Source organism: Dactylosporangium sucinum (assembly GCF_014647515.1).
Classification (GTDB): Bacteria; Actinomycetota; Actinomycetes; order Mycobacteriales; family Micromonosporaceae; genus Dactylosporangium; species Dactylosporangium sucinum.
The window spans coordinates 1-56,843 of sequence record NZ_BMPI01000071.1; the positions used below are offsets into that span (position 1 = coordinate 1).

The 56,843-nt window shown below is 71.2% G+C and carries 48 protein-coding genes and 2 tRNA genes (1 of these 50 running past the window's edge); 23 read left to right on the forward strand and 27 right to left on the reverse strand.

Features of this window, described 5'->3' with window-relative positions:
* Positions 1 to 131 precede the first annotated feature (131 nt).
* On the reverse strand, positions 132 to 1,103 hold the full coding sequence (locus tag IEZ31_RS45325; RefSeq protein ID WP_190256354.1) for a cobalamin biosynthesis protein: 972 nt from the start codon (positions 1,101 to 1,103) through the stop codon (positions 132 to 134).
* A gap of 121 nt (positions 1,104 to 1,224) precedes the next feature.
* On the opposite strand from IEZ31_RS45325, the gene IEZ31_RS45330 reads away from it, so the two are divergent.
* Complete coding sequence (locus tag IEZ31_RS45330) at positions 1,225 to 1,803, forward strand: DUF1444 domain-containing protein (protein ID WP_190256355.1); 579 nt, start codon at positions 1,225 to 1,227, stop codon at positions 1,801 to 1,803.
* Positions 1,804 to 2,246: 443 nt separating this feature from the next.
* On the opposite strand, the gene IEZ31_RS45335 is transcribed toward IEZ31_RS45330, so the two are convergent.
* On the reverse strand, positions 2,247 to 2,570 hold the full coding sequence (locus tag IEZ31_RS45335) for a hypothetical protein (RefSeq protein WP_190256356.1): 324 nt from the start codon (positions 2,568 to 2,570) through the stop codon (positions 2,247 to 2,249).
* Positions 2,571 to 3,105: 535 nt separating this feature from the next.
* Between IEZ31_RS45335 and IEZ31_RS45340 the strand changes: the two genes are divergently transcribed.
* A tRNA-Val gene (locus IEZ31_RS45340) sits at positions 3,106 to 3,214 on the forward strand.
* 218 nt (positions 3,215 to 3,432) lie between these two features.
* On the opposite strand, the gene IEZ31_RS45345 is transcribed toward IEZ31_RS45340, so the two are convergent.
* The 3 genes from IEZ31_RS45345 to IEZ31_RS45355 all read right to left on the reverse strand — a co-directional run bounded on the left by IEZ31_RS45345 (position 3,433) and on the right by IEZ31_RS45355 (position 5,766).
* A tRNA-Arg gene (locus tag IEZ31_RS45345) sits at positions 3,433 to 3,508 on the reverse strand.
* A gap of 141 nt (positions 3,509 to 3,649) precedes the next feature.
* Positions 3,650 to 4,663 carry a guanitoxin biosynthesis L-enduracididine beta-hydroxylase GntD gene (gene gntD / locus IEZ31_RS45350; protein ID WP_190256357.1) on the reverse strand — a complete coding sequence of 338 codons (1,014 nt, stop codon included), beginning with the start codon at positions 4,661 to 4,663 and terminating at the stop codon, positions 3,650 to 3,652.
* Positions 4,664 to 5,049: 386 nt separating this feature from the next.
* Complete coding sequence (locus tag IEZ31_RS45355) at positions 5,050 to 5,766, reverse strand: single-stranded DNA-binding protein (RefSeq protein WP_190256358.1); 717 nt, start codon at positions 5,764 to 5,766, stop codon at positions 5,050 to 5,052.
* A gap of 147 nt (positions 5,767 to 5,913) precedes the next feature.
* On the opposite strand from IEZ31_RS45355, the gene IEZ31_RS45360 reads away from it, so the two are divergent.
* The 5 genes from IEZ31_RS45360 (at position 5,914) to IEZ31_RS45380 (ending at position 11,019) form a co-directional block, all read left to right on the forward strand.
* The gene (locus tag IEZ31_RS45360) at positions 5,914 to 6,768 is read left to right on the forward strand and encodes a hypothetical protein (protein ID WP_190256359.1); all 855 of its coding nucleotides are present in this window, start codon (positions 5,914 to 5,916) and stop codon (positions 6,766 to 6,768) included.
* Positions 6,769 to 6,824: 56 nt separating this feature from the next.
* Positions 6,825 to 8,351, forward strand: coding sequence for an alkaline phosphatase D family protein (locus IEZ31_RS45365; RefSeq protein WP_190256360.1), 1,527 nt, complete (start codon positions 6,825 to 6,827; stop codon positions 8,349 to 8,351).
* A gap of 9 nt (positions 8,352 to 8,360) precedes the next feature.
* Positions 8,361 to 9,575, forward strand: a complete 1,215-nt coding sequence (locus IEZ31_RS45370; RefSeq protein ID WP_190256361.1) for a hypothetical protein — start codon at positions 8,361 to 8,363, stop codon at positions 9,573 to 9,575.
* Between the two features lie 134 nt (positions 9,576 to 9,709).
* Entirely contained in the window at positions 9,710 to 10,399 is a 690-nt protein-coding gene (locus tag IEZ31_RS45375) for a DsbA family oxidoreductase (RefSeq protein ID WP_190256362.1), read from the forward strand.
* A 143-nt stretch (positions 10,400 to 10,542) separates the two neighbouring features.
* Positions 10,543 to 11,019: a GNAT family N-acetyltransferase gene (locus IEZ31_RS45380; RefSeq protein ID WP_229836847.1), complete on the forward strand. Its 477-nt coding sequence runs from the start codon at positions 10,543 to 10,545 to the stop codon at positions 11,017 to 11,019.
* Positions 11,020 to 11,094: 75 nt separating this feature from the next.
* On the opposite strand, the gene IEZ31_RS45385 is transcribed toward IEZ31_RS45380, so the two are convergent.
* Entirely contained in the window at positions 11,095 to 11,622 is a 528-nt protein-coding gene (locus IEZ31_RS45385) for a hypothetical protein (protein WP_190256363.1), read from the reverse strand.
* A gap of 558 nt (positions 11,623 to 12,180) precedes the next feature.
* On the opposite strand from IEZ31_RS45385, the gene IEZ31_RS45390 reads away from it, so the two are divergent.
* Genes IEZ31_RS45390 through IEZ31_RS45400 form a run of 3 tightly spaced genes read left to right on the forward strand, consistent with a single transcriptional unit; the run spans position 12,181 to position 14,932 of the window.
* Positions 12,181 to 13,560: a ferredoxin reductase family protein gene (locus IEZ31_RS45390; RefSeq protein ID WP_229836849.1), complete on the forward strand. Its 1,380-nt coding sequence runs from the start codon at positions 12,181 to 12,183 to the stop codon at positions 13,558 to 13,560.
* Between the two features lie 14 nt (positions 13,561 to 13,574).
* On the forward strand, positions 13,575 to 14,159 hold the full coding sequence (locus IEZ31_RS57395) for an FMN-binding protein (RefSeq protein WP_229836851.1): 585 nt from the start codon (positions 13,575 to 13,577) through the stop codon (positions 14,157 to 14,159).
* 2 nt (positions 14,160 to 14,161) lie between these two features.
* A complete protein-coding gene (locus IEZ31_RS45400) occupies positions 14,162 to 14,932 on the forward strand; it encodes an FAD:protein FMN transferase (protein WP_373294795.1) in 771 nt (256 codons plus the stop codon).
* Between the two features lie 254 nt (positions 14,933 to 15,186).
* Here the strand turns inward: IEZ31_RS45400 and IEZ31_RS45405 are convergent, their stop codons facing one another.
* The 3 genes from IEZ31_RS45405 to IEZ31_RS45415 all read right to left on the reverse strand — a co-directional run bounded on the left by IEZ31_RS45405 (position 15,187) and on the right by IEZ31_RS45415 (position 17,748).
* A complete protein-coding gene (locus IEZ31_RS45405; protein WP_190256365.1) occupies positions 15,187 to 15,546 on the reverse strand; it encodes a DUF1801 domain-containing protein in 360 nt (119 codons plus the stop codon).
* A gap of 45 nt (positions 15,547 to 15,591) precedes the next feature.
* Positions 15,592 to 17,163: a serine/threonine-protein kinase gene (locus IEZ31_RS45410; protein WP_190256366.1), complete on the reverse strand. Its 1,572-nt coding sequence runs from the start codon at positions 17,161 to 17,163 to the stop codon at positions 15,592 to 15,594.
* Between the two features lie 90 nt (positions 17,164 to 17,253).
* Positions 17,254 to 17,748: a GNAT family N-acetyltransferase gene (locus IEZ31_RS45415; protein ID WP_190256367.1), complete on the reverse strand. Its 495-nt coding sequence runs from the start codon at positions 17,746 to 17,748 to the stop codon at positions 17,254 to 17,256.
* 30 nt (positions 17,749 to 17,778) lie between these two features.
* On the opposite strand from IEZ31_RS45415, the gene IEZ31_RS45420 reads away from it, so the two are divergent.
* Complete coding sequence (locus IEZ31_RS45420; RefSeq protein WP_190256368.1) at positions 17,779 to 18,492, forward strand: M50 family metallopeptidase; 714 nt, start codon at positions 17,779 to 17,781, stop codon at positions 18,490 to 18,492.
* Here the strand turns inward: IEZ31_RS45420 and IEZ31_RS45425 are convergent.
* Positions 18,461 to 19,519 carry an LLM class flavin-dependent oxidoreductase gene (locus tag IEZ31_RS45425; RefSeq protein ID WP_190256369.1) on the reverse strand — a complete coding sequence of 353 codons (1,059 nt, stop codon included), beginning with the start codon at positions 19,517 to 19,519 and terminating at the stop codon, positions 18,461 to 18,463. The two genes, IEZ31_RS45420 and IEZ31_RS45425, sit on opposite strands and share 32 nt — an antisense overlap.
* A 100-nt stretch (positions 19,520 to 19,619) precedes the next feature.
* Between IEZ31_RS45425 and IEZ31_RS45430 the strand changes: the two genes are divergently transcribed.
* The 3 genes from IEZ31_RS45430 to IEZ31_RS45440 all read left to right on the forward strand — a co-directional run bounded on the left by IEZ31_RS45430 (position 19,620) and on the right by IEZ31_RS45440 (position 22,319).
* Positions 19,620 to 20,267, forward strand: a complete 648-nt coding sequence (locus IEZ31_RS45430) for a hypothetical protein (RefSeq protein ID WP_190256370.1) — start codon at positions 19,620 to 19,622, stop codon at positions 20,265 to 20,267.
* 349 nt (positions 20,268 to 20,616) lie between these two features.
* Positions 20,617 to 21,243: a hypothetical protein gene (locus IEZ31_RS45435; protein WP_190256371.1), complete on the forward strand. Its 627-nt coding sequence runs from the start codon at positions 20,617 to 20,619 to the stop codon at positions 21,241 to 21,243.
* A 230-nt stretch (positions 21,244 to 21,473) separates the two neighbouring features.
* The gene (locus IEZ31_RS45440; RefSeq protein ID WP_190256372.1) at positions 21,474 to 22,319 is read left to right on the forward strand and encodes a DUF5753 domain-containing protein; all 846 of its coding nucleotides are present in this window, start codon (positions 21,474 to 21,476) and stop codon (positions 22,317 to 22,319) included.
* A gap of 100 nt (positions 22,320 to 22,419) precedes the next feature.
* On the opposite strand, the gene IEZ31_RS45445 is transcribed toward IEZ31_RS45440, so the two are convergent.
* The 7 genes from IEZ31_RS45445 to IEZ31_RS45475 form a co-directional block, all read right to left on the reverse strand.
* Positions 22,420 to 26,106, reverse strand: coding sequence for an NIDO-like domain-containing protein (locus tag IEZ31_RS45445; protein ID WP_190256373.1), 3,687 nt, complete (start codon positions 26,104 to 26,106; stop codon positions 22,420 to 22,422).
* Positions 26,107 to 26,810: 704 nt separating this feature from the next.
* The gene (locus tag IEZ31_RS45450) at positions 26,811 to 28,112 is read right to left on the reverse strand and encodes an ABC transporter substrate-binding protein (protein ID WP_190256374.1); all 1,302 of its coding nucleotides are present in this window, start codon (positions 28,110 to 28,112) and stop codon (positions 26,811 to 26,813) included.
* Between the two features lie 45 nt (positions 28,113 to 28,157).
* A complete protein-coding gene (locus tag IEZ31_RS45455; RefSeq protein ID WP_190256375.1) occupies positions 28,158 to 29,258 on the reverse strand; it encodes a branched-chain amino acid ABC transporter permease in 1,101 nt (366 codons plus the stop codon).
* A complete protein-coding gene (locus IEZ31_RS45460; protein ID WP_190256376.1) occupies positions 29,255 to 30,142 on the reverse strand; it encodes a branched-chain amino acid ABC transporter permease in 888 nt (295 codons plus the stop codon). Before IEZ31_RS45460 ends, IEZ31_RS45455 begins: the two co-directional genes overlap by 4 nt.
* Positions 30,139 to 31,962: an AMP-dependent synthetase/ligase gene (locus IEZ31_RS45465; RefSeq protein ID WP_190256377.1), complete on the reverse strand. Its 1,824-nt coding sequence runs from the start codon at positions 31,960 to 31,962 to the stop codon at positions 30,139 to 30,141. The genes IEZ31_RS45460 and IEZ31_RS45465 overlap by 4 nt, the downstream gene beginning before the upstream one ends.
* Positions 31,959 to 32,765 (reverse strand): ABC transporter ATP-binding protein, encoded by an 807-nt coding sequence (locus IEZ31_RS45470; protein ID WP_190256378.1) that lies wholly within the window; start codon positions 32,763 to 32,765, stop codon positions 31,959 to 31,961. Before IEZ31_RS45470 ends, IEZ31_RS45465 begins: the two co-directional genes overlap by 4 nt.
* Before the next feature lie 10 nt (positions 32,766 to 32,775).
* Complete coding sequence (locus IEZ31_RS45475) at positions 32,776 to 33,519, reverse strand: ABC transporter ATP-binding protein (RefSeq protein ID WP_229836861.1); 744 nt, start codon at positions 33,517 to 33,519, stop codon at positions 32,776 to 32,778.
* A gap of 505 nt (positions 33,520 to 34,024) precedes the next feature.
* On the opposite strand from IEZ31_RS45475, the gene IEZ31_RS45480 reads away from it, so the two are divergent.
* Positions 34,025 to 34,921, forward strand: a complete 897-nt coding sequence (locus IEZ31_RS45480) for a C40 family peptidase (RefSeq protein ID WP_190256380.1) — start codon at positions 34,025 to 34,027, stop codon at positions 34,919 to 34,921.
* Between the two features lie 64 nt (positions 34,922 to 34,985).
* Complete coding sequence (locus IEZ31_RS45485) at positions 34,986 to 35,765, forward strand: methyltransferase domain-containing protein (protein WP_190256381.1); 780 nt, start codon at positions 34,986 to 34,988, stop codon at positions 35,763 to 35,765.
* Positions 35,766 to 35,903: 138 nt separating this feature from the next.
* On the opposite strand, the gene IEZ31_RS45490 is transcribed toward IEZ31_RS45485, so the two are convergent.
* The 3 genes from IEZ31_RS45490 to IEZ31_RS45500 form a co-directional block, all read right to left on the reverse strand.
* On the reverse strand, positions 35,904 to 36,827 hold the full coding sequence (locus IEZ31_RS45490; protein ID WP_190256405.1) for a sigma-70 family RNA polymerase sigma factor: 924 nt from the start codon (positions 36,825 to 36,827) through the stop codon (positions 35,904 to 35,906).
* A gap of 416 nt (positions 36,828 to 37,243) precedes the next feature.
* On the reverse strand, positions 37,244 to 38,233 hold the full coding sequence (locus IEZ31_RS45495; RefSeq protein ID WP_190256382.1) for an NAD-dependent epimerase/dehydratase family protein: 990 nt from the start codon (positions 38,231 to 38,233) through the stop codon (positions 37,244 to 37,246).
* Between the two features lie 172 nt (positions 38,234 to 38,405).
* Entirely contained in the window at positions 38,406 to 39,320 is a 915-nt protein-coding gene (locus tag IEZ31_RS45500; RefSeq protein WP_190256383.1) for a glycoside hydrolase family 16 protein, read from the reverse strand.
* A gap of 209 nt (positions 39,321 to 39,529) precedes the next feature.
* Between IEZ31_RS45500 and IEZ31_RS45505 the strand changes: the two genes are divergently transcribed.
* From IEZ31_RS45505 to IEZ31_RS45515, 3 genes are all read left to right on the forward strand, one after another.
* Positions 39,530 to 41,374, forward strand: coding sequence for a bifunctional metallophosphatase/5'-nucleotidase (locus tag IEZ31_RS45505; protein WP_190256384.1), 1,845 nt, complete (start codon positions 39,530 to 39,532; stop codon positions 41,372 to 41,374).
* Between the two features lie 92 nt (positions 41,375 to 41,466).
* Positions 41,467 to 42,276, forward strand: a complete 810-nt coding sequence (locus IEZ31_RS45510; protein ID WP_190256385.1) for an SAM-dependent methyltransferase — start codon at positions 41,467 to 41,469, stop codon at positions 42,274 to 42,276.
* A 14-nt stretch (positions 42,277 to 42,290) separates the two neighbouring features.
* On the forward strand, positions 42,291 to 44,399 hold the full coding sequence (locus tag IEZ31_RS45515) for a putative bifunctional diguanylate cyclase/phosphodiesterase (RefSeq protein ID WP_190256386.1): 2,109 nt from the start codon (positions 42,291 to 42,293) through the stop codon (positions 44,397 to 44,399).
* Positions 44,400 to 44,445: 46 nt separating this feature from the next.
* On the opposite strand, the gene IEZ31_RS45520 is transcribed toward IEZ31_RS45515, so the two are convergent.
* Positions 44,446 to 44,820: a hypothetical protein gene (locus IEZ31_RS45520; RefSeq protein ID WP_190256387.1), complete on the reverse strand. Its 375-nt coding sequence runs from the start codon at positions 44,818 to 44,820 to the stop codon at positions 44,446 to 44,448.
* On the opposite strand from IEZ31_RS45520, the gene IEZ31_RS58405 reads away from it, so the two are divergent.
* Both IEZ31_RS58405 and IEZ31_RS45530 read left to right on the forward strand, forming a co-directional pair.
* Positions 44,819 to 45,109, forward strand: a complete 291-nt coding sequence (locus IEZ31_RS58405) for a type II toxin-antitoxin system RelE/ParE family toxin (protein WP_190256388.1) — start codon at positions 44,819 to 44,821, stop codon at positions 45,107 to 45,109. The genes IEZ31_RS45520 and IEZ31_RS58405 overlap by 2 nt on opposite strands.
* A complete protein-coding gene (locus tag IEZ31_RS45530; protein ID WP_190256389.1) occupies positions 45,106 to 45,438 on the forward strand; it encodes a helix-turn-helix domain-containing protein in 333 nt (110 codons plus the stop codon). The genes IEZ31_RS58405 and IEZ31_RS45530 overlap by 4 nt, the downstream gene beginning before the upstream one ends.
* 54 nt (positions 45,439 to 45,492) lie before the next feature.
* Here IEZ31_RS45530 and IEZ31_RS45535 read toward each other — a convergent pair whose 3' ends face one another.
* The 4 genes from IEZ31_RS45535 to IEZ31_RS45550 form a co-directional block, all read right to left on the reverse strand.
* Positions 45,493 to 46,791 carry a CehA/McbA family metallohydrolase gene (locus IEZ31_RS45535; RefSeq protein ID WP_190256390.1) on the reverse strand — a complete coding sequence of 433 codons (1,299 nt, stop codon included), beginning with the start codon at positions 46,789 to 46,791 and terminating at the stop codon, positions 45,493 to 45,495.
* A gap of 65 nt (positions 46,792 to 46,856) precedes the next feature.
* Complete coding sequence (locus IEZ31_RS45540; protein ID WP_190256391.1) at positions 46,857 to 48,047, reverse strand: hypothetical protein; 1,191 nt, start codon at positions 48,045 to 48,047, stop codon at positions 46,857 to 46,859.
* 15 nt (positions 48,048 to 48,062) lie between these two features.
* On the reverse strand, positions 48,063 to 48,278 hold the full coding sequence (locus IEZ31_RS45545) for a hypothetical protein (RefSeq protein ID WP_190256392.1): 216 nt from the start codon (positions 48,276 to 48,278) through the stop codon (positions 48,063 to 48,065).
* A gap of 12 nt (positions 48,279 to 48,290) precedes the next feature.
* A complete protein-coding gene (locus IEZ31_RS45550; RefSeq protein WP_190256393.1) occupies positions 48,291 to 51,641 on the reverse strand; it encodes a cyclic nucleotide-binding protein in 3,351 nt (1,116 codons plus the stop codon).
* 105 nt (positions 51,642 to 51,746) lie between these two features.
* Between IEZ31_RS45550 and glpK the strand changes: the two genes are divergently transcribed.
* The gene (gene glpK / locus IEZ31_RS45555; protein ID WP_190256394.1) at positions 51,747 to 53,222 is read left to right on the forward strand and encodes a glycerol kinase GlpK; all 1,476 of its coding nucleotides are present in this window, start codon (positions 51,747 to 51,749) and stop codon (positions 53,220 to 53,222) included.
* Between the two features lie 101 nt (positions 53,223 to 53,323).
* Positions 53,324 to 54,442 carry a serine hydrolase domain-containing protein gene (locus IEZ31_RS45560; RefSeq protein ID WP_190256395.1) on the forward strand — a complete coding sequence of 373 codons (1,119 nt, stop codon included), beginning with the start codon at positions 53,324 to 53,326 and terminating at the stop codon, positions 54,440 to 54,442.
* A 226-nt stretch (positions 54,443 to 54,668) separates the two neighbouring features.
* Here the strand turns inward: IEZ31_RS45560 and IEZ31_RS45565 are convergent, their stop codons facing one another.
* Together IEZ31_RS45565 and IEZ31_RS45570 are read right to left on the reverse strand one after the other, a co-directional pair.
* The gene (locus IEZ31_RS45565) at positions 54,669 to 55,469 is read right to left on the reverse strand and encodes a S1C family serine protease (protein ID WP_229836858.1); all 801 of its coding nucleotides are present in this window, start codon (positions 55,467 to 55,469) and stop codon (positions 54,669 to 54,671) included.
* 125 nt (positions 55,470 to 55,594) lie between these two features.
* Positions 55,595 to 56,843 carry the 3' portion of a sensor histidine kinase gene (locus IEZ31_RS45570; protein ID WP_190256397.1) on the reverse strand. The gene runs 221 nt beyond the window's last position, so the window shows 1,249 of its 1,470 coding nt (coding positions 222-1,470); its start codon lies off the right edge, out of view — the gene reads right to left on this strand; it ends in the stop codon at positions 55,595 to 55,597.

Consider the following 56,843-nt stretch of genomic DNA (forward strand, 5'->3'; position numbering starts at 1 on the left):
TCGCTCCGGAACCGCTCACGCGCCCTCCGCTCCGCTCCGGCCGCCTGAGCCCCACCCTGAACCCACCATGAGCGGCCCCCTCCACTTCGCTCCGGAACCGCTTATCGTCCGCCATGCCCTCCGGTGCGCGCTCACTTCCGCCCCCGCCCACGCTCGTGCCTTCCCAGCCGCAGGCGAGCCGCCGCAGCCACGCCGACTGCGGCCGCGGCGACGGTCACGGAGAGCGTCGCGGCCCGCCGCACGTCCCGCGGGGTCGGCCGGCCGCCGTCGCCGAGCTGTGGCCGCTCCTCGACGCGGCTCCCGTAGACGTTCCGCCCGCCCAGGCGAACGCCCAGCGCCCCCGCCATCGAGGCCTCACACTGCCCCGAGTTGGGACTCGGGTGCCGCCCGCCGTCGCGCTGCCAGACCCGCAGCGCCTGGCCGGGATCGCCACCGACGACCGGCGCGGCGGCCACGGTCAGCGCGGCCGTCAGCCGGGACGGCGCCAGGTTGGCGACGTCGTCGAGGCGGGCGGACGCGGTGCCGAACCGTGCGTAGCGCGGCGAGCGGTGCCCGACCATGGCGTCCAGCGTGTTGACCGCCCGGTAGCCGACGATGCCCGGCAGCCCGGCCACGGCTCCCCAGAACAGCGGGCCGACGACGGCGTCCGAGGTGTTCTCCGCGACCGACTCGACCGTCGCCCGGGCGAGCTCCGGCGCTTCGAGGGTGGACGGATCGCGCCCGCACAGGTTCGGCAGTTGCTCCCGAGCGCCGTCCAGATCGCCGTGCTCCAGGCGGTCGGCCATCACGCGCCCCTCCCGGGCCAGGCTCGTGCCGCCCAGCGCGGCCCAGGTCGCGGCGGCCACGAGAGCCGTGCGGGCCACCGGTCTGCGGCGGGTGAGCCGGGCCGCGGCCGCCGCGGCGGCGACGGGAACACCCACCGTCACCAGGGCGAACCGGGCCCCCGCGACCCGGTCGTCCGCATAGGTGCGCCGCTCGACGAGCGACGCGAACCGACCGAACCCCGCCACCGGATGCCACCGGCGCGGGTCACCGAACACGACGTCGAGCAGTGCGCCGAGGACCATGCCGACGGCGTCTGCTGCGAACCTGGGTTGAGCCATGCGGAGAACCTACCGAGGGGGTCCGACAAAAACGGAGGCGGTCCGGAGCCGGACCTCTAGCAAGCAGATGGCGCAAAAACAAGAGCTTGTCTCACATCCGTCACCGTCTTATTTTGCTGTCGTGCAGCTCGCGCTCCTCCCCGTGCTCGTCCCGCTCCGCGAAGTCCGGCGCGACGATCTGCATGCGCCCGTGCTCGACGACTTCATGGGCGGCCTTGGGGTCGGATACAGCTACGGGCCGCCGTTCGGGCAGCGCCTCGTGACGTGGGCCGATCTCCAACGCATGGAAATGCCTCGAAGGATGCTGCGCCGCCAGGCCGCCCACAACCTCGACGCCCGGCTCGACTCCGTCGCCGTCCACGGCCAGCCGCCCGCCCTCATCCTCAACTTCGACGGCATCGCGTCCACCCTGCTGCTCGCCGAGGCCCTGTGGGCCGGTCTCGAGCGCTCCGTGCCCGGCGAACTCGTCGTCGGCGTGCCGGCCCGCGACGTGGTCATCGTGACCGGCTCGCACTCCCCGCCCGGCCTGGCCAAGGTCCGCCGGGCCGTCGACCGGGTGTTCTTCGCGGGTGACCGCCATCTGCTGTCCCGCAAGATGCTGGTTCGCCGCCGGGGCATCTGGGAGCTTTTCTCAGATGTACGGTCAGCGCCGCCGATGCCGCAGTCGAGCGTCGACGCGCCGATTCCCGGCTACGCCTGATCCCTTCGCGAAGCCCCCTTTCCCTGCTCAGGGCCCGTTGCCGCGCGCTGTCCACCGGCCGGCGGTTATCCACAAGCCGATGGTTGTCCACAGATTCGGCGGTGGGGTCGAGCGGCGGCGGGCCGGGTTGGCGCAGTCTTCTCCCCGAACGGGAGGAGACGGCGATGGCAGGCAACCGGTACCGGTCCGGATTAACCCGATGCAGGACGCGCGCCCCGCCCAAAACCGTCCCCGGCGTCTGAGCGTGCCTGTTGTCAGGCCGACGGGATGCCGGGCTGCCTGCCGCCGCCGGCTCAGCTGCCCCGGCGCCGGCTGGCGACCCGGCGCGCTCAGACCGCCACGGCCCGAAGCTCCGAGCGAAGGAGGTCCATCAGGAAGCACTCACCAGCGAATTCCCCCGCACAGCGTCGCCAGGCTGCGGCCGGACCTGGCGCGTTGCGGGGTTACTCCGGCTCTTCGGTGGCGAGGTCGGCGGCGATGCGCTGCAGGACCTCCGCGGCGGATAGACCCGTGGCCCTGGTGTGCTCGATGAGGATGAGCGCGGCCAGGTTCGTCATGCCGGTGAACGCCCGGCCGATGTCGACGACGGCGTCGTCCTCGCCGATCATCTGCTGGAGGTACTCGGATCGGGTCTCGCCGTCCTGCGGCGACTGGAACAGCAGCGTCAGCACGCCGATGGCGTTGCGGGTGTCCTCGCGGCGGCGCTCGTTCACCGGTACCGCACCCATCGGTACCGCATGGAGGAGCACGTCGGCGGGGCGGTGCACGTCGTCAATCCTGGGCTCCAGCAGGGTCGGGGCGATTGAACGCCGGGGTCGCGCCGCGTGAGGCCGCGGGCGAGGTACACCGTCATCATGCGGCCCGTGAGGCGCTCGTCCGCGGGATTCTCGGGGGCGAGAGGGCGGAGTTCGGCATGGAGATCACCTCGGGACAGGTCGACGGTCGCCAGCGGCGGCGGTAACGAGGAGGCGGAGTGCACGATCCCGAGGACGCGCGTCTCGGCGTCGGGCGTCCGTCCCTGCTCCAGGACGTGTTCGGCGAGCGCCCATCCCTGGTCCAGGACGTGTTCGGCGAGCGCCCGTAGCTCCCCGCCGAGTTCGGCGAGCATTGCAGGCACTGCACGGGGCAGCCGACGGCCATACAGACACGCTACGGCGACTGCTGCGGGACGGCGGGCGGCGGCGACGGCGACGGCTGGGTACCGCTGCATGACCGGTCCTGGGCACGGCGTCCACGCTCGTTCGGCTGTCCGGACTCGAGAGCGGGGCGCACCCCTGGTGCAGCTCATCGGGTGCGGCGCGAGGGGCAGTAGCTCAGGCGGCGGCGGTGCAGGCGGTGGAGCGGCTGTGAACGCGGTCAGAGCAACGTCCTCACAAGACGTCGGTCGCGGGTTCGAGCCTCGTCTGCCCCACCCGACCGCGTTGTCATTCGCGCGCCCGGCGCACTCGGAGGCGACCCGCGGCTCCGTCGCCTGTCCTGCAGCCGTTCGACGCCTTCGGTTTATGCGGCCTCTGCGCGACGGTCCTCCCGGCGTCCGGCGCCTTGCCCCGGACCGTGATGAAGGTCCTCGGGCACAGCCAGATCGGGGTTGATCATGCTGGCTGTATGGGCGCCTGGGCGGCGTGAATGTGGTGCGCCCGGTAGGGATCGAACCTACGACCTTGGGATTAGAAGTCCCCTGCTCTATCCGCTGAGCTACGAGCGCATGTCGTCGCACAGGCTACCGCCTGCGCCGGCGGATTCGCTTGTGGGGAGCCATATCGACGTTCCCAGGACACCACGAGCGGCCGACGGACGGCAACTCCTAATGTTTCGACGCGCGCGAGCCGCGTGAGCGGTGCGGGGCTCAGCCGATGCTGCGGCCGTTGACCTTGGCCCGCATGTGGCGGGACTTCCGCAGGTCGCGGGTCAGGCTCAGGCGCTTCAGCCAGCGGTCCCGGCCGTCGTAGTCGGCCCGGAACGGCTTGCGGCCGTGGACGGTGCGCCAGTTGTCCAGGAAAAGGATCTCGCCGGGCTGCAGCGCGATCTCCTGCAGGTTGGCGTCGATCTCGGTGCAGAGCCGCAGGTAGGCCGCCGCATACTCGTCCTGGTCGGGCTTGTCCGTGTAGTACGGGTCGACGCGCAGATACGGACTGTCCTCGGCGCCGAACATCAGCGCGACCGGCTCCGGGGTGGCGAGCATCTGGTCGACGCGCTGGTAGCTGTCGAGCCGGTCGGCCAGGCCGGGAACGTCCTCGCGGTGCTTGAGGTGGGCGTCGTCCGGCCGGATCACGTAGCGCTCCTCACGCAGCAGCGCCCGGTCCTCGGCGCTCAGCCTGAGGTCGGCGACCTGGGCCAGCGTCGTCGCGACGTTGTCGTGGTTGCGCAGGCACATCAGGCCCACGTAGTCGGGCCGGAACGGGTGGTAGGCCTCTTCGGTGTGCCACTCCAGGTTGGAGATCGAACCCGTGCTCGTCTGGTCGAGCTCGTGGCCGGGCTGCGGGGCGACGTGCTGGAGCAGGCGGCCCTGCTGATACGTCTCCCAGCCGATCGGGTCGCCCAGGCAGGAGGCGAAGAGGAAGAAGGCGATGTCCTGGCGCAGGGTGGTCCGCTCGTCGTGCGGCTGGCCGAACGGCGTCAGGCCGATCCGCTCGTCGTCGACCGGCAATCCCTGGATCAGAATTGCGCCGTTGGTCTCCTCCATCTTGAAGTCGAGCAGCTCGGCCCGGATGCGCGAGGGCAATTCGTGCGAGGCAAGGGTGACGGCCCGGAGGAACGGCCCACTTTCGACGGTGTCGAACTCGCCGGCCAGCCGCTCGATCGTGGTGGTGATCGAGTCCAGCTCAACGGCATCGACACGTAGCGTGGCCGGTGCGACCATGCCGCCCTCCAGATCACAAACAGGAACCCGATGGGCAGACGGGTCGTGGATTGTCGAGTCGATACAAGGGCCCCGCCTGCTCGCCGACGAGTCCGCCGGGGAGCCTATTGGCTGCCACGAACGACAGTCAACGGGGCAACGAGCGGCGGTGCTCGACCGTTACGAATTGTAAAGCTGCAGTGCGAGGCCAGCGCATGAACTGCCCACATCATGCGCCTGTTTCGTTATCCGCTGTCGGATCTTGGACTGCCTTTCAGGCAATCGGCGCGGTCAATCTGACCGGACCGGCGCCACGGCCGGCCCGGTCAGGAACACTTCTCCGCACACCGGGCCCGCCTACCCGGGACGGCGGATGCTATACCCGCGCCGCCACACGAAACCTGTGGTTAGGCGGGGACCGCCACCCGCCGCGAGCGGCGCCGCCGCCCGGCGGCCGGCTCCGGAACGTCGTCGTCGCCGTCGTCGGCGTCGTCGGCGTCGTCGGCCTCGTCAGCCTCGTCGGCGTCATCCAGGGACTCCTCCGAGACGGGTTCGAGCGACTCGGCCAGCTCCGCCAGCACCTCCTCCGCGAACGGGTCACGGACCGCCTCCTCGTCCACCAGGGTGACGTAGCCGCCGAGGTCCTCGTCGTAGGCCCGGCGCCGCGGCAGCTCGGTCACCTCCGGAGCCGGCTCCGTCGGCGCCTCGCCGATGCGCTTGTCCGCCTGGTCGTCGTCGATCGACGAGGTCTGCGTGCTGGCCTTGATCCGGGCGAACCGCGACCGGCCGCGGGCCAGGTCGTGGCCGACCGAGAACGCGTCCAGCTCGTAGCTCACCCGTTTGACGTGATCGTCGCCCTCCCAGTCGCGGCTGTAGAGGCGCCCGGTGACGATCACCGGATCACCCACGTTCACGCTGCGGGCCACGTTGTCGGCCAGCTGCCGCCAGCAGTTCACGCGCACCCGCAGGCTGTCACCGTCGACCCAGCGCTCGTTGGCCCGGTCGAACCGGCGCGAGGTGGCCGCCACCTTGAAGTGCGTGACGAGTGACTGGCTCTCCACCAGGCGCCGGGCGTCCGGCGGGTTGAGCACGTTGCCGACGATGGTCACCGTCGTGTCGAACATCTCCGATCTCCCTCCAGTTTGTGGGTTCGCCGGGCAGCTTGCGCCACGAAGGCCGGTCCCCGCTGCGATCTTGGGCCGGATCTGTGGATAACCGGCCGCTTGTGGACAGGCCAGCCGATCAGGGTCGAAGCGGGTACCGTGCCGCGCATGGACAAGGACCCATCGAGCAATCTCGTCGCGTTCCGGCTGGCCGGCGTCGAGCGGCCGGCGATCGGTCAGGGGCGGACCCGCGACGACGACGCCGTGCGGCAGGCCTGGCGCGAGGTGCAGCGCGCGCACCGCGCGACCGGCGCGCAGGTCGTCGAGCTCTACAGCGAGTGGGAGCCGTCGGCCGCGGACCTCGCGTTCATCGAGCACGAGTTCCCGGAGGCGCGGCTCACGTACTCGTTCGACCGGCCGCGCGACGGCGACTGGGACGCCGCGTTCGCCGACGCCCACCAGGCGATGGCGAAGGCCGAGTTCGAGCGGAAGGTGCGCCACGCCGAGGAGCACGGCGAGCTGCTGCCGGTGCTGTGGACCGTCCGGCCGCAGAGCGGCCCGCTGCTGCAGGCGCTGCCGTTCCACGAGGTGGTGCCCGGCGGGCTGGTCGTGGCGCTGGCGACGGTCGCGGCGACCGAGCGGGGCACGATCGGCGTGAGCCACTTCATGGACCGCTCCACGTTCGGCGAGCGGCTCGGCGAGGCGTTCGGCAACCTCACCCGGGGCCTGCGGGTGGACGCGCTCGACAACGGGGTCCTGTCGTTACGCCGCGAGGGCTACTTCGTCTCGTCGGCGGTCGCACTGCCGGACTTCCCGCAGCGGATGACGCAGCTGCTGGAGACCGACCGGATCGTGGTGGCGATCCCCGACCCCGACCACCTGCTCGTCGCGGCGGCCGGCAGCGGGCCCGCGGCCGAGTTCGGCCGGATCGTGCGGGAGTCGCCGTTCGAGGGCACCGAGCTCGCGCCCATGCTGCTGGAGGGCGGTCACCAGAGCCTGCGGGTGATCCAAACGTATCCGTAGTTGTCTATACAACAGCCGGACACGCAGTGTTCACGGCGGAATTCGATGGTGTCGCCATGAAAGCCAAGCCCGGGCTCAGCCGACGCACGTTCGTCCTCGGTGGGCTCGCCACCACCGGCGTCGTCCTCGCGGCCGCCAAGAGTGCGCAGGCCGCCGTCCCCTATCCGTTCCAGCTCGGCGTCGCCTCCGGCGACCCGGACGCCAGCAGCGTCGTCCTCTGGACCCGCCTCGCCCCGTCGCCCCTCAACGCCGACGGGCAGGGCGGGATGGCCAACGCCGACGTGGCCGTCGACTGGCAGGTCTCGACCACCGACACGTTCACGTCGCTCGTCGTGTCCGGCACGGTGACCGCCCGCTACGCGGAGGCCCATTCGGTGCACGTCGTGGCGGGCGGGCTGAACCCCGACGCCGAGTACTACTACCGGTTCCGGGCCCAGGGGCACATCTCGCCCGTCGGCCGGACCCGCACCGCGCCGGCCGTCACCACCGTCGGCCGCGACCTCACGATGCTGTTCGCCTCGTGCGCGCACTTCGAGTCGGGCTACTACACCGCCTACCGGCGGATGGCCGACGACCGACCCGACCTGATCCTGCACCTCGGCGACTACATCTACGAGGGTGGGGCCGGCTCCTCCGGAGTGCGGCAGCACCTCGGCGCCGAGATCGTCTCGCTCGCGGACTACCGGCGACGCTACGCGCAGTACAAGAGCGATCCCGATCTCCAGGCGGCCCACGCCATCGCCCCCTGGCTGGTCGTGCCCGACGACCACGAGGTCGAGAACAACTACGCCAACATGGTGCGGGCCGACAGCAGCCCGGCGCTGACCACCGCGCAGTGGACCGCCCGGCGCACCGCGGCCTACCAGGCGTACTACGAGAACATGCCGCTACGACCGGCCAACAAGAACAGCGGAAACTCGATCCAGCTGTACCGCCGGGTCCGGTGGGGCCAGCTCGCCACCTTCCACATGCTCGACACCCGCCAGTTCCGCAACGACCAGGCGTGCAACGACGGCTGGAAGGTGTGCGCCGACGCCGACCTGGCCAGCCGCAGCCTGCCCGGCACCGCCCAGGAGAGCTGGCTGCTCGACGGCCTGGGCCAACACCTCGGCAAGTGGGACGTGATCGGCCAGCAGGTGTTCTTCGCCAAGCAGTTCGACGCGAGCGGCGCGTCGAACATGGACGCCTGGGACGGTTACCGGGCCTCGCGGTCGCGCATCCTGCAGGGCTTCACCGACCGCGCCGTGCGCAACCCCCTGATCCTCACCGGCGACGTGCACGCCAGCTGGGCGAACAACGTCATGAACGACGCCGGGACCGCCACCGTCGCCACCGAGCTCGTCTGCACCTCGATCACCTCGGGCGGCAACGGCTCGGCCACCACGACGATCCCCAACGGCGCCACCAACCCGCACCTCAAGTTCTACTCGAACCGGCGCGGCTACGTCCGGACCCGGATCACCCAGGCACAGGTCACCGCCGACTTCCGCGGCCTGGCCTCGGTGACCGAGCACGGCGCCGCCGCCAGCACGCTCAAGTCGTTCGCGATCCTCGACGGCCGTCCCGGCCTTCAGGCCCTGTAAGGGAGCACGATGGCCGCCATCACCACCGCCGCGGTCGCCGCGGCTCTCGCCGCCGCGTCGATGACGTGGACCACCGCGAACAGCGTCGCGACCGGCGACCAGGACGTGCCGAGCATCGCCACGAACCGCAACGGCCAGGTGGCCGTCGCGTGGGAGGACGACCGCGACAGCACCGACCCCGCCGACAACAACCACTCCGACGTCTGGGTGCGCCTGTTCACCAACGGCACCGCCAAATACGAGCTGAAGCTGTCGGCGGGCGGCACCAGCGGTACCAATTGGAAGCACATCAGCCCCGACGTGGGCCTCGACGACAAGGGCAACGCCGTCGTGGTCTGGGCCGAGGACGCGGACGGCAACGGGGTGTTCAACATCCAGTACCGTGTGGTCTCCCCGACCGGCTCGGTGCTCGCGTCCGGCCGCGCCAACGCCGACACCGCCGGCGACCAGATCCTGCCGAAGGTCGCCGTCGACCCGGACGGCGCGCCGTCGACGGCGGCCCCGGCGTTCACGGTCGTCTGGGAGGACGTCCAGGGCACCACGTACACGGTCAAGGCCGCCGGCTACACCGCGGCCGCCACGAAGGCCTACGAGGTCTTCGCGAGCCAGACCACCGGCCAGCACCACCGGCCGGATGTGGCGGTCTCGGCGTCCGGCGACGCGCTGGTCGTCTGGGACGAGGACGGCGACGGCAACGGGTTCTACAACGTCGGCCTGGTCGGCCTGGCCAAGGCCACCGGCGCGGTGACGCTGTCCCGGCGGGTCGCCAACAGCGTCGCCGACGGCCAGCAGCGCCACCCGGCGATCGCGGCGAACTTCAACGGCGACTTCGCGATCGCGTACGAGTCCGACCACACCGGCACCGCCGGAGTGTGGACGCGGTCGTTCGGCGCCGGGGCGGTCGCCCGCGGGGCCGAGGTGCTCGTCGCCAACGGCGCCGCCAACCCGGTGATCGGCATCGACGGCCAGACGAACACGGTCGTCGGCTGGTCGGTCGGGGGCACCAACCCGGACGTGTGGGTGCGCGGGTTCAACGCCGACGGTACGGCCACCGGGCGCCTCGCGGCACAGACGCTGAGCCAGACGGCGACCGGCCGCCAGGAGCAGATCGGCGTCGCGGTCTCGCACTGGGGCGAGCTGAGCGTCGCCTACACCGACGACAACGACGGCAACACGTTCGACCAGGTCATCCTGGGCACCGGCGGGGTCAACTCGGACTGGTGAGCGACAGGGCGGCGCCCACGGTCTCGCGCACGCACGCGGCCGGCCGCGGGCGCCGTTCGCTGGGGGTGGCCTTCGTCGCACTGCGGCCTGTTGATCCGCGCTATTGTTGAAGCATCAACGAGTAAGGAGCGCGCATGATCCAGGTCGAGGTGTGGTCGGACATCGTCTGCCCCTGGTGCTACATCGGCAAGCGCCGCCTGGAGCGGGCCCTGGCCACGCTCGACGGCGCCGATGGGGGCGTCTCGGTCGAGTGGCGTAGCTTCCTGCTCGACCCGTCGACGCCGACCGGCGACCCGCGGACGGTGGCCGAGTCCCTCGCGGCCCGCAAGGGCCTCTCGCAGGCGCAGGTGCGCGGGATGTTCGCGCACGTGACCGGCATCGCCGCCGAGGAGGGGCTGCGGTACGACTTCGATCGCGCCCGCACCGTCAACACCCTCGACGCCCATCGGCTGCTGCACTTCGGCAAGGCCGGCGGCAAGCAGGGCGAGCTCAAGGAGCGGCTCATGCGGGCGTACTTCACCGAGGGCGCCGACGTGGGCGACCACGCCGTGCTGGCCGGCCTGGCGGGTGAGGTCGGGCTCGACGAGGTGGCCGCGAAGCAGGCGCTCACCGACGGCTCCTACGCCGACGGGGTGGCCGAGGACATCGCGACCGCCCGGGCGTACGGGATCAGCGGCGTGCCGTTCTTCGTCTTCAACGGCCGGCTCGGCGTCTCCGGCGCGCAGCCCGTGGAGATCTTCCAGCAGGCGCTGCGCCAGTCGTCGCTCACCGTGCTCGGCTCGCCGGACGCGGACGCCTGCACCGAGGACTCCTGCGCGATCTGACGCACGTGCATCTGCGGGTGCGGAATAGTAAGGCCACCGCGCCCGCAGTCAAGAGGCAGGAACGTTGTGCACGTGAACCCGTGAACATGAGTGACTGCTTTCCGGCAGGCACAGATCGGGTGGCCAGTTCTACGCTGCATGCTATGAGCGCAGACGTGCTGCACAGCTACCGGATGCAGGTCGCCCGTGGGGTCCGCCGGCTGGCCGTCGACGACACCGAGCAGGTGGCGGATCTGCTGGAGCAGCTCGGATATCCGCAGGGCGAGACCAACATCGCGGAGCGGCTGCAGCGCTGGGTCGAGCACCCCGACGGTGCCTCGTTCGTCTGGGACGAGCGGGGCCGGCTGCTGGGCGTGATCGCGGCACACATCATCCCCTCGTTCGAGAAGGACGGCGCCTGGCTGCGGATCGTGGCCCTGGCGGTGTCGGAGTCGGCCCGTGGGCGCGGCATCGGGACGAGCCTCGTGGCCGCCGCCGAGACGTTCGGGCTGATGCGGGGGTGCTCGTCGGTCGAGGTGACCAGCATGCGAACCCGCGAGGGCGCGCACGCCTTCTACCGGGCGCTGGGCTACCAGGACCGGTCGGACGCGGCTGGTCGCTTCCTGCGCCAGCTTCCGTAGGCAGCTTCCACCGGGGTACTTGATCCCGGCTTGCCGGTGCTGCCCGAAATGCGACTTCGTGCAGTTGCAGCGAAACTACCGGCCCGCCAGCCGGGTCCCCAGCGTGGTCGCCACCTTCACCAAACCGTCCTCGGCACCGGCGGGAAGGTCGCCGCCGGACAGGTTGGCCACCGACAGCACGACGATGAGGTTGCTGACCCGCATCGTGATGATCTGCGGCGCCCCGATGGCGTTGGTGCGCTGGCGGATCGCCTGCTCACCAACGCCTTGCAGCCGCTCGGTGTCGCCACCGCCGACCGCGTCGATGAAGCGCTCCGCAAGCTCGGGCCCGCCGACGTTGCCCCGCTTGGTCACCACCGTGAAGCCGACGTTGATCTGGGTCTGGCCATCGGTCGCCGTACAGTTGTCGCCGTCCGCGGCGAGCTTCGGGTTGGCGAGCACCGGCGCGACGGTCGCCGCGTCGAGGGTGCTGCAGCCGGGGGCGGCGCTGAAGCGGCCCGAGTCGGCGAAGGCGCCGATGGAGTACGCGACGCCGAGGACGGTGACCGCCGCGGCCACGAGCAGCGCCGCGGTCACCAGAACAACCCGCCAGAACCGCCGCATCGCGACAGTCTAGGACGAGCGCAGAGCGGGACCCCCCACGAAACCGCAGGCAAACCCCGTGAAGCAAAAACTGCGCAGCGACGCGGGGGCGTGGGCTGGGACCACCCACACAAACCGCGGGCAAAGCTCCTCGGAGCAAAAAGTGCGCCGCGCACAGGGGTCATGGGGTGGGCCCGTCGGAGCAAAAAGCAGTCCGTACGAGCACCGATTGGCGAACCCCCAGGCCAACCGAGGGCGCAGCCCACGGAGCAAAAAAGTGCGCCGCGCAGCGGCGCATGGGGGGCGTGGGGTGGGAACCCCCCACAAACCCGCGGGCGAAGCCCGTCGGAGCAAAAAACAGCACCAACCCGAGGGCGCAGCCCGCGGAGCAAAAAAGTGCGCCGCGCAGCGGCGCATGGGGGGCGTGGGGTGGGAACCCCCCACATACCCGCGGGCGAAGCCCGTCGGAGCAAAAAACTGTGCGCAAGTTGAAAACCGGCTTAAGCCCGTGGCCCGCGCCCTCCGGGCCTTGATATCACGATGGCAGTGGAACTACATGCACAGCACGAGACAGCGACCATGACCGTCCCTCGGCAACGCCCCGCCGGCCAGCTCGCCGCCCCGGCCACGCGCCCGGTGGAGCACAACAGCGCCGGACGGTTCCTGTTGCGTGCCCTTTTCTGGGGCGGGTTCGGCCTCGCGCTGCTGCCCTGGTGGCTCAACACCGAGACCGGCTCGCTCGACACGGCCGCCGAGCTGTTCCAGTCGGCCGGCCGGGTGACCGGCCTCATCGCGGGCTACCTGCTGCTCGTCCAGATCGTGCTGATGAGCCGGGTCGGGTTCCTGGAGCGCTGGATCGGCGCCCGCCACCTCGGGCTGTGGCACCGCGAGCTGGGCGGCTCGGTGCTGGTCATGATCCTGTCGCACGCGGCGCTGATCACCGTCGGCTACGCCTATGCCGACCGGGTCGGGTTCGTCAGCGAGCTGGGGACGATCCTGACCGAGTACCAGGACATGGTCACCGCCTTCCTCGCGACGGGCATGCTCGTGTGCATCGGGCTGCTGAGCATCCGCGGGTTGCGCCGGGCCCTGCCGTACGAATTGTGGTACTTCCTGCACCTGACGGCCTACCTGGCGCTGCTGCTCGGCTTCGCGCACCAGTTCTCCAACGGGCAGGAGCTGTTCCGCCCGGGCCTTGGCCGCACCACCTGGATCGCCTTCTACGTGGTCGTGGCCGCCGCCGTGGCGTGGGGCCGCATCCTGGCGCCGCTCACGCTCAACCTGCGCCACCGGTTGCGGGTCGCCGACGTCGTGGCCGAGGGGCCCGACATGATCTCGATCTACATCACCGGCCACCGGTTGCACGACCTGGACGCCGAGGCCGGGCAGTTCTTCCGCTGGCGGTTCCTCGCCCGGGGGTACTGGTGGCAGGCCCACCCGTTCTCGCTCTCGGCGGCGCCCAACGGGCGCTGGCTGCGGCTGACCGTGAAGACCGTCGGCAGCCACACCCACAAGCTGCGCGAGCTGCGGCCCGGCGTGCGGATCTTCGTCGAGGGCCCGTGGGGCGACTTCACCGCCAGCCGGCGGGTGCGGCAGCGCGCGCTGCTCATCGCGGCCGGCAGTGGCATCGCGCCGATCCGGGCGCTGCTGGAGGAGCTGCCGCCGGGGGCCGTCGTCATGTACCGCGCGAGCGCCGTCCACGACCTGCACCTGCGCCACGAGCTGGAGCACCTGGCCCAGCTGCGGCACGCGCAGCTGTGGTTCGTCGTCGGCGACCGCCGCGACCCCGGGCCGCGCCGGCTGTTCACGCCCGGCGGCATGCGCGAGCTGGTGCCCGACATCGCCGACCGTGACGTCTACCTGTGCGGCCCCGACGGGCTCGTCGAGCAGTCCCTGCACGTGCTGCGCCGCCTGCGGGTGCCGCGCCGGCAGGTCCACCTGGACCCCTTCGAGTTCTGAGAGTTGGTACTGCGGTGCGACGCGCGATGATCGCCCTGATGGGCACGGCGGCGGGCACGATCCTGCTCGTCGGCGCCAAGGCGGGCTTCAGCAGCCCGTCCGACCAGGCGATGCAGCCGGCCGCCGGCGAGCCGAGGCCCGGCGCCGTCCCGAGCGGCTCCGTCGCCCCTCCCCCGCAGCCGGGGACGTCCACGGCGCCGGGCGCCCCTGCCGCCGGTACGACCATGACCACCACGGCGGCGGCACCCGGCAAGACGACGGAGGCGGGCCAGCCCAAGCCGACGACCGCCGCGCCCAAGCCGCCGCGCACGACGATGAAGGACGGCACGTTCAAGGGCAACGCGGTCTACGTCGACTACGGCAACGTGGAGCTGTCGATCGTCGTCTCCGGCGGCAAGATCACCGACGTCAAGGTCCTCGACTCGCCGAGCGACCACTCGCGGTCGGTCCAGATCAACAACTCCGCGCTGCCGAAGCTCAAGGCCGAGGCGCTGGCCGCACAGAGCGCCGACATCGACTCGGTGTCGGGTGCCACGTACACCAGCTCCGGCTACAAGCTGTCCCTGCAGTCCGCGATCGACCGCGCCTACCAACCGTAGCCATGGCACACAGCCTCGTCCGCGTCGAACACGTCATGGGCATGGCGGTCAGCCTCGACCTGGCCGACGACCTGCCCGTGCCGGAGCTCGAGCGGCTCGCCGACGGCGTCTTCGACTGGCTGCGGGTGGTCGACACGATCTTCAGCACCTACAAGCCGGAGAGCGAGATCAGCCGCCTCGGCCGCGGCGAGCTGCGCCGCGCCGACTGCTCCCCGGTCGTGGGTGAGGTCCTGGACCGCTGCGCCGAGCTGTGGCGCGAGACGGACGGCTACTTCGACATCAATGCGGGCGGGCGCCTCGACCCCTCGGGGTACGTGAAGGGCTGGGCCGTCCAGCGCGCCTGCGACCGCCTGCTCGACGAGGGCTCCGCCAACCACTGCCTCAACGCGGGTGGCGACATCTTCGTCCGCGGCGCCCCGACCGGCCGCTCCCGCTGGCGCGTCGGCGTCCGCCACCCGTGGGAGGCCATGTCGGTGGCATGGGTGCTGGAGGTGACGAACATGGCGGTGGCCACCTCCGGCACCTACGAGCGCGGCCTCCACGTCCTGAACCCCTTCACCGGGGCCCCGGCCACCGCGCTGCGGTCGGTGACGGTCGTGGGCCCGGAGCTGGGCACGGCCGACGCCTATGCCACGGCGGCCCTGGCGATGGGCACCCGCGGCCTGGACTGGCTGGCCACCCTCCCTGGCCACGAGTGCGCGGTCGTCACCGAGGAGGGCCAGGCGATGCGCTCGGCCAACCTGCCGGTGGCCGCGAGCGCCCACCTCACCTGACCGGCAACTCGGAGCGCTTCATGATCCATGGAGACGTCCGGCTGTCGTGGCGACCAGAACTCTCCATCGATCGCGAAGCCCGTGCGAAGAGGACGCGAGAGAAGGGGCCGGTCTGCCTCACCGCCCGGGGCGTCTCGCGGATCACGGCCAGGACCGAGGTGGCGGCTTCACGCTGGAGAGCCACGGCGAACGGTGGAGAGCCACGGCGAACGGTGGAGCGGGCCACGGCGGCGGCCGGGTTGCTGTAGACGGTGCTAGGAGACGGCCAGGTCGAGATACTCCACCAGGTGCTCGTGCGTCGGGGCGCTCGCGTCCGGCCGGAAGCGCAGGTAGCGCAGCCGTTTGCCGGTGCCCTGCAGGAGGCCGTGCGGGTCGGGCAGGTCGGCGCCGTGCTCGAAGCCGACGGAGACGGAGTCGGTGCCGGGGAACACGGCGGCGATATACCCCCGCTCGGGATGGTGGAAGCCCAGCCCGTGCCACCCGCGATACACCCGCTCGGTCAGCTCCGGACGGGCCGTGAGGATGACGTCACGCAGGTGGCGGGTCAGGGCGCTGATGTCGGCACAATGATCCTCGAGGAGCTCGTCGATGCCCGGCGGCGCGGCGGCAATCATGCCGACACCTCACCACACGGGTACGACACTTTCGGAAGTCATTTCCTACCAGGCGAACTCCTTCCCGCGGACCTCCCCGCCCGGCAGGATCGAGCGGCCGGAGTACACCCACTTCTGCACGACCACGTAGCGGTGGCCGCGCGGCGGGTTGTCGACGAACGGGCCGCAGTCGTGCGACGGGGCGAAGTCGGTGAACATCAGGCCCGCGCACAGGTGCGGGCCGGCCACCAGCTCGTCCGTGTCCGCGTCGACGAGGGAGATCGTCACGTCGGCCTGGATGCCGGGGAGGGCCTTCATGTGGCCGACCAGCCGGACGCGGCCGGTGCCGACGGCGTGGCAGGGCTGGACGACCGCGGGGTGACCGAGATCCCAGGTATAGCTGTCGCCACACTCCCAGTCCTGCCAGGCCTCGGTCGCCTCGGTCGCGGCGCGGCCGCTCGGCCCGGCCGGTGACGCGTCGCCCACCGTCGCGGCGCCCGCCGACCGAACGGCACGGGCCGTCGGGCGGACCGCGGACGGCGATCCGCCGCCGGCCGGAGCCGCGGTCGAGTGCGCGCCCGGGCGGGCCTCGCCGACCTCGCCGCCGGGGCGGTTCAGGAAGTTCCAGGCGGGGACGGCCAGGGCCGCGAGCGCCAGCAGTACCGCTGCGCAGAAGGCTCGTCGGGAACGCGTCGGCGCCGGCCGCGGCCTCGGCACCGGCGGACCCGGCGTGGTCGGCCGGTTGTCGACCGTGTGCGGCGGCAGGGCCGGCAGGTCACGCACGCGCCGCGCGACCGTGCGCAGCGTCGCGGCCAGGTCGCGGGCGGAGGGGCGGCGGCCCGGGCGTTTGTCCATGCACTGCTGGACGACCTGCCAGATCGCGTCGGGCATGCCGTCGACCGGCCGCGGGGACTCGTCGACGTGGCGGCGCAGGATCGCCCAGGCGGGGCCGCCGGCGTAGGTCGGGTGGCCGGCCGTGAGCTCGAAGAGCACGACGCCGAGCGCGTAGATGTCGGCCGGCGGTGCGGGACGGCCGCCGTAGACGGCCTCGGGGGCGACGTAGTTCGCGGTGCCGACGAGTGCACCCGGCGTCGTCATGCTCGGCGTGTCGAGGATGCGCGCGATGCCGAAGTCGGTGAGGCGGCAGTGCAGCCTGCCGTCGACCCGGTCGAGCAGGATGTTGTCGGGCTTGAGGTCGCGGTGCACGACGCCCCGCTTGTGCGCGGCCGCGAGCGCCTCGGCCACCTGCGCGAGCAGCATCGCCGCCTCGGCCGGCGGGAGTGTGCCCTGCTCGTGCAGGTAGTCCCGCAGGCTCCCGCCCTCGACGAGGTCCATGACCAGCCCGAGCGAGGTGCCGACGGTGACCAGGTCGCGCACGCGCACGATGTGCGGGTGGCGCAGCATGAGCAGGATCGCCCGCTCCTGGACGAACCGGTTGACGGCCTTCGGCTCGGCCATCAGGTCCTCGCGCAGCAGCTTGACCGCCACGTGCTCGTCCTGCACCAGCGACCGCGCGCGCCAGACGGTGCCCGTGCCGCCGCCACCGATCGGCTCGATCAGCTCGTACGCGTCACCGATCCTGTAGCCGGTGAGGTCACCGCCGCCGGTCTCGTTGCGCGCTTCGGGGGGAGTACGCATCGAGGTATTGGTACAGAACGCAAGATGTAGGACACAACCCGTACCAGGGAATACGCCCCGAGAGGGTTACGTGCCGCGCGTTCAACACCGTTACAGGTACCGATGCATGATATGAAAGTCGACCAGACCGTGCTTCGTGCTCTGGAAGCCGTCGGGGATCGTGCCCACGATGATGAAGCCCAGTGAGCGCCACAGCCGCACGGCGACCGTGTTGGTGGAGACCACGGCGTTGAACTGCATCGCCGTGTAGCCGACCTGGCGCGCACGGTCCAGGCAGTGCTCGCCGAGCGTGCGCCCGAGGCCCCGCCCGCGCGCCCGCGACGACACCATGAAGCTCGCGTTGGCGACGTGGGAGCCGAGCTTGCCCTTGTTGGGGCCGACCTTGTACGTGCCGAGCACGTCACCGTCCTCGACGGCCACCCAGACCTCGAATCCGGGAAGGCCGATCCAGTGTGCACGTGCATCGTGCTCCGACGATGCGGGGTCATTGTCGTAGCTCTCGCCCGCGGCCACGACCTCGTGCCACACGTCCCAGAGGCCCGCCCAGTCGGTGTCCGCGAAGCGCCTGATCTCCACGCTGTTCATTCAACACGTCAGGTGGCAGGCTCTGCATTCGTGTTCGACGTGTTGAACGACGCATTCGCCCGGCAGCCGTCCCCGAGCCGGGAGGTGGTGATCGCGACCGCCGTTCTCGCGCTGGTCGCGGTCCTGGTCCGCCCCCTCTGGCAGGTCATGCGCAACTTCGTGACGATCGCGCACGAGGGCGGCCACGCGCTGGCCGCCGTGCTCAGCGGCCGCCGGCTCTCCGGCATCCGGCTGCACTCCGACACGTCCGGCCTGACCCTGTCCCGCGGCAAGCCGACCGGCCTCGGCATGGTGGCGACCGGCCTGGCCGGCTACATCACGCCGTCCCTGCTGGGGCTCGCCGCGGCGGCCATCCTGGGCGTCGGCCGGTTGACCGTCCTGCTATGGATCTTGCTGGTACTGCTGGCGCTGATGCTAATCATGATCCGCAACGTCTACGGCGTGATCTCGATCGTCGTGGCGGGCGCGATCGTGTTCGTCGTGTCGTGGTACGCCTCGTCGCAGATCCAGGGCGCGTTCGCCTACGCCTTCGCGTGGTTCATGCTGCTCGGCGGCGTCCGCGCGGTCTTCGAGCTGCAGCAGTCGCGCTTCCGCCGCCAGGCGCCGAACTCGGACGCGGACCAGATCGCCCGCCTGACCCGCGTCCCGGCCATCATCTACGTCACGTTCTTCGTGCTGGTCGCGCTCGGCTCGCTCGCGTTCGGCGTGCGGCTCATGCTGGGACCGGTGCACGACTTGCTGTGAGCACCTGACCGACCCGCTCCGCCTCCTCCAGGTGCGGCCAGCCGGACAGGATGAACTCGTCGACCCCGGCCGCCTCGTACTCGGCCAGCCGCGCCCGGATCTCGTCGGGGCTGCCGACGAGGGCCGTGCCGGCGCCCTCGCGCACCAGCCCGATGCCGGCCCAGAGGTTCGGCCCGATGACCAGGTCCCGGCCGGCGTTGAGCGCGGTCATCCGCGCCTGCCCCACCGAGTCCATCCGCCGGAACCGCTGCTGGGCGGCCGCGATCCGGTCCGGGTCCATGCCCTTGAGCAACCGGTCGGCCTCCGCCCACGCCTGGTCGGCGTCGTCCCGCACGATCACATGAATCCGCAGGCCGTAGCTCAGGCTCGGGTTCTTGGCGCGCATGCGCTCGATGCGCTCCCTGACGGCTTCCACCGGCTCGCCCCACAGGAGATACACGTCGGCGTGCCGGGCGGCGACGTCCTCGGCCGCGGGTGACGCTCCGCCGAAGTAGATGGGCGGGACGTGCTCCAGCGGCTTCGCGAGCCCGCCGCCCTCGACGCGGTAGTGCTCGCCCGCGAAGTCGAACGGCTCCCCCGCCCACGTCTTTCGCAGGATCTGCAGATACTCGTCGGTCCGCGCATAGCGCCCGCCGTGGTCGGTGAAGTCACCGTACGCGCGCTGCTCCACCGGGTCGCCGCCCGTCACGACGTTGAGGGCGAGCCGGTTGCCGGAGATCCACTGGAACGCCTCGGCCTGCTGGGCGAGCAGCGTCGGGAGCGTGAAGCCGGCCCGGAACGCGACCAGCAGCTTGAGCGTGGTCGTGTGCTGCGCGATCGCGGTACACATGACCAGGGGGTCCAGGCAGCCCGCGCCGACCGGCGTAAGGGCGGCCTCGAACCCGGCCCGCTCGGCGGCCCGCGCGACCTCCGACAGGTATGCAACCGTCGGCGGCCGCTCGTGCCGGGCCGCCCCGGCGGTGACGGTCGCCGCACCGACCTGATCACCGTCACCGGTCGTCGGCAGGAACCAGTGGTATGCGCTCATGAAGCCCACCTTACCTACCTTCTTAGTGGGTGGGAATCGTGGCGCGGTTCGATTAGAATGTATGTACGAAAGTTGCTCTTGACCTGGGAGGAGAGCGCCCGTGACCGCCCCCGTCACCACGACCGAATCCGGTGCCGTCCCTTACGCGACGCTGCTGAGTTTCACCCGCTACGTCGGCCGCACCGGCCCGCGCAAGGCCAGCTTCGTCGGCGGCCTGCGCCGGCAGCGCGAGTCCGGCTCCGGCTTCAACCCGCACGGGCAGCTCGTCAAGGCCCTGAAGGCCGACATCCAGTTCCGCACCGGCGGCACATACCTCAACGCCGTCGTCGACCAGGTCAACGCCCGCTGGAAGCCGCTCTACGAGTCGGTCGTCCCGGGGGCGCTGCGCTACCTGGAGTCGATCGAGACCCCGGTCGAGGTCACCCAGGCCCGCGACACCCTGACGATGCTCGGCAACCTGCCGGTGAAGATCAACCCGCACTTCGGCCTGCGCTATGCGGACGGCCGCGGCGAGGCGGTCCGCCTGCACTTCGACGAGGACCCGCCCCAGGACGAGGCCGCCGTCGCCACCCTGCACCTGATGGCCCGCCACATGGACCTGATCCTGCCCAACGCCACCCCGGTCCTGGTCGACCTCCGCCGCGGCGAGATCCTGCGCCCCGACCCGGCCGGCAAGCCGGAGGAGGTCGAGCGCTGGCTCGCGGGCGAGGCGGCCGCCTTCTCCGCCATGTGGGCCACCACGGCATAACCGCATCCACCCCCAGCGGAGGCGGGCTCGACGCCTCTCCCGGCCGTCGAGCCCGCCTCCGCTGGGGTGCCCACCCCACCGCGCCCGGCCCGGCTTCATGATCGTTGGAGAGATTCGGCTGCCATGACGACCAGAAGTCGCCATCGATCATCGGTCCGCCGCGCCGGGCGTGCGGACACCTGAGCGAATTCGTCGGATTTGCCGCAGTCGCCAGATACTGAACAGCAATCCGTGATCATCGAGTCGCTCTCCGGTCAGTATTCGAACGCGACCGATGCTAGGTTGACCGCAGCGCGCTTCCCCGTCCTCGCGCAACGTAGCGGCCTCGCGAAAGAGAGAAAGGGATGCCATGACCGAGGGCCGGCATCAGCGGCGTCATGACGACGGCCACACGGAAGACGGGATCTACGTCCCGCCCCCGCGTGAGGTGCCACGCCCCCGATCCGAGCGGACCGGACCACCCGGGCAGCCGACTCACCCCGTCGCCCCCTCCCCGTGGGCCCCGACGGCGTCGAACGCTCCGGCGACACCGGCCGCACCGAGCCGGCCCGAGCAGGGGACGCACCACCCGCCGACCCTGGCCGAGCCGCACGAGGCGCACCCGATCGAGGCACCGGTCTACTACGCGCGCGCGTCGGAATGGACGGCTCGCCCCTCCCCCTGGGCGACGCCGGACCGGGACGACGACGCATTCGAGGACGAGGAGTTCGCGATCGCGCCGGCGGAGGTCATGCCCCCACCTCCGCCGGCGCAGATTCCCGAGCACCTGCCGCGGCAGCGCGTGCCGGCTCCGAAGCAGCGCGCCTCCGCCACCGCCTGGTGGGTCGCGGTCGGGGTGATCATCGTCGCCCTCGCGGTCGCCGCCGGCGTGCTGGTCGGCCTCCGGCTGGCCGCGCAGCACGCGGCGACCGGCGCCGAAGGCGAGGCCGCCGTACGCGACCCGGCCCGGCCGGTGCTGGTGTTCGCGATCGGGTAGAGCGCGGGTGCCGGCACGACCACGCTCACGGCGATGGCGCAGGTCACCGGCGGCCGGGCTGCCGCCTCGAACGACCCGGGCGGTCCGGCCGGCGCGATGGCCAAGATCTTCCTGGCCGCACACGCGCCACGCTGATCGAAAAGCACTGGGTGCATCTGCCGCAAATCGGGTAGAAACGCGGAGCCCTCGACCGGGGCGATGCCATTTGTACGCGATTGGGGTGATGGACCATGAGCGGGCCTATCGTGGGCAAGCGCCGCCTCCGGGCCGAGCTGCGGCGACTCAGGCGCGAGCGTGAGCTGACCCAGGACCTGGTGGCCGCCGAGATGGAGTGGTCGCTGTCCAAACTCATCCGCATCGAGAACGGCACCGTGGCCATCTCGGTGAGCGACCTGCGCAGCCTCCTGGCCTACTACCGCGTCCACGACAGCAAGATGGTCGACGACCTGCTCGAACTCGCCCGCGCCGCGAAGCGGCGGATGTGGTGGGACGAGTACCGGGCGAGCCTGCCGATGCAGCTGCTCACCTACGTGGGCTTCGAGGCCGAGGCCGTGGCCGTGGGCGAGTTCGCCCCGGTCATGTTCCCGGCGCTCATGCAGACCAGGCGGTACGCGGCCGCTACGAGCACGGTGGACGACGAGGTCGAGTCGCCGGTGGTCGAGCGGCGGGTGGAGTTCCGGATGCGGCGGCAGGAGGAGCTGCTCGGTCGCGAACAGCCGCCGAGCATTCTGACCGTGCTGGACGAGTCGGTGCTGCGCCGCCAGCCGGTGCCGCACGACGAGGCGCTGCTCGTGGACCAGATCGAGCACGCCATCGAGTTCGCCCAGCGCCCGTACGCGGACGTGCGGATCATGCCGCTCAACGCCGGGTACCACTCCGGCTGGGACGGCGACTTCACCCTGCTGGAGTTCGGCGCCGACGACGCCATCCTCTACCGGCAGGGGCTGCTCGTGGAGGAGCCCGAGGTGGTGTCGAGCCACCGGGAGATTCTGCGGCGGATCTCGGAGCGCGCCCTGGCGCACGACGCCTCTATCGACTTCATGCGCCAGGTCGCGGGCGAGTTAAAGCGCGGCTGACTTCGGACAGACGTTGGTCGATGCACCCACGGGTCATCGACCAACGTCGAAGCTGGGGAGGCGCCACCCGGCCGGCCGGAGCCAGCCGGGCGGCGACCCGTCACGCGGGCGGGTGGAAGAGCACGCCCTTCCCGCTCTGCAGTGTGGGTTGGTTGTTCGAGTACTGGTACGCGATCGTACCGGCGGCGTTCTCGATGCCGACCGTCGCGTTGCTGCCCTGCTCGAAGGCGTTGTCGAGATCCTTGTACGCGAACGCGATGTCGCCGTTCTCGTAGAAGACCGCCTCGAAGGTCAGCCGGCGCGACGTGTTGCCGTAGATGAACACGTTGCGCCACTCGACCACGTACGCCCGGCTCGGAGCGGTGCCGGTCACGCCGGTCCGCACGCTGGACGAGCCGTCGACGACCAGGTCCGACCAGAACGGGTAGGCCGTGGCGTTCGGCGCCGCGGTCGTCGGCAGGGTCGTGTGGTCGGCGTTCGCCGCGCCCGGGTTGACAAAACTGATCTTGCCGTTGGTGTCGACCCAGGCGGAGTTGTACGTCTGGCCGTACAACTTGACCGGGAAGGGCGTCGTCACCTGGACGATGCTGTCGTCACCGGTCAGGGTGAGCGGCGTGGCGGCGTCGATGAACGCCCGGGTGCCGTCGGCGCAGGTGTAGCCGAACGCGTCGGCGCCCTGCGTGAGGGCCAGGTTCACGGTCGACGTGCCGGAGCTCACCGTCACCGGCGCGCTCGCCCCGCCACCGCCACAGGCGCCGCCGGACCCAACCGACGCGCTGACGGTGTAGGACCCCGCCGCCACGTTGGTGAAGGTGTACTGCCCGTTCGCGGCGGTCGTGGTGGAGGTACCACCGGGACTCAGTGTGACCGTCGCGCCCGACACCGCCGTTCCGGTGCCCTGGTTGGTGACGGTGCCGGTGACCGTGCCCGTCACCGGCGGCGGCTCGGACCCGCCACCCGGCGACTTGAACAGCACCGCGATGCCGTTCTGCAGGGCCGAGGTGTTGTTCGAGTACTGGATGCCGACGGTCCCGGCGGCGTTCTCGATGCCGACCGTGGCCGACGCGCCCGCCTCCGCGGTGTTGTCGATGCCGCCGTAGTTGGTCACGACGTCACCGTTCTCGAACAGGATCGCCTCGACGTCGAGCCGGCGCGAGGTGAAGCCGTACTGGTAGGCGTTGCGCCACTCGACGACGAACTGCCGGTTGGGCGCGGTGCCCAGCACGGCCGTCCGCACGCTCGCCGAGCCGTCGACGACCAGGTCCGACCAGTAGGCGTACACCGTCGAGTTCGGCAGCGCGGCCGACGGGATCGCACCGTGCTCGGTCGCCGAGACGCCCTGGTTGGCGAAGCTCAGCCGGCCGTTGGTGTCGACCCAGGCCGAGGTGTAGGTCGTGCCGTAGAACTTGAAGCCGAACGGCAGGGTGACCTGGGTCAGGTTGTCGTCGCCGGTCAGCGGCAGCACCGTGCCGTCGGCCGGGACGAACGTGCGCGGCGAGGCCGAGCACGTGTACCCGAAACTGTCCGAGCACGAGGCCGCGTAGGTCGCCGTGTACGTGCGGTCGGTCGTCGGCGCCGTCACCACGTGGGTCTGCGCACCGCCGTCCGACCAGCCGGTGAACGTGTGCGGCACGTTCAACAGGCTCTGCGGGGTCGGCGCGCTGACCGTGTTCGTCGAGCCCTGGATCACGGTGCGGGTGAACGGCGCCACGCCGCTCGTCGCGCCCACGGTCAGCTGGAGGCCGGCCGGGTTGGAGGCGAACGTGAGGTCGACCGTCCTCGGCTCCACGTTGACCGTGGCGGTGCTGGTCAGCCCGCCCGCGTCGGTCGCCGTCATCCGGAACTCGAGGTACGACGGGTACTCGTGGTCGGGCGCGGTGAGCGTGCCGCTCGCGACGCCGTTGAGGGTCTGCATCGGGTGCTCGTGGCACACGCCCGGCGACGAGCAGTGGTGCAGGATGATCGTCCAGCTCAGCGCCGACGCCGGCAGGGTGCCCTGCTGCGGGTCGGTGGCGTGGCCGGTGAAGCTGATCGAGTTGCCGACCGCCCACGTGAGCGTGCTCGCCGGGGTGTCGATGAACGCCGTCGGCGCGTCGTTGCCGGCGGTGATGGTCACCGTCTTGTCGTTCGTGGCGCCGAGCGTGTCGGTGACCCGCAGGCGGGCCGTGTACGTGCCGGGGTTGGTGTAGGTGTAGGTGGCCTTCGGGTTCGTCGACGGCGCGCCGGTGTCGAACGTGCCGTCGTTGGTGAAGTCCCACTGGTACTGCAGCAGGCCCTGGTCGGCCGGGTCGGCGTCGTCGGACGTCGAGCCGTCGAAGTTCACGGTCAGCGGGGAGCCGCCGGACGTGCGGTCCGTGGTGATGGCGGCGACCGGCGGCTGGTTGCCGTTGTAGTACCGGATGCGCCGCACCGTGCCGTTGAGGTCGACGTAGTAGAGCTCGTTGCCCGGGCCGATGGCCAGGTCGACGGGGTTCGCCGCGCCGGCGTCGAAGGTGATGATGTTGGCGCTGTTCGGCAGGCCGTTGCTGCCCGGCATCATCGCCCAGATGCAGTCGCGGCTGTAGTCGGAGAAGAACAGCGCGCCCCGGTAGGCGGCCGGGTAGGGGCCGCTGTCCGGGTAGAACGCGACACCCGACGACGAGGAGCCGCCGCTCGGGCACGACTCGTTCGCGACGACCTTGGCGTTGTGGTTCCAGGAGTAGTACGGCTGGACGTTCGGGACCGACGGGTTCGCGCCGTACATCGGCTCGCACAGGTTGAGGTTCGCGCCGTCGTAGCCGCCCTGGGCCGCCGGGCCCTCGATGCACGGCCAGCCGTAGTTGCCGACCGGCGTCCCGGTCGGGTTGGCCACCCGGTTGATCTCCTCGTAGGTGTTCCAGCCGACCTCGCCGCTCCACACCTCGTTGGTGCCGGGGCGCATGGTGAACCGGAACGGGTTGCGCATGCCGTAGGCGACGATGCGCCGCGCGTTGGCGTCGGCCGAGGCGGCGTAGGGGTTGTTCGGCATGGCCGCGCCCGTGTTCGGGTCGATGCGGATGATCGTGCCGTTGAGCTGCGTCGGGTCGCCGGTGGTCCGCACGTCCTGGGAGCGCAGCGCGCCACCCTCGGCCGTCGGCGGGCTCATCGTGCCGCCCGGCGGGTCGCCGCACGGGTTGCCGGCGAACTGACCGTAGTCGGTGGCGCTGAAGCTGGCGCCGTCACCGGCGGAGGCGTAGAGCGCGCCGTCGGCCCCGAAGTGCAGGTCGCCGATCGAGTGGCTCGGGAACTGCTGGCACCAGTCGGTGATGAGGACCTGCTCGCTGCCGGTCATCTGGTTACCGTTGGCCTGCAGGCGGGACAGCCGCCCGGTCACGATGCACGTACCGTTGTTGGCGTCGGCGCAGACGTCGTTCCAGCGCGGCGCCGTGCCGCCGGGCACCGCGTCGTACGTGTACAGGACGTAGACCCACGGGTTGGTGGGGAAGCCGGGCGCCAGCGCCATGCCGAGCAGGCCTCGGTCCCACTGGTCGTGCACGTTGGTGCGCAGGTCGGCAAAGATGTCCGGGGTAGGGTCGGACAGGCTGTCGAAGACCTTGATGATCCCGCGCTTCTCGGCGACGAAGACGCGGCCGTCGGGCGAGAACTCGATGTTCGTCGGGTTGGTCAGCCCGCTGTAGACGGTCTGCTCCTGGAAACCGCTGGGCAACGTCCCGGCGGCGGCCGGCTGCCCACCGGCGATCGGCACGAAGATGCTGGCCATGAGGGCGGCGGCCAGGAAAGCGCGCACGGTTCGTCGACGTGTCGACATGGACCGTCCTCTCCGGAGGATGAGGAGGAGCCAGCGGGGGTTCCCCTGCACCCGCTGAAATTGCGCCAGCCTACCGGCCGGTACCGACGTGAGGAACTGTCGCGTTCCCGACCATGATCAGGATGATCCACCCCGAAAGGGTCCACATTGGACGTCATTCGCGGAAAGACGGTCCGATCGACCGACATGGGCATCATCGCGCGGCTGGGCGGCATCCCCGCTCGGCCGCCGAGCGCTCACCCAGACCGTCCCCCCGCCCCACTCCCGCTGCGCCCGCCCCGCGCCCCCGCCCCGTGGCTCCGCCCGCCCCGCCCCGCCGCGCCCACGCCATGGCCCCGCGCCGCACCCCGCCCTACGCCACGCCACGCCACCGCATCCCAGTCCGCGCCCCACGCCGTGCCGCACCCCGCCCAACGCCACGGGCCCCGACCCGCCGCATCCCGCCCAACGCCACGCCAGCACCCCACCGCATCCCGGCCCGCGCCCTACGCCGTGCCGCGCCCCACGCCACGCGCCACGCCCGCGCCCCACAAGAGCGCGATCTTGGAGTTGTGGTCCCGTATTTGTCCGAAATAGACGGACAAAGTGGGGACCACAACTCCAAGATCGCGGACCACGAGGCTGGGGCCAGGCCCGGACCACGAGGCTTGGGGCCAGGCCCGGACCACGAGGCCGGGACTAGGCGGACGAACCGGTCGGCGGGGTTACAGCTTCTCGTAGCAGGGCTTGTCCAGCTTGTAGTCCTTTGCCGTCGGGCCCGTGAAGTAGTCCTTGACCAGGGGAACGTCCGTCGTGCCGTTGCCGGCCGCGGGGTTGTAGATGAGCGACTGGCGGAAGATGCCGTCCGTGCCGCCCGCGTAGTTGCCGGCGCCGTCGGGGAGCATGCCCTCGTAGTCGACCTTGGTCAGCGACTTCGCCGCCTTGACCAGGCCGGCCCGGGTCAGGTCGCCGTCGGCCTGGGCCTTCTTGAGCGCGGCCAGCAGCGGGTACGACCAGACCCAGCCCGAGGTGTAGCCGTCGTTCGGGGTGATCGACGAGCCGAGCGCCTCGCGCATCGCCTTGTGGCCGGGCGAGTCGGTGGAGAACGTCTTCCACGGCGACGACTGGAGGTACAGGGCCTTCAGCGCCGGGGCGGCCGGCGACTGGAGCAGGCCCGGGTTCCAGGTCGGGCTGGTGCCGATGAACTTGCCGGTGAAGCCGCGCTGGGCGGAGCCGCCGACGATGGCCGCGACGTCGGCCGGGCCGGCGGTGACGATGACCAGGTCGGGCTTCTGGGTCACGATCGCGGTGACCGCGCCGGCCTGCTTGTCGGTGCCGGAGTCGGTCTTGACGTCGATGAACTTCAGGCCGAGCTTCTCGGCCGCGATCTTCGCGCCGGCCGCGGCGTCGTCGCCGTAGTCGCCGGCCAGGTGGACGGCCATGACCGTCTTGGGCTTGAAGGTCTCGTTCGCGTAGTCGACGGCGTTCATCGACTCGATGCAGTAGTTGGCGCCGGATTCGAGGATGTTGTCCTCGAACGCGTAGGCGGACGTCCACGCCGCGGGGGCGGCGAGCACGTTGTTCGCCTTCATGTCGCCGAGGATCGCGGCCGTCGTCGGGGAGCCGAGGCTCTGCGCGAGGGCCAGCACCTTGCCCTTGATCTCCTGGTAGACCTCGTTGTGGGTCTGCGGGTTGTACTTGTTGTCCCGCACGTAGGTCTCGGCGTCGACGTCGTAGCCGCCGATGCCGCCCTGGGTGTTGACCCGCTTCCAGAACGCCTTCTGCGCCTCGGTGATCGGCACGGCGAGCGCCTTGAACGGGCCGACGGTCAGGTCGGAGATGATGCCGAGGTAGATGCAGCCGCGGTCCTTGTGCTCGGACTTGGGGCACGGTTCCTTGGTGATGCCGACGTCGACCTTCGGTCCGCCGGACGACGACGAGTCATTCTCGGTGTCGCCGCCGCGGCAGGCCGTGAGCCCGCCGATGGCGAGCACCGCGGCCAGGGTGAGGGCACCCAACCTCTTCATTGAGGAGCTCCTTCTCAGGGGTGTCGGGAGTAGGGGTGGGTCAGGTCAGTACGAGAACGGCCAGGCCTTCCAGTAGTTGCGGAGCCGTATCCAGATGCCGAAGAGACCGCGTGGCTCGAAGATCAGGAACACGATGATCAGCACGCCGTAGAGGACGGTCTCCAGCTGATAGGCATTCGGCGACTCCACGGGGGAGTTGCTGATGAACGGAAGGAACGACGGGACCTCCCGGGTCAGCCGCGGCAGCAGCGTGATCAGGAAGGCGCCCAGGACGGCGCCGCTCACGGTGCCCGCACCGCCGATGAGGATCATGGCGATGTACTGCACCGACAGCAGCAGGTTGAAGGAGGTCGGGTCGAAGTAGCCCGCCCCGACGTACAGCAGCGCACCGGCACAGCCGGCGTAGAACGACGACACCCCGAAGGCCACCGTCTTGTACCTGGCCAGGTTCACCCCGATCACGCCGGCCGCGATGTCGCGGTCGCGGATCGCGGTGAAGGCCCGGCCCACTCGCGAACGCGCCAGGTTGCGCGCCGTGAGAGCCGCGAGGACCAGCAGCACGAGCATCAGGAGGTACAACTTCTGATCCCGGGTGAGGAACGCATCCGTGGTGTTGAGGTCGTAGCCCAGCAGCGACGGCGCCGGGGGCTGCCGGCCGACGCCGGGGCCGCCGGTCAGCTCCGACCACTCGTTGATCACGTGCGCGCCGATGAAGACCAGACCGAGCGTGACGATCGCCAGGTAGAGGCCGCGCAGCCGGGTGGCGAGCGGGGCCACCAGGACGCCGGCGAGCGCCGCCGCGAGCCCGGCAGCGGGCAGCCAGACCAGCACCTCGGTGACGCCGAAGCCGATCGTGCGGCCCTCCGGGTCGCCGGCCACGGCGGCCGCCGTGTAGGCGCCGATCGCCAGGAAGAAGGCGTGCCCGAGCGACACCTGCCCGGCCAGGCCGGTGACGATGTTGAGCCCGATCGCGCCGACCGCGGTGACGCAGGCGACGCCGAGCAGCTGGAGCAGTTCGTCCTGCACCAGCCAGGGCAGGGCGAAGGCGACCACCAGCAGGCCGCCGACGGCGACGCGCTTGCTGGTCGTGTCGAGGAGCGCGACCTCCTGGGCGTAGGAGGTGCGCAGCAGCGGGCGGTTCCTCATACCCTTTCGACCTCCCGGGTGCCGAACAGGCCGTAGGGGCGCACGAGCAGGATCAGCAGCATCACGACGTACGGCGTGACGACCGAGACGTTGCCGCCCAGCCAGGGGAAGTCGCCCTGGTAGGTGGCGGTGATCTCCTGGACCACGCCGACGACCAGCCCGCCGACGACGGCGCCGGGCAGGGAGTCGAGGCCGCCGAGGATGATCACCGGCAGCGCGGTCAGCGCGACGAGCCACAGCGACTCGCTGACGCTGCCGCCGACCGCGGCGAACGTGCCGGCGACCGCGGCGAGCGCGCCGGCCAGCGCCCACGACAGCGCGAACACCGCGCCGACGCTGACGCCTTGGGCGAGCGCGGCCTCCTGGTCGTAGGAGGCGGCCCGCATCGCGAGGCCGGTGCGGGTGTACCGGAAGAACAGGAACAGCCCGGCGATGAGGATCGCGGTCGTGACCACCATGGCGACGTGCCGCTGCTCGATGAGGATGCCGCCGGGCAGCTTCCAGGTGTCCAGCCCCCACGGGTCGCCGACGTGCCGCACGTCGAGCCCGATGAGGGCGTTGACGACGACCCGGACCGCGATGTCGATGCCGAGCGTGATGATGGCGACGGTGAACACCGGCCGGCCGACCATCGGCCGCACCGCGACCCGCTCGATGCCCAGCGCCAGCGCGCCGGTGACCACCGAGGCCACGGCCAGCGCGACGAAGAACCCGAGCGGCTTCACCAGGTAGGTGACCAGGACCGCGCCGGCCAGCATGAACGCCGGCTGGGCGAACGAGATGACCCGGGTCGCCTTGTAGATGATGACGAAGCCGAGCCCCAGCAGCGCGTAGACGCTGCCCGTGCCGATGCCCCGCAGGATGCTCTCGACGACGTCCTTCACGCCTTGCTCCGGTACATGTCGTCGACGAGCTCCGCGAACAGCGTCGCGATCGAGCCCCGCTTGACCTTCTGGGTGGCGGTCAACTCACCGTCCTCGTGGTCGAGTTCCTTGGGCAGCATGCGGAACGTCTTCACCTGCTCCACCGGGTTGTGCTTGGCGTTGACGTCGTCCACGACCCGCTGGATCAGGGCGACGACCTCGGGCTTGCCGCTCAGGTCGCGGTAGGTCGTGTAGCCGAGGCCCTGCCGCTGGGCCCACTCGCCGACCGTGTCGAGCTCGATGCCGACGAGGGCGGCGAGGTACGCGCGGCGGTCGCCGACGACGATCGCCTCCTTGACGTACGGCGACGCCTTGAGCGCGTTCTCGATCTCGCTCGGCGCGACGTTCTTGCCGCCGGAGGTGATGATGATGTCCTTCGCCCGGTCGGTGATCCGCAGATGCGTGCCGTCGACGAGCTCGCCGACGTCGCCGGTGCGCAGCCAGCCGTCCGGCGTCATCGCGTTCGCGGTGGCGCCGGGGTCGTCGAAGTACCCTGCGAAGGTCCCCGGGTGGCGGGTCTGGATCTCGCCGTCGTCGGCGATGCGGATCTCGACCCCGTCCTGGGCCTCCCCCACCGTGCCGACCTTCACCCGGCCCGGCCGGTTGCCGGTGGCCACCGCGGTGTTCTCGGTCATCCCGTAGAGCTCGTGCATCGGCACGCCGATGCCCATGAAGAACTTCAGGACGTCGGGCGCGATCGGCGCGGCGCCGCTGGCGGCGTAGCGGACCCGGCGCACGCCGATGCGCTCGCGCAGCGCCCGGTAGCACAGCAGCCACCCGACCGCGTAGAGCGCGCGGCTGCCGGCGGTGTGCCGGCCGCCGTTCGCGGCGAGCGTCGAGCCGATCCGGTCGGCGACCCTGAGCCAGAGCCGCGCGTTGGCCCGCTTGAACCGGGACGCGCCGGACAGCCGGACGGTGACGCCGGCGAGCATCTTCTCCCAGATGCGCGGTACGCCGAAGAGGATCGTCGGCTGTACCTCCCGGAGATCCGCCTGCACGGTCGCGATCGACTCGCCGAAGTGCACGATGACCGCCGAGGCGGCGTTGAACCACACCGTGAAGACCCGCTCCGCGACGTGGCACAGCGGCAGGTACGACAGCGTGAGGTCGCGCGGCCCGGGCGGTGGCGAGGCGAACCCGCCCCCGGCGACGAGCGTGTCGATGGCGAAGTCGACGTTGGCGACGGTGAGCATCGCGCCCTTGGGGCGCCCGGTCGTGCCGGACGTGTAGACCAGCGTGGCCACGTCGGCCGGCGTCGACGCCGCCATCCGCTCGGCGACCGCGTCCGCGTGCTCGGCCCGGTGGCCGGTGCCCAGCGCGAGCAGGTCCTTCCAGGCGATGAGCTTTGGGTGGTCGTACCGGTGCAGGATCCCCCGCGGCTCGACGAACACGATGCGTTCCAGGGCGGGGCAGTCGTCGATGACCTCCAGCACCTTGTCGACCTGCTCCTGGTCCTCGGCGAACAGGACCCGCGCGCCGGAGTGCCCGAGCAGGTACCGCACCTCGTCGGCCGGGTTGGTCGGGTAGAGCCCGACCGTCGAGCCGCGCACGGCGACGGCGGCGACGTCGACGAACAGCCACTCGGGCCGGTTCTCCGACTGGATCGCGACCCGGTCGCCGGGCTCGATGCCCAGCGCCAGCAGGGCGTGGGCGACCGTCTCGGCCGTGTCCCAGTACTCGCCCCAGGTGATCTCCTGCCAGATGCCGCGCTGCTTCTCGCGCATGGCCACGGCCGACGGCACGGCCTTGGCGCGGTCGCGCACGAGGGTCGCGATGGTCATTTCGCCTCCCCGAGGTACGCGCGCAGGACGTCCGGGTGGTGCTGGACCTCCTTGGGGGTGCCGAGCGCGATCGGCGTGCCGAAGTCGACGACGAGCACCCGGTCGGCGAGGTCCATGACGAGCCCCATGTCGTGCTCGACGAGGATCATCGGGATCGACATCTCCTCGCGGATGTCGAGGATGTAGCGGGCCATGTCCTCGGTCTCCTCCAGGTTCATCCCGGCGACCGGCTCGTCGAGCAGCAGCAGCTTGGGCTCCATGGCGAGGGCCCGGCCGAGCTCGACCCGCTTCTGCACGCCGTAGGGCAGCAGGCCGACCGGCAGCCGGCGCCACTGGGCGAGCTCCAGGAAGTCGACGATGTCCTCGACGACGGCCCGGTTGGCGATCTCCTCCCGGCGGGCGCGGCCCAGCCAGGCGATCGCGGCGAGCGTGCCGTACCTGATGTGGTGATGCCGGCCGAGCATGAGGTTCTCCACCACCGTGAGGTGCTGGAAGAGCTCCACGTTCTGGAACGTCCGGGCCACGCCGAGCGTGGCGACGCGGTCCGGCCGCATGCCGGTGATCTCCCGCTCGTCCAGCGTCACCCGGCCCCGTTGCGGGCGGTACACCCCGGAGATCACGTTGAAGATGGACGTCTTGCCCGCACCGTTCGGGCCGATCACGGCGAAGAGCTCGTTGCGGCCGACGGTGAAGGAGACGCCGTTGACCGCCTTGACGCCCGCGAAGCTCAGGTGGACGTCGTCGAAGCTGAGCACGGCCGGCGCGGTGCGCGCCTGCGCCGGCGGGGTCTGGACCTGGGTCATCTGGGTCCCCCTATGACAGCCAGCGCTTGCGGCGCTTGTAGTGCTTCACGTCGCGGAAGGTCTTCGTGCTGCCCTCGGTGCGCAGCCCCAGGTAGAACTCGCGGATGTCCTCGTCGGCGAGCAGCTCGGCGGCCGGCTTGTCGAGCACGACCTTGCCGTTCTCCAGCACGTATCCGTGCTCGGCGATGGACAGCGCCATCGTGGCGTTCTGCTCGACCAGCAGCACGCTGGTGCCGCCGCGGTTGATCTCGACGATCAGGTCGCGGACCTGCTCCACCATGCGCGGGGCGAGGCCGAGGCTCGGCTCGTCGAGCAGCAGGTACTTCGGCTCGGACATGAGCGCGCGGCCCATGGCGAGCATCTGCTGCTCACCGCCGGAGAGGTAGCCGGCGATGCTGCCGCGGCGCTGTTGGAGCACCGGGAACAGCGCGTACATCCGCTCCAGCGCCTCGGCCCGGCCGCGCCGCCGGGTGTGGGCGCCGAGGCGCAGGTTCTCCTCGACGGTCAGCTCGGCGAACGTCCGCCGGCCCTCCATGACCTGGGTCACGCCCCGACGCACGATGGCGGACGGGCGGAGGCGGTGGATCGGTCGGTCGTCGAGCGTGACGGCGCCCTTGGTGACCGCGCCGTCGTGCACGTCGAGCAGGCCGGAGAGGGCCCGCAGCAGGGTGGTCTTGCCGGCCCCGTTCGCACCGAGCAGCGCGACGATCCGGCCTGGGGGAACGGCGAGGCTGACGCCGCGCAGGACCAACATCACGTCGTCGTAGACGACCTCAAGGTTCTGGACCCGTAACACTGGGCGGCTCCTCCGGGGGGTGCTCCGGGGGTGGGCATGTGGGCCAAACTTTTTGCATCGTCGGTGTATGAAGTTACGTGTATTTAACCTGTTCTCAGAGCAGAATCAAGCCCCAAATGTGTGTCCGTCAACACTGTTGGCCAAGTCGATATAACCGTCCGATGTGGACTCTTGACCGGTGGTAATCCGGACTTTTAGGTTAATGTCGGTCGATGTGGACTGGCGGGTTTCGCGATCTCGTCGCGGCCGATAGGTTGGCTCCTGGCCTGCACGGCAGTCCGTCGCCCAACCGGGGCGGCGCCGGGCAAGCGCCGCCGAATCGGGCTGTCGCGCACTGGCGCGCATCGATCCGCGGGATCGCGGTCGGGCGCACTTTTCCCGCCCGGACCCGTGAGCTGACCCGGTCGGCGGCAGGTGCTGGAAGGGTCCTTCGTTGTCCACTGGACACCGTGTTCGTCGATCGGTGCTGCGGACCCTGTTGGCCGGTGCCGCGTCACTCATCGTGATGGCGCCGGCGACGGTAGCGCACGCCGATCCGACCGCCGCCGAGATCGAGGCCCAGCTGCAGAAGCAGGGCGAGGAGCTCGAGGCGGTGGTCGAGCAGTGGAACCAGATGAACATCTCGCTCGCCGACTCACAGGCCAAGGTGGCCAGCCTGGAGACGGACCTCACGACGGCCACCGCCAACGCGCAGACCATCGCGATCGAGTCGTTCAAGACGGGCAGCCACCTGCGCAACATCTCGGTCCTGCTGCGCGCCTCCTCGTCCGACTCGCTGGTCGACCAGATGGGCACGCTGGACGAGATCGCGCGCCGGCAGCAGCGCACGCTCAACGACCTGAAGACCGCGAAGGCGAACCTCAACGCGACGCTCGCCACGCAGACGGCCCAGAAGACCGAGATCGAGGCGAAGAAGAAGTCCCTCGAGACGGACATGGCCAAGCTCGACCAGCTCAAGAAGAAGGTCAACAAGCCGCCGGTCCAGAAGGGCCCACCGCCCGCGGTGTCGGGCAAGGCCGGCCTCGCGGTCACGTACGCCTACAACCAGATCGGCGACCCCTACAAGTTCGGCGCCGCCGGTCCGGACGCGTTCGACTGCTCGGGCCTCACGATGATGGCCTGGAAGCAGGCCGGCGTGAGCCTGCCGCACAGCGCCGCGCAGCAGTGGAGCAAGGTGGCGCACATCTCGCGCTCCGACCTGGCGCCGGGCGACCTGGTGTTCTACAACAGCCTGGGTCACGTCGCCATCTACATCGGCGGCAACGAGGTCATCCACGCGCCGACGAGCGGCCGCACGGTGACCCGCGCCAAAGTCGACATGGGCAACAAGATCTACGGCTACGGGCGCGTCAGAGCCTGACACCCGTCGCTGCTTGATGGGGCCGCTCCGCCTGTGCGCGGGGCGGCCCTTCATCATTGAGCGCATGAGTTCGTGGGATCCCCAGCAGTACCGCCGGTTCGCCGACGAGCGGGCCCGCCCCTTCCACGAGCTGGTGGCCCGAATCCCGACCCGATCGGCGGTCGCGGTCGTCGACCTGGGCTGCGGCCCGGGGACGATGACGGCGACGCTCGCCGCCCGCTACCCGGATGCGGCGGTGCTCGGCGTCGACTCCTCCCCCGACATGATCGCGGCCGCCGCCGCGCTGGCGACGCCGCAGCTGCGCTTCCAGCTCGGCGACATCGCATCCTGGCACCCGGCCCGGGGATCGGTGGACGTCATCGTGGCGAACGCGTCGCTGCAGTGGGTCGGCGATCATGACCGGCTGCTGCCGTTGCTGGCGGCAGCGCTCGACGACGGCGGCACGCTGGCGTTCCAGGTGCCGACCGGCAGCGTGGCGGCCATCGAGCAGGTGGCGTCGTCGCCGCGGTGGGCTCCGCTGTTCTCGTCGGCGCTGGGCGCCACGGGGCCGCGGTCGAGCAGCCCGGTGCTGTCGGCGGCGGAGTACATCGCGCTCCTCTCGGCGGCCGGCCTCTCGGTCGACGCCTGGGAGACGACGTACCACCACGTGCTGCCGGGCGAGGACCCGGTGCTGGAGTGGTTCAGCGGGACGGGCCTGCGGCCGTACTTCGACGCGCTCTCCGGCACGGACCTGGCCGACTTCCGCGCCGAGGTGGGCGCGACCCTGCGGGCGGCCTACCCGCGCCGCGAGTTCGGCACGATCCTGCCGTTCCCGCGCCTGTTCGTGGTGGCCCACCGCCCCTGACGGGCGGCCGGCTGCCCATGATCGTGGCGAAACAGCTGGTTGCCCGGGCAGCCATGCCGTTCCCACAACCATGGGCGCGCACGGCAAAGGCCCCGGCCAGGGAACCCGGCCGGGGCCTTCGAGTTGTCGGTGTGGGGGTTACGCGGCCTGGAGGCCCTCGGCGCGGGCCAGCTCGCGGAGCCGGCCCAGGGCCTGGATCTCCAGCTGGCGGATGCGCTCGCGGGACAGCGAGAAGCGGGTCGCCACCTCGGTCAGCGAGTGCTCCCGCCCGTCCTCCAGACCGTAGCGAGCACGCATGATGCCCGCCGAGCGGTCGTCCAGGTGGTTGAGCAGGCCCTCGATCCGCTGGCGCTCCAGGGCGGCCAGCACGACGTCCTCCGGCGACGGGGCGTCGGAGTCGGCCACCAGGTCACCCAGGTTGGTGTCGCCGTCGTCACCCACGGGGGTGTCCAGCGAAACGGTGTCCTGCGACCACCGCATGAGCTCGTGCACCCGCTCGACCGGCACGCCGAGCGCGGTGGCCAGCTGCTCCGGCTCCGGCTCGTTGCCCAGCTCGCGGGTGAGCTGACGCGCCACGTTGCGCATCCGGTTGACGTCCTCCACGAGGTGGACCGGCAGCCGGACGGTGCGCTCCTGCTGCGCGATCGCGCGGCTGATCGCCTGGCGGATCCACCACGTCGCGTACGTCGAGAACTTGTAACCGCGCACGTAGTCGAACTTCTCGACCGCCCGCACGAGGCCGGTGTTGCCCTCCTGGATCAGGTCGAGCATCGGCATGCCGGACCGCACGTAGCGACGGGCGATCGAGACCACCAGCCGCAGGTTGGCCCGGATGAACCGGTCCTTCGCGCGCTCGCCCTCGGCGACCAGCCGCTGCAGCTCGGCGACGGTCACGCCGTCGGGAAGCTGATCGGACTCCAGCAGGTGCTCCGCGTAGAGCCCGGCCTCGACCGCCTTGGACAGCTCGACCTCAGAAGCGGCGTCGAGCAGCGGCGTGCGGGAGATCTCATGCAGGTACACGCCGACAAGGTCCCGCTCCTCGGCACCGGTGTCGGGTCGCATCTCCACTTTCACGTTCTCCACCTTCGGGCCCCTCCCCGTCCATCCTTCGCCTTCCCCGTTTCACCCTGCTAAAACGGGTGCCCCCCGGGTATGCCCCCTACACAACAGTCAGATGGCCTTCCGAATTCCGCCCTCAGGGGCGATTCGGTGACGACCCCTGAGAGTTGCACCACTTACCTAGACGCTCTGGAGGCTGCTCCGGTTCGCTTCGGTTGCAACAAGTGATACGTGGTATTCCTGCCCGTCAGACGCCTAAACTCGCTGTGAGTTCCCTGGGAACGGCGGCAGCTGGGACCGGGATCACCGGTGTTCATCGGCAACAGTCGGGCCGGCGACAGGCAAAACGCGCTGAAGGATGAGAAATCGACGAGCCTCGTGAGCTGTCGATATGCCGACCGGATGACGACGCCCACCACCTACCGAGCGTGCCATTCCCGCAACAGCTCGGCTTCCTCCTCCTCGGTCAGCCCGATTCTGTGCGGTTCGTCACGCAGCCCCGAACGTGTATCGGCCACAGTCTCGGCCAGTGGACGGGTCCGCAGCCCGGCCGCGATCGAGGGGCCGTCGTCCCTGGTGAGGAACCCGGCGTACTCCGGCAGCGGCAGCCACACCGGCAGCGAGCGCGGCCCGGACCAGGGCGCCACCTCGCGCGCGGCCAGGAACTCCTGCGGGATCCAGGTCAGCTCGTGCACCGAGGGTGCCCCCTCCGCCAGCGCCGCGTGGAACTCCCGGCGGGTGACCGGCGACCCGATCCCGTCGAACGTGCCGGCCAGCCCGCGCTCGGCCGCCTGGACGATCCAGCCGGCCAGATCGCGCACGTCGACGACCTGGACGCGCTCGTCGGGCGTGCCCGGCGCGAGGATCTCCCCGCCGCGCGCGTGGCGTCGCACCCAGTAGTCGAACCGCCCCGTCGGGTCCTCCGGGCCGACGATGAGGCCCGCCCGGCAGATGAAGGATGCTTCGGTACCAAATGTGCCGGAAACCACCTGTTCACACGTGACCTTGCAGCGGCCGTAGGCCTCCGCGTCGGCGGACGGATCGTCGAAGCCCGGCTCGGCCGGCGCCATGACCGGGGCGGTCGCCACCGTCTGGCCGGGCGTCGCCGCGTCGGCGTAGACCGAGCCGCTCGACACGAACGTGAAGTGCCCGGCCCGGCCCCGCAGCGACGTGGCCGCGTGCCGCACGTGGCTCGGCCTGCGGCCGACGTCGACGACCGCGTCGAAGGTGCCGTCGAGCGCGTCGAGCCCGTCGGGCCGGTCCCGGTCGACGCGGACGAACGCGACGCCCTCGACCGGCTCGCCGGACTCGCCGCGGGCGGCGCACACGACCTCGTGTCCGGCGTCGCGGGCCTGACGGGCGACGGCCCGCCCGAGGAACACGGTTCCCCCGAGAACAAGGATCTTCATCGCCCGATCCTCGGCCCTGCGCGCGGCGGCCGCACCCGGTGTTCACGCCAGGCGAATCCGCCGACGGCGAACATCTCGCCGATCTTGCAGTCGTGGTGCCGCGACACTCCCTCGATGCCCCGGTTTGTCAGGCACCACAACTGCAAGATCGACGCGCCTAGGGCCAGCGGGCCTAGGCGCGGTGGGACGACGGGGGGCGGTGCGGGCGGGTCTTGTGGATCACCAGCGCGAGCAGCGCGACCCCGAGCATCGCCGCCGCGGCGACGGCCAGCCACACCGACCAGCGCTGCCCGGGGCCGCCCGGCGGGCGCAGCCCGCCATCCACAATGGACGGCGCGGCGGACGGCGGCGACGCCGAGGACACCGGGGTGAAGGCCCAGACGCGCAGGTAGTCGATCTGGAACTCGGCCGGCAGCGACGTCGACGGGGGCGGGGTGCCGGTCCGCGCACCGGCGGTGACCGCGAAGCCGAACCAGCGCTGTGCGGTGGAGACGCTGGGGTCGGCCAGCCGTTCGGTGCCGTCGACGGTCACCCGGAAGCCTGACGGCGCCCACTCGATCACGTACACGTGCCAGTCACGGAAGTGGCCGGTCAGCGTCTTCGTGGAGGTACCGCGGCCATCTCCGTTGGTCACGAGGGCCTGGTCCTGCCCGCCCGTCGTGATCAGCGACAGCTCCGACGCGTGGTCCCTGGCGGTGCCGTCCACCGGCCGCAGCAGCACCATCGACTCGATGCCGGCGCCGACCGGGACGCGGGCGCGGAACTCGTAGCGGCCGTACTGCTGCGCGACCCCCGGGCACTGCAGCTCACCGGCGACGAGGGCGCCGTTCGAGCGGCGCTGGAGGGCCAGCCGCAGCCGCCCGTCGGAGACGGTGACCGCCTCGCGGCGGAACGACGCGCCGTCCTCGTAGGCCGAGCACCCCGGCGGCAGCGTGCCCGCGTCGTCGAACGAATCGGAGAAGACCGGCGTCCAGCCGACCGGTTCGCCGGCCCGGGCCGGGCCGGGCGCGACGAGCACGGCGGGCGCCGCGGTGGACACGACGACCACGAGGAGGGCCGTCACCCGGGCGAGCACCGAGGGGTACACGCTCGCAACCTACCGGATACCTTGCGGATGCGCAGGGTTGCAGATCGTCGATATCGACGGTCCGACCGGCGCAAAGGCGGCGACGATCGGCCGAACGACCCTCGCTGTAACCCTGCGGACACGGAGCTGTCGATCGCCGCTTCTCGCGCGGGATCGCCGATCACGGAAGGATGGCGATCGACGCATGCGTCCTTCTCGAAGGAGAACCTATGGCCCAGCCCCGCGCCCGCGGCTGGCGATTCGCTCAGCACCTCGCGGTGCCGGCTCTCGCCGTCGCGGTCGTCGCCCTGTTACCCCTGGCCAAGACCGGCACCGCCGAGAGCACCGATCGGTGGACGCCACTCACCCCGGCCAAGGTGTCGTTCACCCAGAAGACGGGCAAGACGACCACCGCCCAGATCCTCGGGTTCAACGACTTCCACGGCAACATCGACCCGCCGACCGGCAGCGGCGGGCTCATCAACGGCACGCCCGCGGGCGGCGCCGAGTACCTCAGCACCTACCTGACCAAGCTGCGCAACGCCGCTGCCAAGGAGGGCGTCCACGACAGCGACACGGTCGTCGCCGGTGACAGCATCGGCGCCTCGCCGCTGGTCAGCGCCGCGTTCCACGACGAGCCGGCGATCGAGGTCCTCAACAAGATGGGTGTCGACATCTCTTCGGTCGGCAACCACGAGTTCGACGAGGGCGTCACCGAGCTCAAGCGCATCCAGTTCGGCGGCTGCCACCCGGTCGACGGATGCCAGGACGGCGACGGGTTCTCGGGGGCCAACTTCCCGTACCTCGCCGCCAACGTCACCAACAAGTCCAACGGCCTGCCGGTCCTGCTGCCGTTCACGATCCGGTTCTACGAGGGCGTTCCGGTCGCGTACGTCGGCATGACGCTCGAGGCCACGCCCGGCATCGTCAACCCGGCCGGCATCAAGACCGTCGACTTCAAGGACGAGGTCGAGACGGCCAACCAGTACTCCACCATCCTCAAGTGGCTCGGCATCCGCTCCATGGTGCTCGTGATCCACGAGGGTGGCGCGCAGAGCAGCCCGCCCGCGCCGCTGGACCCGTCCGGCTGCGCCAACTTCGCCGGCCCGATCACCGACATCGTCAAGGGTCTCGACCCGGCGTACGGCGTCGTGATCTCCGGCCACACCCACCGCTTCTACACGTGTGACCTGCCGAACTCGTCCGGCGCCAGCACGCTGGTGACCAGCGCGGGCACGGCCGGCACGCTCGTCACCGACGTTCGCGTCACGCTCGACAAGAAGACGCGCAAGTTCGTCGACGCGTCGGCCACGAACGTGATCGTCGAGAACGGCGTGAAGAACCCGGACGGCACCTGGAAGATCGAGAACGGCGTTCCGGTCCGCAACCCGGACCTGGTCGACCCGAAGATCAAGAAGATCGCCGACAAGTACCGCACGGCGGTCGCCCCGATCGCCAACAAGGTCGTCGGCACGATCACCGCCGACATCACCACGTCGACGACCGCCGCCGGCGAGTCCTCGATGGGTGACGTGATCGCCGATGCGCAGCTGGCCTACACCAAGTCGGCCGGCGCGCAGATCGCGTTCATGAACCCGGGCGGCATCCGGGCGGCGATCACGTACGCCAACTCGCCCGGCGGCGAGGCGCCGGGTCAGGTGACCTACGGCGAGTGCTTCACGGTCCAGCCGTTCAACAACCTGGTCGTGACGCAGTCGTTCACCGGCGCCCAGATCAAGGACGTGCTGGAGCAGCAGTTCGTCGGCTTCGGCGGGCAGACGGTCCAGCGCATCCTGCAGGTGTCGGCCGGCCTGACCTACACCTACAGCGCGTCGGCCGCGGCCGGCTCGAAGGTGAGCGACATCCGGCTCAACGGGACGCCGATCGACCCGGCGGCGACCTACCTGGTGACGACGAACGACTTCCTCGCCAACGGCGGTGACGGGTTCACCAACCTGGCGAAGGGCACCGGTCGCGTCACCGCGCCCGGCTTCGACGTCGACGCGCTCGTCGCGTACCTCGGCGCGGCGCCGGTCACGCCCGGCCCGCAGAACCGCATCACGCGTATCGCCTGATCAGCAACCGTGTGGGCGGGCGGCGGGTTTTGCTCCCGCTCGCCCACACGTATGCTCGCGACGCCGACGAATTTTTCGAGGAGTGTTGATCTGTGGAGCGACCGAGCTGGGCACCCGCAGACGTCGACCTCGATCGGCCGAGCGTGGCCCGCGTCTACGACTACTACCTCGGCGGCTCCCACAACTTCGCCGCCGACCGCGCCTTCGCCGAGCAGGTCCTCAAGGCCATGCCCTCGGTCGTCCCGCTGGTCCGCAGCAATCGGGCGTTCCTGCGCCGCGCCGTGACCACCCTCGCCGACCTGGGCGTCCGGCAGTTCCTCGACCTCGGCTCGGGCATCCCGACCGTCGGCAACGTCCACGAGGTCCTCGCCGACGCCGGCATCACCGACGCCAAGGTCGTCTACGTCGACCACGACCCGGTCGCCGTCGCGCACAGCCGCGCGATCCTCGCCGACGTGCCCGGCACCGCCGTCGTCGCCGGCGACCTGCGCGACCCGGCCGAAGTGCTGGCCAAGCCGCAGGTGAGCGGCCTGATCGACTTCACCCGGCCGGTCGCCTTCCTGCTCGTCGCGGTGCTGCACTTCGTGCCCGACGAGCAGCACCCGGCCGAGATCGTCGCCGGATACGCCGCCGCCGGGGTCCCGGGCAGCCACGTCGTGCTCTCGCACGCCGGGCTCGACCGCGAGCTGACCCCCGCCGAGGCCGAGGCCTGGGAGATGTACCGCAAGTCGCCCAACCCGCTGATCCTGCGCACCCGGCAAGAGGTCGAGCGGCTCCTCGGCGACCTCACGCCCCTCGAGCCCGGCATCGTCTCGCCCTGGGAATGGCGGCCGGAGCCGGACAGCGCGAGCGTTCCCGAAGGCGATGCGCTGGGCTTCGCCGCCGTCGCCCGCAAGGACTAGTGGCGCCGCCGATCATGACCGCCCTCAGCCCCACGCCGACGTCGCGGGACCGCCCGCACCGTGCCGCCGAACGGATGGCACGCGCCTGGTCACTGGCAGTTGCCGGCACGAGTTACGTGTCGATGAGCGGCCTGGAGGTCCAGGACTTCCTCACCAGTCTCTCGACGCGCATCATCCACGCCCTGACGGCCGAGGTCTTCGACCCGGCCGACGTGCGCGAGGTCGGTGCCACGCTGGTCGCGGCCCACTTCACCGAGCCGACGACGGTGGAGCGCACGATGGCCGTGCTCAGCGAGCAGTTCGGCAACGCGCCGGCCCGCCGCATCGCGCAGATCCAGGGCGCGCTCGCGGCCGGCTACGCCCTCGCCCTGCGCGACCGCGTCCTCGAGGAGCAGGAGGAGATCCGCACCGCGGCGCTGTGGTCGCAGGCCCGCGCCGAGGAGGGCCGCCGGGTCAGCGACGCGCGGTTCCGCGCGATCTTCGCCGGCGCGGCCATCGGAATGAGCGTGAGCACCGTCGACGGGCGCGTGGTCGAGGTCAACCAGGCGCTGTGCGACATGCTCGGCTACACCGCCGACGAGCTGCTCGCGATGACGTTCGAGGATTTCGTACTGCCGGACGACCCGCCGTCGGCCGCCGAACTCTTCGCCGACCTGTTCGCCGGGCAGCGGGAGCAGGTGCGGATCGAGAAGCCCTACATCCACAAGGACGGGCACCGGGTCTGGACCGACCTGGTCGCCTCGGTGATCCGCGACGACGAGGACCGGCCGCGCTGGCTCGTCGCCATGTTCGAGGACATCACCGAGCGGCACCTCCTGCAGGTCCGCCTCCGCCACCAGGCGCTGCACGACCCGCTGACCCAGCTGCCGAACCGCACGCTGTTCTTCGATCGGCTCGCGGCGCTGCTCGAGGACGCGTCCGGCGACGCCCGCGTCGGCGTCTGCTATCTGGACGTCGACGGGTTCAAGGTCATCAACGACACGCTCGGCCACGACGTCGGCGACCAGCTGCTACAGACCGTCGCCCGCCGGCTGGCCCGGTCGATCAACGGCGAGGGCCAGCTCGTCGCGCGCATGGGTGGCGACGAGTTCGTGGTGCTCATCGAGAACTCCGCCAGCACCGAGCAGGTCGTCTCGGTCGCCGAGAAGGCCCTCGACACCGTCCGCGCGCCGGTCCACGTCGGCGGGCACGAGATCAGCATCTCCGCCAGCATCGGCGTCGTCGAGCAGCCGCTGCAGGGCACGAGCACCGGCGAGCTGATGAAGGCGGCCGACACCACGCTCTACTGGGCGAAGGCCGACGGCCGCAACCGCCTGGCGCTGTTCGACGCCGACCGGCACGCGCGGGAGGTCACGCGGTACGAGCTGTCGGCGAGCATGCCGGCGGCGCTGGAGCGGCGGGAGTTCTTCGTCGAGTACCAGCCGCTCGTCCGCCTCTCGGACGCCCGCATCATGGGCGTCGAGGCGCTGGTCCGCTGGCGGCACCCGCGCTTCGGGGTGCTGGGGCCCGACGCGTTCATCGGCATGGCCGAGGAGACGGGCCTGATCGTCCCGCTGGGCCGCTGGGTGCTGCACGAGGCCTGCAAGCAGGCGGCGGAGTGGCACCGCACCGCGCCGGACAAGGCGCCGCTCATGAGCGTCAACCTGGCGGTGCGCCAGATGCGCGACCGCACGATCGTCCGGGACGTCAAGGCGATCCTGGAGCAGACCGGGCTGGCTCCCGAGCGGCTCCAGCTGGAGCTGACGGAGAGCGCGGTCATGGGCACCGGCGGCGAGCCCACCGAGGCCCTGAAGGCGCTCGCCGAGCTCGGCCCGCGCATCGCCATCGACGACTTCGGCACCGGCTACTCGAACTTCGCATACCTGCGGCACCTCCCGGTGCACAGCCTCAAGCTGGCCGGCTCGTTCGTCGCCGGGCTGCGCCCGCCGGAGCGCCCCGACCCGGTGGACGAGCAGATCGTGGCGGCCGTGATCGGCCTGGCCCACACGCTCAAGCTGAGCGTCACCGCCGAGGGCGTGGAGACCGCCGAACAGGCCAGCCGCCTCCAGGCCCTCGGCTGCGACACCGCTCAGGGCTGGTACTACGCGAGCCCCGGCCCCGCCTCGGCGATCAATCTCGACTGATACTTTCAGGCGAGGCGCGACACGGCCGCCGCGTCCGGCATCCGACTCAGTGAGCGGCGTAGGGGTTCACTTCTTCGTGCATGTCGGTCATGAACTGCGACCACATGTCGTCTTCGTGCGGGTCCGCACCGATCAGGTCGTAGTGTCCGGTGGTGAAATCGGGGTCGAGCTGCCAGTCGGGCAGGTCGACGTCGTCGTCGCCCCCGTCGAGCGGCTCGTCCTCGACGTCCCCGTCGATCGCGAACACCCCGGTGATGTCGTCGTGCCCATCGGTCTCTATTGCGTGATCAAAGTGGTCGTGCTGGTCGTGCTGCTGGTCGTGCTGGTCGAACTGGTGGTCGCCGAAGACATGGTCGACTCCACCGCCGTGGTCGACGTGGAGGCCGTCCTCGCTGCCCCAGTCGAGCTCATAGTCGCTCATGTCCTGCTCCAGGCGTCGGTCCGTCTACCCATGCAACGGTAGGTGCACCCGCACACCCCCTGCTCCCCGAAACGTGCCACGTCCTCCACACCAACCCGTCCGGCCAGGCTCAGCCGGCACCAGCGAGGTTCGGATGATTTTTGCGTTCGACCCGCTCCGCGAGGCGATCATCCTGGTGGCGGGCGACAAGTCGGGACACTGGCAGGAGTGGTATCACGAGGCGATTCCGCTCGCGGACGAGCGGTACGCGCAGCACCTGATCGCGATGAAGGCGGAGGAACGCTCATGACCGGGGCCGTGAACTGGCGTGACGTCCGGACGGAAGCTCGTGCCGTCGATCCGGAGTGGGACTCCGTCGAGCGGGTCGAGCGCCGGCAGCGGATGCGCGAACGGATGCTCGCCTCGGTCAGCGGGGCCCAACTGGCCGAAATCCGGCAACAGCTCGGTTTGACGCAGGTGCAGCTCGCCGAGGCCACCGGCCTGTCCCAGGCACGCATCAGCCAGATCGAGAACGGCGACGCGGTCGGCCTCGACACCCTCCGGGCGTACGTGCTCGGGCTTGGCGGGCACCTCGACGTCGTGGTGCGGATCGGCAACATTCAGCTCAACGTCGCCTGAAAGACCGCGGCCGGCCAGGCGGCTCGCCCCGGCCGGCCACGTTGTGCCGCTTTGTCAGGGCTGGAGCCACCAGGGGCTGGAGTATGCCACGCCGAAGTCGTTGCACGGGTGGGCGTTCGGGCCCGGGCTGGGGTTGGGCTGGGTCGGGTCGCTGACGCGCAGGACCACCCAGTTGCCCGCGGCCACGTCCAGCGGGAGCGTGAACGTCGCCACCGTGTTGGCCACCGTATCCACGACGAGGGGGACGGTCGGGGCGGTCGAGCCGGGGCGGAGGACCTGGATGCGCAGGGGCTTGCCGTCCCACTCCGGGCCGCGGTTGAGGTCGACGGCGAAGCGGACGTCGCCGCGGGACATCGGCAGGACGCCGCCCATGCGGGCCACCGCGCCCGCCGGGGTGGTCGCGGTCGCGTCCAGGCGCAGGCCGGACACGCGCGTGGCGAAGAAGCGGCGGGCGCGCATGGCCTCGAAGACGCCGGCGCGGGTGTTCTGGGTCACCCACAGGCCCATCCGGCCCTTGCCCTCGGGGAAGCCCCAGTTGGTGCCGTGCTCGTCCGACACGCCGCTCAGGCCCGTGCGCCAGCCGGCGTTGAGGCAGGCGTTGAGCGCCGAGGTGCGGCCGTCGGACCAGCCGTCGAAGAGGTAGTCGTCGCCGCGGTTGAACATCTCCAGGCTGACCATCGCGTCGCGGGCCGACGCGGTGTAGGAGAAGTTGCCGAAGCGGGCGATCTCGCGGCCCGGGTGGTTGAAGCTGGCGATGCCGCCGTTGTTGATGATCCAGTTGTACAGGCCGCCCATGTTGCTGGAGCCACCCAGGTCGGTGAAGCTGGCGGTGCCCCAGACGTTGACGTGGCCCAGCAGCGGGTGGGACCACTCGAAGCCGCGGATCGCGGTGTAGTTGCCGGGGTCGTCGGCCGCGTTGGCCAGCGTGCCGGTGCGGTCCCACTCCGACTTCGACAGGCCGCTGATCGAGAACAGCGTCGCGTGGTCGGTCAGCGCGGCGACGTCGAGGCCGGCCGAGCGCATCGAGGCGAAGGCGAGGTTCGGGTCGCCGTCGCCGTCGGACATCACGGTGTGGTTGTGCATGTCGGCGTGCACCAGCGTGGTGCCCTGCGTGATCGCCGACGCCCGCGACGCACCCGTGAGGGCGGCCGCGCTGCCCGCCGTCGCAGCTGTGGCGGACTCGGCCAGGTGGGTGCCGGCCGGGGCGGCGGCGGCCCGGCCGGGGGCGGCGGCCAGCAGGAGCAGGCCACCCGCGCCGGCGGCGCCGGCGAGGAGCCCGCGCCGCCCGAGCCCGGCGGAGTCGCCGGACGAGTGGTGGTGGGGGTGAGAGTGGTCGTGGCTGTGGTCACTCATGGCGTCAGCCAACTCGACGACCGTCAATATGTAGAAACATGTTCATGTCTTGCGGGCGAACATTGTCAGCGCGTGCGCCGGTCCAGCCAGCCGTCGCCGTTCACGTCCTCGTACCGCGCGTCCATCCGCCCGTCGTGGTTGGTGTCAACCTCGGACGAGTCGATCAGCCCGTCCCGGTTGACGTCATGCCCGACGAACTCCGGACGCCCGTCGCCGTCCGCGTCGACGATGATGTTGACGCCGCCGTCCGACCGGTTGACGTACGTATGCTGGTCCCACCGTCCGTCGCCGTCCCAGTCGACCCGCGTGTGATACCCGTCGGTGGGCGCGCCCAGCCCGTGCCGCTCCCCGAGGGAGGACGGCTGCCCCGACCAGCCCTGGTCGCCGACCAGCCCGGCGAGCCCACCGCCGTGCGACGGCGGAGCGGGCGGGGTGCTCGATCCGTAGGTGCTGGCCCGATACACGGTGCCCTGCCCGTCCCGCTCGACCTCGGTGGGCACGCCGCTGGGCGCCTCGGCCAGGCCGGCGAAGCCGTGGGGCTCGTCCACCTGCCCGTGCCCGGCCTCGGCGAGGCCGGCGTTGCCGTAGTCGCCGCCCGCATTCCCGCCGTAGTAGGACGGGCCGCGCTCCGCACCCGGCGCCTCGGCCAGGCCGGCGTTGCCGTAGGACGCGTCGGCCTGTCCGTAGCCGGCCTCCGGCTGCCCGTAGCCGGCCTCGGCCAGGCCCGCAGCGCCGTACCCGGGATCGCTGCCGTATCCCGCCGCATAGCCGGGCCCGGCCGCCGCGTAGCCGTCACCCGAGGACGCGTAAGCACCGCCGGGACCCGCCTCGGCAAAACCGCCCGAACCGGCCCGCACGTCGAAGCCGCCAGCCGCCTCGCCGACCGCCCCGAGGTGCCGCCCGAACCCGGCCCCGGACCCGGCGTCGTCGAACGACGGCGCCGCGTGGCGCCCGCCGACCGCCCCGACGGCATCCCCGATGCCGTGGCCGTGACCGTGGCTGCCCGCGACGGCGTCGCCGATGCCGGAGCCGATCGAGCCCATCTCCGAGAAGAGCCCGAACATCCCGGCCTTGCTGGTCCGCTGCTCGACCCGCGACTCTCCACCCGGGTCGGCGCCGACCTGGACGCGCAGCACCTCCAGCTCCTCGGCGCTCAGCCGGTATCCGGCCAGGGCCGACGCCGGGTCCGCCGCCAGCCGGGCCTTGAAGCCCGGATCGCTCAGCAGTCGCTCCAGCACGTCGTCGAAGTCGGACATGACAAACCCCCGAAATCAGTCGAGCTCTGGCATCGGCACCGGTTGGGGCCGCGGCCGGCAGGTCCCGCACTGCACCGCGTCCTCCACGACCAGCCCTTCGGCCCGGCCGCGGCGCTGCGAGCGGTGCACCTCCAGCAGATAGGGGCCGAACCGTGCATGGTCCTCGCACAGCCCGCGGCCGCAGAACCGGCACGACCCCCGCGCCGCCTTGGCGCAGAACCAACAGAGCACAGCCTCTCCTACCTACGTGATGATGGGAACTGAGCATGCGGCGACAGTGACGGCGTTGGCGTTGAGGCTGGCCGACTTCCCTTCGGAGTCGGTCGCCGTGATAGTGACGGTCAGCGTTCCGCCGGAATTGTCCTTGCCTGGGTAGTTCACCGGGCCCAGTGTGGCGGTGTAGCTGGTGCCTCGAAGGGACATCGGCCGGCTGCCTGACGCGAACCCGCTCCACGACAGCGTGACGCCCTTGAGCGGTCCTTGGTCATCTGTCACGGTCGCTGTAACGCTCACGGCAGCGACGCCCTCGTAGCACGTGTATTCGTTGCTGACCCATTGCTGAATCGGGCTGCCAGGCTGTTGGGTCACGGTGATCACCGGCGGCCGGTTCACCCGAGGCGGCGAAGTTGTCGGCGCCGCGCTGGTCGGTGGGGCGGTTGTGACGGTTGCTGACGGTGACCGGGTGGGAGACCGCGTCGGGGAGGCTGACGCCGACGCGGACGGGGACGGGGACAGCGAGTCCGACGGTGACGGGGAAGCTGACGGCGTGTCCGAGGCCGACGGGACGACGGACGGGGTGCCGCCCGGCTTCGGCAGTACGACACCGTCGCCGCACGTCAGGTCGGCCTGCGGGTCGACGTCCAGCGGCGTTCCGTCGGCGTGGACGACGCCCTTGCCCACGTCGGCCGCGTCGTTGCCGGCGCTCAGCGCGAACCGCGCGGCGCCGTCGTTGGCGATGTCGCCGACGGACAGCCGCAGCGGCTTGAACGCCGTCGTGGTCGAGGTCGTGTCGACCAGGATCCGGCCGCCGCGCAGCGTGAGCGCGCCGTTGGGCTGGATCGGGGTCGTCGGGTCGCTCAGCAGCTCCCCCACGTCGAGGCGGGAGCCGGCGCAGAGCACCGTGACGCTGCCGCCGCGGAAGGTCAGGGTGGCCGTCGACCGGTCGGCGATGGTGATGGAGTCGCCCTTCTGGACGTACACCTTGGAACCCCGCGTCATCGTGCGCGACTGACCTTCGATCTCCACGTGCGCGGTGCCCCGCGTGACGCCGACCAGGGCGCGGTCGGTCGGCATCTCCGCCCACACCGGGCCCGAGAACAGGTTGCTGCCGGTCAGGAACAGCGCGAACAGCAGCAGCAGGACGAGCAGCCACCACAGCTTCTTCTCGAACCGCCGGTCGACCGAGTTGTCGACGGGCGGTGGCGGGCCGGGCGGCGCCGCGAGCGGCGGGTAGTTGGCCGGCGGGTGCGCGCCGGACGACGGGCGGCGCCCACCGGCGGCCGCCGCGATCTCCGCCTGGCGGCCGAGCAGCAGCGGCAGGCCCCCGACGGCCGGCAGCAGCCAGGCGCGGACGGGGGTGCGCGCGGTCGCGACCTGGCCGGGCGAACCGTCGCCGTACGGCCCGATCATCGACCCACGCTGCAGCTCGACGCCCTCGGGCAGCATCAGCGTGCCCGCGGCGACGACCAGCGCGTCGTTGCCGCCGCGCAGCACCACCGGCTGGCCGGGGCCGAAGTGCATCGGCCGGGCCCGGGTGAGCAGCCCGAGCCGGTCCTCGCCGCTCAGCGAGGCCAGCGCCGGCGTCTCGCCCATGAGCGTCTCGAGCTCGGCCCACTCGGCCGGCGGCGGCCCGGGAAGCTGCCCGACCGCCGCGGCGACCGTCGAGGGCGGGATGGCCAGCAGTGTGGTACCGGCGGTCAGCCAGCCGAGCGCCGCCGGCGCACCGGTCAGGGCGTTGGCGAGCCCGACGACGCCGCCGCGCCCGACCCGCTCGCGGACCGTGCCGGACGGGTCGCCGGGGCGGCGGCCCTCCAGCGCGCCGTCGACGACCACGTACACCGACTGCTGCGCCGCTCCGGCGAAGACCAGCTGCTCGCCCGTGCGCGGGTGCACCCAGCGGGCGTGCTCCGCCAAAGCGGCCAGCGCGGCCGGCGGCAGGTCGCTGAGGCTCGACGCGCTGAGGGCGGCCAGGCGGCGCGGCTCGTCGCGCAGCAGCTTGCGCTCGCCGAGCCGGTCGCGCAGCCTTCTCAAACGGCGCTTCAGCCAAGCGAACAGCAGGTACACGACCGGGGCGAGCAGCCCGGCCACGATCACCACGAGCAGGCCGCGGGCCAGCCAGCCGGCGTTCCACAGGCCGGTGGCGACGCCGGCGATGCGGTCGGTGTAGATGCGGTACATCAGGTTCGCGGCGATCGCCAGCCAGACGACCGCGAGCATGCCGTAGAGCGCGACCAGCCGGCCCTCGCGATCGAGGTCCCCGAACCGCGGCGGGCGGCGGCGCAGCCGGGCGACCACCCAGGCCAGCCCGCGGGCCCGCAGGTTGGGCACCTCGAGCCAGTCCATGAGCAGGTAGTACCCGTCGAGCGCCAGGAACGGGTTCAGGTTGAACAGGGCGTTGAGGTACCACGCGAAGGCCAGCTTGAACGTCCACGGCTGCAGCTCGGGGAAGAACAGGCCGGCGAGCTGGCAGGCGCCGGCCAGGACCAGCCCGGTGGCCGGGCCGGCGACGGTGGTGACGATGCGGGCGCGGCGGCCGGCCATCCAGACGTCGGTGGTGTCCACGAAGACCGAGGGGATCCCGAAGTACACCAGGAAACCCGCGGCCGGCACCCGCCTCCCCGCGTGCTTGGCCCCCAGCGCGTGCCCCAGCTCGTGGCACCCGAGCGCGAAGACGTTCAGGCCGAGCAGGACGAGGGCGCCGGCGAAGTACGAGTCGCCGGTCAGGAACACCGACTGGTCGGCGCGGAACCAGTTCCACACGAAGACGCCGAGGCCGGCCAGGGCCACCAGCCCGGCGAGCACCGCGACGAACCGGGTGAAGAACAGCCGCCCGCCGGCCTTGTAGAGGAACGTGACCACCGGGTCGACGCGGGCCAGCACGACCCGCTGACCGCGGGCGGTCGCCAGCAGCGCCTTGCCGAGCCGGATCGGCCACGGCCGGCGGTGGACCCGCTGCAGCCGGTGGAAGGCGTCGACCGGCAGCTCGTCGAGCATCCGGTTGCCGGCGAGGTCGGCGACGATCCGGGTGACCTGCTCGGGGGCGAGCCGGCCGGAGATGCGGGCGAACTCGGCGACCAGCCGGGCCACCGTGCGGCTGCCGTCCATGAGCCCGGCGAGCCGCCACTCCTGCGGCGTCAGGCGCAGGTAGCAGGATTCTCCCGCGTCGGGCGAACGGACCATGACGTACTCGACGCCCCGCGCCGACGTGAGGCTGACCGCCTCGATCCCCTCGCGGAGCGCCGGCCGCGCCCGGGCCGGGTTGAGCCGGTCGGCCACGGCGTGCCACAGCCCGACGTCGGCAGGGCCGAGCGGCACTCCCGGGGCACGCCCGGCAAGCGCCTCCCAGACACTGATCCGCGTCTCTATGACGGCCACTGTCGCTCCTGTCGGCACGGTTCCGGCCAACGGACTTTAAGCGGGCGATTTCGCCACGGGTAGGTTCCGTCCCGAACGTGACAGCGATTCGGCGAAGATGGCACTGTGTACATCCTCGCCATCGATCAGGGGACCACCTCCTCCCGTGCGATCGTGTTCGACCAGGACGGCGCCATCGTGGCGCTCGACCAGCGCGAACACCACCAGAGCTTCCCCCGCCCCGGCTGGGTCGAGCACGACCCGGTCGAGATCTGGCACAACGTCCAGGCGGTGTCGACCCGCGCCCTGGACCAGGCGGGACTGTCCCGAGCCGATGTCGCCGCCATCGGCATCACCAACCAGCGCGAGACGACGATCCTGTGGGACGCGGCGACCGGCGAGCCCGTCCACCCGGCGATCGTCTGGCAGGACACCCGCACCGACGGGCTGATCCGCACGCTGGCCGGCGACGCCGGCCCCGACCGGTTCCGCTCCCGCTGCGGCCTGCCGCTCGCCACGTACTTCGCCGGCCCGAAGATCGTCTGGCTCCTCGAGCACGTCCCCGGCCTGCGGGAACGGGCCGAGGCGGGCGAGATCCGGTTCGGCACGGTCGACACCTGGCTCATCGAGAAGCTGACCGGCCGGCACGTCACCGACGTGACCAACGCCAGCCGGACCATGCTCATGAACCTCACGACGCTGGACTGGGACGACGAGCTGCTCGCCGCGTTCGGCATCCCGCGCGTGATGCTCCCCGAGATCGGCTCCTCGTCGTACGTCTACGGCGAGGCCCGCACGATGCTGCACGGCGTGCCGGTCGCCAGCGCCCTCGGCGACCAGCAGGCCGCCCTGTTCGGCCAGGCCTGCTTCGCCCCCGGCGAGGCCAAGTGCACGTACGGCACCGGCTCCTTCCTGCTGCTCAACACCGGCGAGCGCCCGGTCGCGAGCGAGCGTGGCCTGCTGACGACGGTCGGCTACCGGATCGGGGACGCGCCGCCGGTCTACGCGCTGGAGGGCTCGATCGCGATCACCGGCTCGCTGGTGCAGTGGCTGCGGGACAACCTGGGCCTGATCCGCTCGGCGCCGGAGATCAACGACCTGGCCGCCACCGTCACCGACAACGGCGGCTGCTACATCGTGCCGGCGTTCTCCGGCCTGTTCGCCCCGCACTGGCGCCCCGACGCGCGCGGCGTGATCACCGGCCTGACCGGGTACGTCACCAAGGGACACCTGGCCCGCGCCGCCCTTGAGGCGACGGCGTGGCAGGTCAAGGACGTGGTCGACGCGATGATGGCGGAGTCTGCGGTACCGCTGGAAACCCTGAAGGTCGACGGCGGCATGACGGCGAGCGACCTGCTGATGGGCTTCCAGGCGGACGTGCTCGACGTCCCCGTGGTCCGCCCGACGGTGGCCGAGACGACGGCCCTGGGTGCCGCGTACGCGGCCGGCCTGGCGGTCGGCTTCTGGCCGGACATCGACACACTGCGCTCGAAGTGGGTCGCGGACCGCCACTGGGAGCCGGCGATGGACGAGGCCGCTCGCGACCGCGGCCACGCGCTTTGGCTGCGGGCGGTCGAACGCTCCTTCGGCTGGGCCGACTGACCCGGCTCGACAGACGTTGGTCGATCTACCCTTATGCCGCGGGTAGATCGACCAACGAAATTCGGTACGACCGATGCGCCGACCCGCCTACATTCGGCGTCATGGTCGAAGGGTTTGCTCGAGATCAGTACGCGTCGCTGCGAGCGGCGTTCGCGGAGAACCTGGCCAACGGGGCGGACGTCGGCGCGGCCGTGTGCGTGACGGTCGACGGGGAGACGGTCGTCGACCTGTGGGGCGGGTTCGCCGACGCGGCGGCCGCCCGCCCGTGGCAGCGGGACACCATCGTCAACGTCTACTCCACCACCAAGACCGTGACCGCGCTCGTGGCCCTGCTGCTCGCCGATCGCGGCGAGCTCGACTTCGACGCGCCGGTGGCCCGCTACTGGCCCGAGTTCGCCGCCAACGGCAAGCAGGGCGTCAAGGTCAGCCACCTGATGAGCCACTCGGCCGGCCTGCCCGGCTGGCGTGAGCCGATGCGCACCGAGGACCTCTACGACTGGGAGAAGGCCACGGCGCTGCTGGCCGCGCAGGCCCCCGACTGGGAGCCCGGCACCGCCGGCGGCTACCACGCGATCACCCAGGGCTACCTGATCGGCGAGGTGGTGCGCCGCATCACCGGGCGTTCGCTGGGCGCCGTGCTCCGCGACGAGCTCGCCGGCCCGCTGCAGGCCGACTTCCACGTCGGCCTGCCGGAGTCCGAGGAGCCGCGGGTGGCCGAGCTGATCGCCCCGCCGGACGGACCGCCGCCCGAGCTCGCCGTGACCGAACTGCAGATCCGGGTCGGAACCAACCCCGGGCCGGAGGTGTCGGAGGTCAACTCCCGCGCCTGGCGAGCCGCGGAGATCCCGGCCGGCGGCGGGACCGGCAACGCCCGCTCGGTCGCCCGGCTGCACACCATCCTCGCCAACGGCGGCGTCGCCGACGGGCGGCGGTTCATGTCCGAGGCCGGCTGCCGGCGCGCCCTCGACCCGCAGATCGAGGGCCGGGACCTGGTCCTCGGCATGCCGCTGCGGTTCGGGATGGGCTTCGCGCTCGGCGAGGGGCTGATGCCGAACCCCAACACCCTGTACTGGGGCGGCTACGGCGGCTCGCTGGCGATCATCGACCTCGACGCCCGCACCACCTTCTGCTACGTCATGAACAAGATGTCCGGCCAGGTCGCCGACCTGCGCGGCTTCAACCTCGCCATGACCATGTGGGCGGCCACGGGGGTGCTGTAGCGGGCGTCGCCGTGCGCCCGGCCGGCGCGACCGCACGGAGCGGGCTCGCGGACGGCCGATCGCGGTGCGGGCGGGCAGGGCGGGCGCCGGCATCCTGCTGCTCGTCGCGGCGCCGGCTTCCTCCGCCTGCCCCGGCGACTCGCCTAGGAAGCGCCAGAAAGGCGGCGCACCCCGCCAGGTGCGCCGCCTCTCTTTCTGGGAGGGGAACCAGACTCAGTGCCGCGCGTCAGCCGAGGAGCTGCTGCGCGACCGACTTCGCGGTGTTGCTGGAGATCGCGAACCCGACGCCGATGTTGCCGGCCGTGTCGCCCGACGTGGCGATCGCGGTGTTGATGCCGATGAGCTGACCCGCGGTGTTGACCAGCGCGCCGCCCGAGTTGCCCGGGTTGATGGCGGCGTCGGTCTGGATCGCACCCGAGATCTTCGTGCTGGCCGAGCGGCTGTTCTGCTGGCCCTCGTCGATCGTGCGGTTGAGCGCGCTCACGATGCCCGAGGTGACCGAGCTGTCGAGGCCGAGCGGGCTGCCGACGGCCAGGACCGTGTCGCCCACGTGGACCTGGTCGCTGTCGGCGAAGGCCAGCGGGGTGTACGTGGCGCCGCCCTGCAGCTTGACCACCGCGAGGTCGGTGCCCGGGTCGGCGCCGACGACCGTGGCGGTGGCCGTCTTGCCGTCCGAGAACGTCACCTCGACCGAGCTGCCGCGGGCCGTCGCCACGACGTGGTTGTTGGTCAGGATGGCGCCGTCGGCGGTGATGATGACGCCCGAACCGACGGCCGACCCGGTGTTGATCGAGACCACGCTGGGCAGGACGCGGGCGGCCACGTCGGCGAGCGAGGCGGTCGGCGAGTTCGACTGGGCCGAGTTCTGCGCGCTCACGATCGTGTCGGCGCTCTGCGGGCGCAGCTCCAGCGCCGCATACCCGCCGCCGACCGCGGACGCCGCCGACAGCGCGATCGCGGCCACCACGGCGGCGACGCGCCGCCCGATGCGACGGCGGGGCGCGGGAGTCCACACCGGGGCCGTCACATACGGTGACGGAGGGTACCACTGGGGAGGTCGTTGCATGTGTGGCACGTGTGGCGGCACCGGAGCCGCCGGCGGCACGTGCCGGTGGTGCGGATCGTCCGGCGTGCCCCATCCCTGCTGTTCGCTCATGATTTGAGCCTGACTGCGGGAGCTTGCGGCGCACTGACCGCACCCTGGGAACCGCCTGTGAGGGGCAGGCGAACCTGGAAAGTCGCTCCGCCACCCGGCGTGACGAACACCGACACCGTGCCGCTGTGCACGGCGACCAGTGCGGCGACGATCGCGAGGCCCAGCCCGCTGCCGCTGTGCGAGCCGCCGGCCTGCCGCCGGGTGCGGGCCTTGTCGACCCGGTAGAACCGCTCGAAGACCCGGGCCGCCTGCTCGTCGGTCAGCCCCGGCCCGTGGTCGACGACCTCGATGAGCGCGTCGGTGCCGTCCCGGCGCAGCCGCATCTCGACCGGCGACCCGGCCGGCGTGTGCGTCAGCGCGTTGGTCATCAGGTTGCCGACCACCTGGCGCAGGCGGGCCTCGTCGCCGTTGACCTCGATGGGCTCGTCGCGCTCGAGCTCCAGCGCGATCTCCCGGTCGGGCGCGACCGCCCGGGCCGCGGCCACGGCGTCGCTAGCGATCACGCGCAGGTCCATGTCGGCCAGGCTGAGCGGACGCTCCTCGTCGAGCCGGGCGAGCATGAGCAGGTCCTCCACCAGCAGGCCCATCCGGGACGCCTCGTCCTCGATGCGGCGGACCAGCGCGCCGGTCTCCTCCGGCTGGCGGGCGGCGCCCTGACGGTACAACTCGGCGAAACCCCTGATCGTCGTCAGCGGGGTGCGCAGCTCGTGGGAGGCGTCCGCGATGAACTGCCGCATCCGCTCCTCCGACGCCTGCCGCATCTTGAACGCGCCCTCGATCTGGGCGAGCATCGTGTTCAGCGCGGCGGCCAGGTGGCCCATCTCGGTCTCGGGAGGGCTCTCCGGCACACGTTTGGTGAGGTCGCCGGCGGCGATGGCGGCCGCGGTGCGCTCGATCTCGCGCAGCGGCTGCAGCGAGGTGCGCACGATCGTGACACCGACCGCAGCCAGCACGACGAGCACGCCCGCGCCCACGAACAGCTCGGCGGCGACCAACTCGTCGACCGCGTTGTCGACCATCGACAGGCTCTCGCAGATCACCAGCAGCGTGGAGCCGCGCTGGGTGATGAGGATCCGCCAGCGCTCGTGGGTCGACTTGGTGGTCACCGTGTAGGGCTCGCCCAGGCGCGCGAGCAGCTCCTCGGCCGAGTTGGGCGGCGGCGGCTGGGCGGCCGGGTCGCGCGTGCCCACGTAGCCATACTCCAGCTGGCCCGTCGGCCCGGCCGTCGCCCACAGGATGAAGTAG

Bases quoted from the DNA above. Each gene is read 5' to 3' on its own strand.
- IEZ31_RS45325 (WP_190256354.1), bottom strand. From the start codon at position 1,103: ATGGCTCAACCCAGGTTCGCAGCAGACGCCGTCGGCATGGTCCTCGGC.
- gntD (WP_190256357.1), bottom strand. From the start codon at position 4,663: ATGGTCGCACCGGCCACGCTACGTGTCGATGCCGTTGAGCTGGACTCG.
- IEZ31_RS45355 (WP_190256358.1), bottom strand. From the start codon at position 5,766: ATGTTCGACACGACGGTGACCATCGTCGGCAACGTGCTCAACCCGCCG.
- IEZ31_RS45360 (WP_190256359.1), top strand. From the start codon at position 5,914: ATGGACAAGGACCCATCGAGCAATCTCGTCGCGTTCCGGCTGGCCGGC.
- IEZ31_RS45365 (WP_190256360.1), top strand. From the start codon at position 6,825: ATGAAAGCCAAGCCCGGGCTCAGCCGACGCACGTTCGTCCTCGGTGGG.
- IEZ31_RS45370 (WP_190256361.1), top strand. From the start codon at position 8,361: ATGGCCGCCATCACCACCGCCGCGGTCGCCGCGGCTCTCGCCGCCGCG.
- IEZ31_RS45375 (WP_190256362.1), top strand. From the start codon at position 9,710: ATGATCCAGGTCGAGGTGTGGTCGGACATCGTCTGCCCCTGGTGCTAC.
- IEZ31_RS45380 (WP_229836847.1), top strand. From the start codon at position 10,543: ATGAGCGCAGACGTGCTGCACAGCTACCGGATGCAGGTCGCCCGTGGG.
- IEZ31_RS45385 (WP_190256363.1), bottom strand. From the start codon at position 11,622: ATGCGGCGGTTCTGGCGGGTTGTTCTGGTGACCGCGGCGCTGCTCGTG.
- IEZ31_RS45390 (WP_229836849.1), top strand. From the start codon at position 12,181: ATGACCGTCCCTCGGCAACGCCCCGCCGGCCAGCTCGCCGCCCCGGCC.
- IEZ31_RS45400 (WP_373294795.1), top strand. From the start codon at position 14,162: ATGGCACACAGCCTCGTCCGCGTCGAACACGTCATGGGCATGGCGGTC.
- IEZ31_RS45405 (WP_190256365.1), bottom strand. From the start codon at position 15,546: ATGATTGCCGCCGCGCCGCCGGGCATCGACGAGCTCCTCGAGGATCAT.
- IEZ31_RS45410 (WP_190256366.1), bottom strand. From the start codon at position 17,163: ATGCGTACTCCCCCCGAAGCGCGCAACGAGACCGGCGGCGGTGACCTC.
- IEZ31_RS45415 (WP_190256367.1), bottom strand. From the start codon at position 17,748: ATGAACAGCGTGGAGATCAGGCGCTTCGCGGACACCGACTGGGCGGGC.
- IEZ31_RS45425 (WP_190256369.1), bottom strand. From the start codon at position 19,519: ATGAGCGCATACCACTGGTTCCTGCCGACGACCGGTGACGGTGATCAG.
- IEZ31_RS45435 (WP_190256371.1), top strand. From the start codon at position 20,617: ATGACCGAGGGCCGGCATCAGCGGCGTCATGACGACGGCCACACGGAA.
- IEZ31_RS45440 (WP_190256372.1), top strand. From the start codon at position 21,474: ATGAGCGGGCCTATCGTGGGCAAGCGCCGCCTCCGGGCCGAGCTGCGG.
- IEZ31_RS45445 (WP_190256373.1), bottom strand. From the start codon at position 26,106: ATGTCGACACGTCGACGAACCGTGCGCGCTTTCCTGGCCGCCGCCCTC.
- IEZ31_RS45450 (WP_190256374.1), bottom strand. From the start codon at position 28,112: ATGAAGAGGTTGGGTGCCCTCACCCTGGCCGCGGTGCTCGCCATCGGC.
- IEZ31_RS45455 (WP_190256375.1), bottom strand. From the start codon at position 29,258: ATGAGGAACCGCCCGCTGCTGCGCACCTCCTACGCCCAGGAGGTCGCG.
- IEZ31_RS45465 (WP_190256377.1), bottom strand. From the start codon at position 31,962: ATGACCATCGCGACCCTCGTGCGCGACCGCGCCAAGGCCGTGCCGTCG.
- IEZ31_RS45470 (WP_190256378.1), bottom strand. From the start codon at position 32,765: ATGACCCAGGTCCAGACCCCGCCGGCGCAGGCGCGCACCGCGCCGGCC.
- IEZ31_RS45475 (WP_229836861.1), bottom strand. From the start codon at position 33,519: ATGTTGGTCCTGCGCGGCGTCAGCCTCGCCGTTCCCCCAGGCCGGATC.
- IEZ31_RS45485 (WP_190256381.1), top strand. From the start codon at position 34,986: ATGAGTTCGTGGGATCCCCAGCAGTACCGCCGGTTCGCCGACGAGCGG.
- IEZ31_RS45490 (WP_190256405.1), bottom strand. From the start codon at position 36,827: ATGCGACCCGACACCGGTGCCGAGGAGCGGGACCTTGTCGGCGTGTAC.
- IEZ31_RS45495 (WP_190256382.1), bottom strand. From the start codon at position 38,233: ATGAAGATCCTTGTTCTCGGGGGAACCGTGTTCCTCGGGCGGGCCGTC.
- IEZ31_RS45505 (WP_190256384.1), top strand. From the start codon at position 39,530: ATGGCCCAGCCCCGCGCCCGCGGCTGGCGATTCGCTCAGCACCTCGCG.
- IEZ31_RS45515 (WP_190256386.1), top strand. From the start codon at position 42,291: ATGACCGCCCTCAGCCCCACGCCGACGTCGCGGGACCGCCCGCACCGT.
- IEZ31_RS58405 (WP_190256388.1), top strand. From the start codon at position 44,819: ATGTCCTGCTCCAGGCGTCGGTCCGTCTACCCATGCAACGGTAGGTGC.
- IEZ31_RS45520 (WP_190256387.1), bottom strand. From the start codon at position 44,820: ATGAGCGACTATGAGCTCGACTGGGGCAGCGAGGACGGCCTCCACGTC.
- IEZ31_RS45530 (WP_190256389.1), top strand. From the start codon at position 45,106: ATGACCGGGGCCGTGAACTGGCGTGACGTCCGGACGGAAGCTCGTGCC.
- IEZ31_RS45535 (WP_190256390.1), bottom strand. From the start codon at position 46,791: ATGAGTGACCACAGCCACGACCACTCTCACCCCCACCACCACTCGTCC.
- IEZ31_RS45540 (WP_190256391.1), bottom strand. From the start codon at position 48,047: ATGTCCGACTTCGACGACGTGCTGGAGCGACTGCTGAGCGATCCGGGC.
- IEZ31_RS45560 (WP_190256395.1), top strand. From the start codon at position 53,324: ATGGTCGAAGGGTTTGCTCGAGATCAGTACGCGTCGCTGCGAGCGGCG.